The sequence below is a fragment of the Arthrobacter sp. B0316-1-20 genome (assembly GCF_059091865.1).
The window spans coordinates 56832-112228 of the sequence record NZ_JBNHHC010000018.1; the positions used below are offsets into that span (position 1 = coordinate 56832).

The window sequence follows — 55397 nt, forward strand, 5'->3', positions numbered from 1 at the left end:
CATCGCCGTCCGGCCGGTCACTGCCGTGGCCCCGGCCAGCGTGGCCTTTACGTCCGACGCCGGCGACGGCACCGGTTCGTTCAAGGTCACCTCGGGCACCGACTCGCCCATTGAGCTGGGGGTCGAGGGCCTGGCCAAGGCCAACGCCAGCCAGTTGGAGAAGACCCCCGGCCAGCCGGCGGTGATCGGTTCCAACGCCAGCACCGGCTTCGCTCCGCAGAACGTCCCGGAAGGGGCGACGTTGGCGCAGTTCGCGATCAACGCCGCGGACTCTGGAGCGGATTGGGATCTGCACGTCCTCACTCCTGCGGGCGCAGTGATCTCTGCTGCCACGGCCTCGGCCAGCGAGTCGCTGGTGATCAACAATCCGGCGCCGGGCACGTACTACGCGATTGCGCACCTGTATTCCAGCCCGGACGGCAAGGCCAGCAAGGGCACCATCAACACGGTGGCGCTCAGCGGTGATGCCGGCAACCTCACGGTCAGCCCGAATCCGCTGAAGCTGCGCAATGGCAACACCAGTACGGTGCAGGCCAGCTGGTCCGCTTTGGAGCCGGGCAGCTGGGTGGGCCTCGTGAAGTTCAGCGACGGCGCCTCCACCGCGGTAACCGTCAACGTCTCCGGCGACGGCACCATGACGCAGGCTCCTGCGGCTGAAGGTGGCGCGGTGATTGTCGACGGCGGTGCCTCCCCACAGCCGGAGCAGCGTTCCGGACGGTAGGCCCAGGGGTTCCGTGCAACGGGCCCTGCGGAGATGAAGAAGGCGGCCGGTGGGCTAAACCACCGGCCGCCTTCGCCGTCCCGGCGCGGGAACATCCGTCCCCTTCGGAGGTCAGGCCTGGTCCTGGCCGGCAACGGCATGATGCTCAAGCGGCGCGACTCCGGCCTTGTGCGCCGCCGCGATCAGGGCATGCATCGAGGCGTTCAGTTCCCGCAGCTGCTCCCGTTCCAGACCCAGCCGCGAGAGCATGGTTCCCGGCACGGCCAGTGCTTGCTCGCGGAGCGCAACACCGGCATCGGTCAGGCCCACGGCCAGCGCACGCTCGTTGCCTTCCGCCCGCTCCCGGGTCACCAGTCCGGCTTGCTCCAGCCGCTTGAGCATGGGGGAGAGCGTGGCCGGGTCCTGCTGGAGCGCCTCGGACAAGTCCTTGACCATCCGCGGACTCTGCTCCCACAGTGCCAGCATCACCAGATACTGCGGGTGGGTGATGCCCAGCTTTTCGAGCACGGGCTTGTAGGAAGCCACCACGCTCCGCGAGGCTACCGACAGCGCGAAGCACAGCTGGTGTTCCAGCAGCAGGTCTTCCGTTGTTCCCGCTGTCACGGCCATCACTCCCGGTCAGTTAGTGCACTAATTGTTCGTCCCCTATTATGGATACGAACGCCCGCGGAGTCCATCGGGCACCGGAAGAAGGAACAACGCACATGGCCGAGAAGAAGTCCCGCGTCAACGCGTTCATGCGGGCGACCGGCAAGTTCCGCTGGGTCTTCGGCCCGGCGCAGAAGAGCGGCGTGGACCATCCCATGACCGAGGAAAATAAGGCCCTGCTCAAGCAGCGCGAGGCCGAAGCAGCCCAGTGGGAAACAGTCACCCGGGCCGACGGCAGCACCTACATCGTGCCGAAGAAACAGTCCTAGGAATCCGGCGTCCCGGGCAGACCCGGGCCGGCTGTTCTCCCGCCGATAACCCTGTTATTCCGTACCGCTCCTCGTTACACTGATGCCACGGACTCTCTGAGCAAGAGGTGATTCAGATGGCTGGGAATTCGCGCTTCATGAACCGGTTCATGCGAGCCACGGAGAAGGCGGCAAAGGTGTGGGGCCCAGCGGACCGGATCGATTCGGATTCCCCGGTTGTCCACCGGCACGACGCCTCGGAGAAGGCGTCGGAAGAGCAACTGTCGCAGATCGAAGTGGAGCGGGGCGAGGCCGGTCACTCGTACGCGTACCGGCGGCCTCACAAGCCCTGACGCCGGGCTGTCTTCGCCGGAAACGGCGTCCGGATAATCCACCGCCCGAAAAGCCGGCCTGACGACGGCGGTGCGCACCGGCGTCGTGCCTTCCAGCAGCGGGCGAAAGCAGCCTGCCGTGCACCCGTAGACCGCTGCGGCGCGCACCACGCCCGCTCGCGAACCATGCCCGGAGCCCCGTTTCCATCGAAAAATCAGCAGGCGCCCTTCCCAAGGCTGGGAAGGGCGCCTGCTGAGCAGTCGATGAGTCAGCCGATCCGCGGCTCCGTGAGTCCGCGGTCAACCGACAGCGAGGCCGCGGGGTCAGCGGCCGGTGCCGCCGTACACCGTGGCTTCCTCGTCGGTGTCCAGGCCGAACGCGGCGTGGACCGCGCGGACGGCGGTGTCCAGCAGATCGGCGTGCGTGACAATCGAGATGCGGATCTCGGAGGTGGAGATCATGTCCACGTTCACCCCGGCCTTGTGCAGCGCCTCGAAGAACTTGTAGGAGACGCCCGGATTGGAGCGCATGCCCGCGCCGATCAGCGAGAGCTTGCCAACGTTCTCGTTGTAGAGGATGCCCTCGAAGCCCACCACGTCCTGGGCCGCATTGAGCGCGTCCAGCGCCTCCTTGCCTTCCACCATGGGCAGCGTGAAGGAGATGTCCGTCTTGCCGGTGCCGCGGGTGGAGATGTTCTGCACGATCATGTCGATGTTCGAGTGCGCGCCGGCGACGATGCCGAAGATTTCCGCGGCCTTGCCGGGAATGTCCGGCACGCCCAGGATGGTGACCTTGGCTTCGGAGCGGTCATGGGCAACGCCGGAGATGATGGGCTGTTCCAAGGGTTCTCCCTCTTGAATCTTGATCTTGTCGTCGGGGCTGGGCAGCACCCAAGTTCCTTCGTTGGTGCTGAAGGACGAGCGCACGTGCAGCTTCACTCCGAAGCGGCGGGCGTACTCGACGCAGCGCAGGTGCAGGATCTTGGAGCCGGAGGCAGCCATCTCCAGCATCTCTTCACTGGAGATGGTGTCGATCTTCTTGGCGCTGTGCACTACGCGCGGATCAGCGGTGTAAACGCCGTCCACGTCGGTGTAGATCTCGCAGACATCGGCGCCCAGGGCCGCCGCCAGCGCCACCGCAGTGGTGTCGGAGCCGCCACGGCCCAGCGTGGTGATGTCGTTGCTCTCCCGGCTGATGCCCTGGAAACCCGCCACAATGGCGATCTCGCCGCGCTCAATGGTGGTCAGCACCCGGTGCGGCGAGACGTCGATGATCCGCGCCCTGCCGTGGATGGCATCGGTGACCATGCCGGCCTGGCTGCCGGTAAAGGATTGCGCCCTGGAGCCGAACTCCTGGATCGCCATGGCCAGCAGGGACATGGAGATGCGTTCGCCGGCGGAGAGCAGCATGTCCATTTCGCGGGCGCTGCTGTGCGAGGAGACTTGGTTGGCCAGGTCAAGCAGTTCGTCGGTGGTATCCCCCATGGCGGACACGACGACCACCACTTGGTTGCCGGCGGCCTGGGTATCGACCACGCGTTGCGCCACGCGCTTGATCCCCTCGGCGTCCGACACTGAGGAACCGCCAAACTTCTGCACTATCAGGCTCATGTGGGCTCTAAACAACTCCTGGTTTGGGGCCCGGACCGTGCCGCGCGAGGCGGGCGGCCGGGCTGATGGAATGCTGCCGCGGGCCCTGGCTGCGGACACGGCGCGGCAAGGGCAATTCTAACGCCGCAATAGGGGCGGCGGAGAATGCGGCCAACCAGTGTGACTGGCCATGGTCATAACGACGCCGGTGCCGCACCAAGTGCCGCACGCCACCGGCGGTGTGTCTCCCACCATCGGCTACGCAGATACGGCCCATTTCAGCTCTCAAAAGGGGCGGTATCTGCGCAGTCGATCAGGGAACGTCGGTCCGGCTGGGCGGCTCAGCGGGTGCCGAGCTGGTCCTCCCCGTTGCCGAGCACGGCGTGCAGGAACGCCTGGGTCCGTTCGTGCTGCGGGTTGGTGAACATGACCTCGGGCGTGGCCTCTTCAACCACTTTGCCGCCGTCGAACATCATCACGCGGTTGGACACGTCACGGGCGAACTGCATCTCATGCGTCACGATCAGCATGGTGATGTCGGTGGTGTCGGCGATGTGCCGCAGGATCCCCAGCACTTCGCCCACAATCTCCGGGTCCAGCGCGGAGGTGACCTCGTCCAGCAGCAGGATCTCCGGATCCATCGCCAGCGCCCGGGCGATCGCCACGCGCTGCTGCTGGCCGCCGGAAAGCTCCAGCGGGTGGGCGTCCGCCTTGTCCGGCAGCCCCACGCTGTCCAGCAACTCCATGGCGCGGGCGGTTGCCTGCTCCTTGGACTGGCCCAGCACATGCACAGGCGCCTCGATGATGTTCTCCAGCACGCTCATGTTCGGGAACAGGTTGAACTGCTGGAACACCATGCCAATCCGCTTGCGGATCTGCTTCTGCGCCTTCTCGCCCAGCTCCACCCGCTTGCCGTCGCGCTCCTCGTGGGTGAGGGGCTCGCCGTCGATGTAGATGTAGCCGCCGCTGAGCTCCTCCAGCGTCATCACCAGGCGCAGGATGGTGGTCTTGCCGGAACCGCTGGGACCGATCAGCGTGACGCGGTCACCCTTGGCGACTTCGAAGTTCAGGTCCTTCAGGACCACGTTGTCGCCGAACCGCTTCTCCACGTTCTCGAACTTGATGGCGGGAACGCTGGCCGCGGGGCCGGGGACGGGCGCGGTTGCGGGATCAGTAATTGTAGGCAAGGCGCTTTTCCAATCTGGAGATGAGCAGGGAGGTGGGGTAGCTGGCCAGCAGGAAGATCACGCCGGCCAGGGTGATGGCCTCCATATATCTGAAGTGGTTGCCCCCGAAGGTCAGGCCCGCGCGGACCATTTCCACCACGCCGATGGACAGCAGGAACGGGGTGTCCTTGAACATTGAGATGGCGTAGTTGCCCAGTGCCGGAACGGTGGCGCGCAGGGCCTGCGGAATCACCACGGCGATCCAGGTCCGGGACTTGGACATGGACAGTGCCTTGGTGGCCTCCCACTGGCCCTTGGGCACCGATTCGATGCCCGCCCGGTAAACCTCCGCCATGTAGGTGGAGTAATGGACGCCGAAAACCGCAATGCCGATGACGATCGCGTCAACGCTCAGGAACGTCCAGTAGGCGAACAGCAACTGCACCACGATCGGCGTCATGCGGATGAAATCGCCGACGAAGTTGATGACCGCCGCGATCGGTTTGGGCACGGACATCCGCAGGATCGCAAAGACCAGGCCGAGCACTGCTGCAATGGCGGTACTGACAACAGTGACCAGCAACGTCACCTTCAGGAAGGCGAGCAACAGCTCCGGGAGGACGGCGTACGCGGCGTCCCAGTCCCATAATTCGTTCATCAGCCCTTACCTCCTTCCACTGCAACGACGGTGTCCGGCGTCTTCAAGCTGAGGGCTTCGCGCAGCGATTCGCCGCGGCCCAACTTGTGCTTGGCCTGGACCTCAAGCCCGTTCATCATCAGCGTCAGGATGTAGGCCAGCACAAAGTAGATGACCAGGCTGACGCCGTAGGCGAAGAAGGTGCTGGTGTCCTGACGCAATTGCTCGGTGTGGTAGGTCAGGTCAGCCAGCGTAATGAAGCTGACGATGGCCGTTCCCTTGAGCATGTGGATCAGGTAGTTGGTCAAGGACGGAATCATCAGGGCCCAAGCCTGCGGGAAGATGATCCGGCGCATCCGCTGTGCCTTGGACAGGCTGAGCGCCGTCGTCGCCTCCCACTGGCCGGTGGGCACCGAGTTGATGGAACCGCGCACCACTTCAGCGCAGTAAGCGCCGTAGTTCAACCCCAATCCCAAGATGCCGCAGGCCAGGGCAGGAAGGTCCACGCCCAGCTGCGGCAACACGAAGAAGAAGAAGAACAGCTGCACCACCAGCGAGGTGCCGCGGAAGAATTCGATGAAGACCCGGCAGATGCCCCGCAAGAAGACGTTGTTCAGGCGGGCACCCAGTCCCAGCACCACCGCAATGACGATCGCCAGCAGGGCACCGCCGAGGGTCAGGAGGAGGGTGATGCCCAAGCCTTCCCAGATCCTCGGTGCCGCCTCAGCCAGCGCTGCAAAGTTTGCCTCCATGGGAATGGACTAGCCCGCTGCCCCGGAGCAAAGCTGCTCGGTGGTGAGATCCTTCGGCGGCAGGTTCTCCTCGGTGAAGCCAAATTCGCCGAGCACGTCCACGTAGGTTTCCGGGCTCTCGGTGATCCTGCCCAGCTCCTGGTTGTAGGCCTCGATCAGGTCGGTGTCGCCCTTGCGGAACACGGTGCCGCCGGCGCCGATCTGCTCCTGGCCGTCGATGGTGGCCACGAAAGCGTCGGTGACCTCGACGCCGGAATCCTTGTTGTTGTCGGCCAACCAGTTCAGCGAGATCGCTGTCATGGCGAACGCGTCCGCGCGTCCGGCGGCCACGGTGTCCATGCCGTCCTGGGCGTTGCCTACCGACTGGACATTGTCGATGCCGAGCTTGTCCGCGTAGCCGGCTTCGATGCCGCCGGAGAGCACAGCCAGCTTCACGTCGTCGGCTTTAGCTACCGAATCCAAATCGGTCAGGTTCTTGGGGTTGCCCTCCTTGACCATCAGGGCGGTGGTGTACATGATTTCCGGATCGCTGAACGCGGCCTGTCCGCAGCGCTCGGGCAGGATCGACATGCCGGCGCTGACCAGGTCGAACCGCCCCGCGTTCAGTCCGGGAATTAGCGCGTCCCAGTCCACCAGCAGGACTTCGACGTTGTCCACGCCCATGTTCTTAAAAATTTTCTCGTGCATGGCGATGGTTCCGCCGGTCGGCTCCCCGCCTTCCTGGAAGGAGTAAGGGGCTTCGCCGGCAATGCCGACGGTCACGGTGCCTTCGTCCTTGATCTTCGCCAGGGTGTTGCCGGTCGCGGCGCCTTCGCCGCCCTCGGCTGAGGCGATTTGGCCGTCGCCGCACCCAGTCAGCAGGACCATGCCCAGGATGCTGGCGCCCGCCAAGGCGGTACGAGACTTCGTCAGTCGCGCGTTCATCATTTCCTCTTTCGGTCGTGTAATGGGGCGAACCACCCAGCCCGCGCTCTGCAGCGCAACCCAGCCGACCCGACCCGAAATTCGGTGGTGACTGTCGACCACGGTAATGAACTTCTCGTCAACATACAATTAGAGAGTCAGCGTGAATGTTTGTCGACAATCCTCAGCCATGGACTGCAAACCGACCTGATGCAAGGGCTCCACCGCCTTCGGCCGCAGCTGATTACAATTTGCCTACGGGGTGGCGGAAACGGCGGACGCCCGCTGTTGATCAGGCGATCGCCTGCATCCGAAGCGCCGGAAGAGTTAGGAACCAGATGCCGCACAACTCCGCACCGGCCGGCGCGCCGGCTTTCTTGCGAGTGCACCGTCCGTCCACGGTGGACCTGATCGCCACCGAGCTGCGGAACGCCATCTACTCCGGCGGCCTTCCCGTCGGTTCCCCTTTGCGCGAGGTGGAGATTTCCCGCCAGCTGGGCGTCAGCCGCAGCCCCCTGCGCGAGGCCGCGCAGCGCCTGGTCCAGGAGGGCCTGCTGACGGCCATACCGGGGCAGGGCCTGCGGGTGGCCACCGTGTCCGAGGACCGGCTTCCTGACTTGTTTGAAGCGCGCATTGCCGTGGAAACGCACGCTGCCCGGATCCTCATTCGAAACAACGACGCCGGTGCCCTCACCAAGGTGACGGCGGCCTTCGAGCATCTGGTCGAGGCGGTCAAAGGAACCGACGCACGGACCATCGGCGATGCCGACCTGGACTTTCACTTCGCCTTGGTGGAGGCGGCCGGCAACACTCGGCTGACCCGCTACATGTCAACGCTGGTGGTGGAAACGCGGCTCGCCAGCTTCAGCAGCAAGGACGGCTACGTGGTGCGCCGAGACGTGACGCCCTCCCATCAGGCCATCATGGCGGCCTTGGAATCCGGCGACGCAGAGGCAGTCGCCGCTGCCATCGCCGAGCACCTCAACGAAGCCACCGCCCGCATGACCGGAGAGCTGGCCGAGCAGGGCATTGAGGTGGAGACGGTCGCCGAGGTCGCCGAGCCCGGCGCCGTCTACGAACTCGGACCCATCGACCACACCCCCGGCCCCACCGACTAGCCGGCGGCCGACCAAAGGCGCGCCGTCCCCGGTGGTCGACCAAGGCGCTTGCGCCTGCGCGGAGACCAAGGGGAGACCAACCGCCCGGGACCGTCTTGCTACATTCAGCACATGGCGAATCTGCCCGGAAAACTCGCACTGCCTGGAATGACACTTCGCTACGCTGACATGCCCGGCGATAATCCCGCGGTCGTTTTCCTTCATGGTGCCGGCGCCGATCATGCCATGTTCGAGGCGCAGGCGGCCGCGCTTGCCGAGCGTGGCCAGCGGGTGGTCTTGCATGACCTCCGCGGTCAGGGGCAATCGCAGCCCAACACAGCGCCGCTCACAGCGGAGTTGTTTGTTCAGGATGTGGAAGCGCTCATCGCCGAGCTGGGCCTAGATCGCCCCGTACTCGCGGGCCACTCGCTTGGTGGCAACATCGCACAGGAGCTTGTCCGAAGAGATCCAGGCAAGTATGCCGGTCTGATCGTGATGGACTCCACTTGGAACGCTGGTCCGCTCACTTCCGCCGAACGGGTCCTGCTGCGGCTGGCGGGACCTATGCTGGCGCTCATTCCGGCCCGGCGCCTGCCGAGAGTCATGGCGAATGCTTCCGCTGCGACCGAGGCCGGGAGGGCCGATGCGGAACGCGCGTTCTCGCAGGTCAGCAAGCGCGGGTTCATCGACGTGTGGCGGGCCACCGTTCAGTTCGTGGCGCCGGACGCCGAATACCGTACGCCCATTCCCTTGCTCCTGATCCGCGGCGCGGAAGACAAAACCGGCAATATTGCCACGGCGATGCCGGCGTGGGCAGCAGCCGAAAACGTGGCCGAATACGTCGTCCCGGAAGCCGGACATCTCGTGACTCAGGATGCGCCAACCGCCGTCAGGGAGGCCATCATCAAGTTCTTGGCGGGGTGAGACTGCCTGAGCCGCAGGCGCTGGGCCGGATACAGCGCCGACCGCAGGCATTAAGTCAGGATGCGGCGGCCTTCGAACGCGCGGCCCAGCGTGACTTCGTCCGCGTACTCCAGGTCCCCGCCTACGGGCAAGCCCGAGGCCAGCCGGCTCACGGGGATGCCGATGGCCTTGAGCATGCGAGCCAGGTAGGTGGCGGTGGCTTCGCCTTCCAGATTGGGATCCGTGGCGATAATGATTTCTTCGATCTGCTTGTCCGAAAGCCGGTTCAGCAGTTCCTTGATGCGAAGCTGCTCCGGGCCCACGCCGCCAATCGGGTTAATCGCGCCGCCGAGCACGTGGTAGCGGCCCTTGAAGGAGCGGGTCCGCTCGATCGCAATGACGTCCTTGGACTCTTCCACCACGCAGATGGCCGTCGGATCCCGGCGCGGGTCGCGGCAGATGTTGCATGTCTCCTGTTCCGAGACGTTTCCGCAGATGGAGCAGAACTTCACTCGTTCCTTGACGTTGGTTACGGCATCAACCAGCCGCTTCATGTCGGCCGGATCGGCGTCCAGAATATGGAACGCGATGCGCTGGGCGGACTTCGGGCCGATTCCAGGCAAGCGGCCGAGCTCGTCGATCAGCTCCTGGACAGCACCTTCGTACACTGAACCTTCATTCTCCGCGTTCGGTTAGGAACCGTCGTGGCTTCGTTCTTCAATCAGGCGTCCGCCGAGCAAACGTTCGATGGCTGCGCGGCCTACAAGCCCGGAGTCCTCGATGGACTCGTCGTCGTCGCTGGGGATGTCCTCGACGTATCTCAAGTTTAGGTTACTGCCGGACGGGGACGGCGCTGCCGGAGTTGCCGCTGCCTGCGTCGCCTTCGCCTGGTCCAGCAGCTGCTGGTAGCGGCTGCGCTTCTGGCCGGGCACTTGCCGATCCGGCGTCGTTTCCCACTCTTCAGCGGGCGGTTCGTCGTTGGCGTAGGGGATGTCGTCGTACGGCGAGGCCGGGGCCGACGGCGCTGGAGCGCTTTCGCCTGAAGCCGGGGCGCCGTTGAACTGCCTGTTCGGCTGGGCACTTACAGGGCCGTTTGGAGCCGGAGCTTCCGCACCCGCCACCGACTGGTCCGAAGCCGACTTCAGGGCGACCGCGCCAGGTACCACGGTGACAGCAGCGGGGGACGCCGAAGCCATCCGCTCGGCCAGCTGCGCGAACACCGGCTTCTCTCCAGGCAGGGCCGGAGGCCGCGGGCCGTTGCCGGAAGCGCTGTTCGGTGAATCGGCCGAGGGCGCCGAGGCCGCAGTGGCCCCGGACATCCCGCTGGCTGCTGACGCCCCCGATGCCGCGGAGAAGCCGGAGGCCGCGGAGAAGCCGGAGGCTGCGGACGAGCCGGTGTCCGCGGAAGCGGCAGTGGGCCCGGACATCCCGCTGGGCGCGGAGTAGCCAGAAGCTGCCGAAGCACTGGACACGGCAGAGGGGCTCGAGATGCCGGACGGTGCCGAGACAGCCGACGAACCCGACGCTGCCGAGACAGCCGACGAACCCGACGCTGCCGAGACAGCCGACGAACCCGACGCGGCCGAGACAGCCGACGAACCCGACGCTGCCGAGACAGCCGACGAACCCGACGCGGCCGAGGACCCGGAAGGCGCCGAGCCGGGGGTGGGCGTGAAACCGACCGGCGGCACAGGCGGCGCGGTGGTCGGTGCAGGACTCGGCGGGGTGTTGTGCGCCGCGGGCTCCGGGACAGGAGCGGGCGCGTTTACCGTAGCGGGGTTGGCGGGCCATCCACCGTCTGCCGGCTGCTGCCGGCTAGTTGGTACTTTTGGGCTGGACTCACCCGCTGTCACCGAGGCATCTTCCACGGTCAGGATCCGCAGGTCCAGGCCGAGCACCTGCTGGATGGCCTGCCGCAGGTTCTCCGCGTGGTCGCCGTTGCCGAAGTTGGTGGCAGAGCCCTGATTCTTGAAACCGAGCGTGAGCGCTGCGCCGTCGAGACTGAGCGGCGAGGCATTGGCGCTGACATTCATCCACGTCACCTTGCGGATGCCGCTGAGGGTGCTCAGAATCTCCGGCCAGGCACGGCGGATCATTTCGATCTGGCCTGATGCCTGCGGGGCAGGCTGGCTCTGCCGCGGAGCCGCGGCCTGCGGCGCTGCCTGGTCCTGCCGCGAAGGCTGCACCGGTGCTGCGGACGGTTCCGGGCGGGGCTGCTGGGCCGGTGCTGCATGGGCGGGCTGCTGAGCCATGGGCTGTCCCGGGGCTTGCGGCTGCCGCTGGCCGCGCGCATCGGCAGCCTGCGGAGCCCCGGACTGTTGGACCGGCTGCTGGGCCGCTGGCCGCGAGGTCTGGTTCACCGCTTGAGCCGGCGCCTGGGTAGTGGGCTTCGCCGGTGCCGGTGCCGGGGCCGGTGCCGGTTCCGGCATGGCGCCCCAGGCGCCGCCCCAGTCGGCCGATGTTCCAGCCGCCGGGCTGGCGGCAGGTTCCTTCGGTTGGCCGGCGCTGGGCGTTCCCTTTACGCCAGCGTCCTGCCGGCCGGCGTCCTGCGGGTTACCGAAAACGGAGGACGGAACGGCGGGGCCGGGTTCGACGTTCGGGGCGGAGCCAGCGGGAGCGTCAGCTGCCGGGGTCACAGGCTCCGGGGCAGCAGACGCAGCGGCACCGAAGCCACCGGCGGGGTCTGAATCCGGGGTTCCGGGGCTTTCCGGAGCCACAGGTGCCGTCCGACCGAAAGTAGCGGGAGCTCCGCCGTCGTGCTGTTGGGCAGGCTGCGCCACGGGCCGGGAATTGGTGGCCGACCCCTGCTGGTCCTCGCGCGGCCAATCGGCGGTGCTCACCCGCGGGGGAGTGATGCGCTCGGCATCCTGACGCGGAGTTTCTGCCGGGGCCGGGGCTTGCGCCTGCTTCTGGGCATTGGCTCCGCGGAGCGCGGCGCGCGCAGCCGCGGCACCGGTGAGTGCTGGTTCAGCGGCAGCGTGGGCGACGGGCGCCTGGCCTTGGTCGAGCGGAGCGGACACCGGGGCTCCGCCGTAGCTGAGCCGGCGCTCGATCCGGTCCACCCGGGCCGCGACGCCCTGCTCGCCCTGGTCGGCGGCGGGCAGCAGGATGCGCGCGCAGAGCAGTTCCAGATGCAGGCGCGGTGACGTTGCGCCCGTCATCTCGGTCAGCGCCTGATTGGTGATGTCCGCGGCGCGGGAGAGTTCGGAGGCGCCTAGCTGGTTGGCCTGGGTCTGCATCCGCGCGATCTGGTCCTCCGGCACGCCGCGCAGGATGGCGTGCGCGCTTTCCGGCATCGCCCGGACAATGATCAGGTCGCGGAAACGCTCCAGCAGGTCCTCGACGAAGCGGCGCGGGTCGTGGCCGGTCTGCACCACGCGGTCCACCGCGCTGAACACTGTGGACGCGTCTGCCGCGGCGAAGGCGTCGACCACGTCGTCCAGCAGCGAAGCGTGGGTGTAGCCGAGCAGGGAAACGGCCAGTTCGTAATCCAGGCCGTTGGGGCCGGCGCCGGCCATCAGCTGGTCCAGCACGGACAGCGAATCGCGCACCGAACCGCCGCCGGCGCGGATCACCAGCGAGAGGACGCCCGGGGCCACCGGCACGTTCTCCTGCCGGCAGAGCAGCTCCAGGTACTGCATCAGCGGTTCCGGCGGCACCAGCCGGAACGGGTAGTGGTGGGTGCGCGAGCGGATGGTGCCGATGACCTTGTCCGGCTCCGTGGTGGCGAAGATGAACTTGATGTGTTCCGGCGGCTCCTCGACGATCTTCAGCAGCGCGTTGAAGCCGGCGGACGTGACCATGTGGGCCTCGTCGATGATGAAGATTTTGTAGCGGTCGCGGACCGGGGCGAAGGTGGCCCGTTCGCGGAGGTCGCGGGCGTCGTCCACACCGCCGTGGGAGGCGGCGTCGATCTCGATGACGTCCAGGCTGCCGGGGCCGCCGCGGCCCAGTTCAACGCAGGAGTCGCACTTGCCGCACGGGGTGGGCGTGGGGCCTTCCGCGCAGTTCAGGCAGCGGGCCAGGATCCGGGCGGAGGTGGTCTTGCCGCAGCCGCGCGGGCCGGAGAACAGGTAGGCATGGTTGACGCGGTTCTTCTGCAGCGCCGCCATCAGCGGATGGGTGACGTGTTCCTGCCCGATAACGTCCGCGAAAGTGTCCGGGCGGTAGCGACGGTAAAGGGCTGTACTCACGATGAAACCCTATCGGTTGGAACTGGGCCCGCGCACGCCGGAGCGCTCGGGCTGGGGATACCCTGCTGGGGGTTAAGTAAAGACCCCTCATGCACCTGCCAGAGCCCGCTTACCCTTGCTACCTTCCGGTCCTGGGGGAGTTCACAGGATGACACCGCATGAGGGGCCGACGAATAGTCTACCCGACTCCCGACGGCGTGCCGAAATCACCGGCGGCGCTGCCGGCGGCCTCCCACCAGCGCAGCACGCGGGCGCAGCGGAGGGTGGCCCAACGGCTGATGTCCTCGGGCGTCCAGCGGAACCACAACCGACCTGGGTACGGCCGATAGCCGCCCCAGTTGCCCGGGCTGCGCCGGTGCGAGGCGATCGCCTTCACGGCCATCGACATCCGGTCATCGCGCGGGCAGTCCTCGGCGCGGAAGTACTCCAGCCCGCGCAGGATGTCGAAGTGCCATTGCGGCGGGAACCGGAACTGGGCCAGCGTAGGATGGGCGACCCCGCCGGTGCGGTGCGAGCGGTAGAGCGAATGCATCAGCAGGAATTCGCGGCCGCGGGCCTCGGCGGCGGCAACCGGGAGCGGTCCGCCGCTGTGCCGGTAGGCGGCCAGCGCCTCCAGCGTGCTGATGGTGGTGTGGAAGGAGCCATGCTTGTCCGGCGAGGTGTGCGGCTCGCAGTTCCAGCCGCCGTCGTCCAGTTCTTCGGCAAGCAGCCAGGCCACCGCGTCGTCGATTCGGGAATCGCCGTCGAGTCGCTGGCCCAGCTCCGAGCTGACCAGCACGGTCATCGCCGTGACGCAGTTTTCGGCCCGCTTCGGATGTCGCCCAAAATCGAGGCCGCCGTCGAAGTACTCCGCCCCGTCCAACAGCCGAAGGCACCCGGAAACGGCCTGCGGGTGCCCGGCCGGCAGGCCAAGCCAGTGCAGCAGCAGCAGGGTGAACATGGTGGAGGTCCACTTGGGGTTGTAGAGCCCGCCGTCCCAGCTGCCGTCCGGATCTTGTGCCTCGAGCAACAGCGCCCCCCAACCGCTGACCGGAATTTTGGCCTGCGCTTTGGCCACCTCAGGGTCGGGCGCGTCGCAGAGGTCGCGCAAGGTTTGGAACTGGATGGATGGGTCGCCGGCCAGCAGCCAGTCCACAATGCGCGCCGATGGAGTGCTGCCTTCTGTGGGCGGATCGCTGGCCACGGCGCCTCATTCCCCTCGGATGAAGGCTTCCCCTGAGCCCTTCACCTCTTCTATGGCGATATCTTGCCACTGCCGGATTCAGGCTTCCAGAGCGGACGGTCCGATGCGTCCGGCCTGCAGGGAATTCGTTCCGGCGGGTCCCACGACGCCTGCTTCGACGCCTGCGGATGCTGCGCGGAGGCATCCACTCTGCCTCCGACCGATCAGGCATTGCGCCCTTCGCCCGGAACTCCCCGGCCGCCTCCCCGATTCGGCAGATCGGCCCGGTTTCGGGTACTCTGGTATCTGCTCTTGTGAGCAAACATCTGGAGGATTCGCCTAGCGGCCTATGGCGCACGCCTGGAACGCGTGTTGGGTTCACGCCCTCGGGGGTTCAAATCCCCCATCCTCCGCCAAGAACAGCGGCCCCGATCTGCACTGCAGACCGGGGCCGCTGCTTTCCTTTAACGACGGCGACGGCGACGGGTAACTTGGGTGGGCGGACCACACCTGACGACGGCGGTAGTGCTCGGCGCTGCCTAAATAGCCTGTGGCGCCCAACCTTCCGCCGTAACTTCCCACGTATAGCAGTAACTTCCTACGTCTTGGAGGAGAAAAAGCCCCTGACCTGCGCGTTTATTTCAGTGAACGCTGAAATATGGGAAGTTGCGGCAGGAGTTCCGATCGCGTCGGGCGTACTGCCGTCAGGCCTGCTGACCAAGGCGGGCCGTCAGCCTGCTGGAGCCCGCAGAGCCTCAGGCCTGCTGCCTGAGCCGGGCCAGGCGGCGGCGGGCGGCGGCTTCGCTGGGACCGGTCTTACTCAGGCCCAGCCGGACGACGCCGAGCACGATCTTGGTCGCGGGCTTAATCAGGATCCGCAGCGGCGGCGGAGTGCTTGGCCGCAGCCCCAGCAACCGGCGGTAGTTCGCTGGGAGGGTTTCGACGGCGGCGGCGAAAAGAATGCGGTAACCCAGCCGTTGGGACCGGGGCAGCGGCGGGTGGCGGACGAACGAGACCGTCTCGGCCGTGGCGGGCGAGGCCACGAGCTCCGGCCCGAAGCTGGCCAGTTGGCTGCGCAGTTCCGCGTAACTCCGAGGCGGGTCAGCGATCTGCATGAGTTCACCGGCCTTGGCCCATTCGGCGACGTAACGGTCCGGCCCCCCGGGCAGTGGCCTGCCGTACGTGAGATAGGACGTCACAAAAGCATCGGTGAAGGTCAGGTGCACCCACCGCAGAAGATGCGGATCATTGGCGTAGTACGACTGCTGCTCGCTGGCCGCATTGGCGTAGGTGCCGCGGACGCGTTCGTGTAGGTGCAGCACCATGTCGCAGGCAGACTTGGCCGCGGCGGTGTCGCCGTAGGTAACGGTAAAGATCCAGCGGATAGTGTTGGCCAGCCGGGCCAGCGGAGCCTCGCGGTACGCGGAGAAGTCATCCACACCGGCCAGCGCCCCAGGGTGCAGTGTCTGGGTGAGCAGGGAACGGATGCCCGCCACCAGCGTGGTCATCGAACGGTGGACCTCCCAGACCGCGGAATCCGGCGCGAAGTAGCCCTCGTCGTCGCCGTCTTCCAACGCCAGTTCCCACTGCGGGACTGTTTTGCTCTGACCAGAGAAGGTGCCGCGCAGTTCGTCGCGCCAGCGAATCAGGATGTTGCCCACACAGCCATTATGAGTGTGCGGGCGGAGGTTGTGCAGGGGAGAAGTGGTCTCCACGCGCTCGCTGGGGCTCGCTTGGCCGCCCACCGGCGTCGACCGCGGGGCTCCGCGCGGTCGACCCGCCGGCGGGCGGGCGCTGCTACTTCTTGGCGAGCAGTTCCGGGTAGTACTTCTCGGTCACGTCCGGGTGGGCGCGCAGCCGTCCCTTGAGCATGTTGGCGCCGAAGCTGGAGAGCATCGGGTTGGTCGGGTCGTCGGTGCGTCCGCGGGACTCGGCCTTGAGCTCGGCCGGCAGCGGGACCGGATCGATCACGGCGTCCAGGCGCGGCGACCAGAAGAACGGCACCGAGTAGCGGTCCACGCCGGGCGGCGGCGCCTGCACGCGGTGAATGGTGGCGGTGATGTAGCCGTCGGTGGCTACCTCCAGCATTTCGCCCAGGTTTACCACCAGGGCGCCCTCGATCGGCTCCACCGGCAGCCATTCCTCGGATTCCGGCGGCCGGACCTCCAGACCGCCGACCATGTCCTGCAGCAGCAGGGTGACAAAACCGTAGTCGGCGTGGACGCCCACGCCCTGGTCGCCGGCTTCTTCCACGACGCCGCCCACGTAGTGCACCAGCTTGCCCATCCAGTGCGGGGTATCCGCGAACGGCTCGTCGAAGTAATCCTCCGGCAGGCCCAGCCCGACGCCGATGGCGGACAACAGGTCGTGGCCCACCGAAGACATCAGCTCGGCCCAGGCCATCGCCTTCTCACGCAGGTCCGGCTGCACAGCGTCCGGCCACTGGTTCGGGCCGCGCAGCAGCCAGTACTTCTGGTCCTCGGAGTAGTCGGTGACCGGCTCGCTCTCCGGCGAGTAGTCCAGCTGCTCGCGGGCATCGGCCCGGCCCTGGGTCCGCTCGGTGCCCATCCGGGTGTAGCCGCGGAAGTGCGGGGAATTCCGGTTGTCCAGCTTGAGCCGCTCCTCCAGCGGCAGCTCGAAGAAGCGCTTGATCGCGTCGAAGAGCTCGGCCACCTGGCCGTCGGCCGCGCCGTAGCCGACAATCTGGAAGAAACCGACGCGGTGCGCGGCGTCGCGCAGCTGGTCGATGAAGTCCGGATTGAAGCTGCCGTCCGCCAGCCGGGCGGTGCTCATGTCGAGTACTGGAATGGATCCCTCGAAAGCGTTCATGCTGGCAGGCTAGCACCGGCTCCGCTGTCAATTATTACGGAGGTTACGAATTGCTGCGCCGGCAAAGTTTTGCTTGACTCCCGGGGAGATCAGGCGTGAAATACACCCCCGGTTACGCGGTGTTACAGCGTCTGCGCGATCGCGGCCCAGGTCCGCAGGAACGCCGCGCCGGCCTCCTCATGCACGGCCTTCGGGAAACCCAGGTGGGCCGCGGTCAGCACCGGATACGGCTTCTGCGGCACGCCCTCCGCCGGCCGTACGTCCACGTGCAGCACGGCATGGCCGTTGTGGTGCAGCAGGTCGGACATGGCATAGTCCGTGCGCGAATCGCCCATGGTCCGCCAAGCATGCGGCACCACGCCGTCGGCGGCCAGCATTTCCAGCGCCCGCTGCGCGCCCAGGTCCTTGCCCAGCTGCACCGATTCGATGTCCGTGGCGATGATGTTCGGATCCACCCGGTAGTCAATCCGGTCGTCGCTGTTCGGCAGGTGCTGATCCAGCCGGGTGGCACCCATGTCGAACCGGCCCATTAAAGCCAGGACCTCGGCGTCGAATTTTTCCTGAACCCGGCGGTACTCCCGGTTCTCGGTGCCCACCACCTGCTCCACGGACACCATGGCCTTTTTGGTTTCGTCGAAGAACATGAGGCTGGAGTAGCCCGAGCTGACCAGCTTGCGCACCTCGGCGGCGAACTCCTGCGGCGGGGCCAGCGAGTGGTCCACGTGGATGGTGCCGGGGCCTTCCGCCGTGAAGCTGAACCAGACGGCGCCCTTCTCGCAGACCGCATAGCAGCGCACCCCTGCCGGCATCCCGGCTGCCAGCATCGGCTCCATGACCTGCTCGCGGATGAAATGGTCCGAGCGGCCGGTGTTGAACACGATCGGCCAGCCGCGCTTGGCCATCACCAGCAGCGAGTAAATGATCTCGGGCGGAACCGTGCGGGTCACGGGGGAGGAGACCGGGCCGTCCACGTCCAGCAGCAGCCCGATGGGTGGCTGCTCGGGGCGGGCGGGGGCACGGGCTGTGAGTGTCATGATCCCAGTATGGCCGCGTGCCCGGACGGTTGGCACCCCTCCAGTTTTTCCCAAGCCGGGCGGGCAAGATGGGTCCTGTATATCCATTGGGGAGTGGAAGCGGTACCGCAATGACAACGCTAATTGGGGATAGCGCGGTCGCATCGGAACCGGAAGGCAGCACGAGCCTGCCGTCCGGTCTGTCGCGCCGTGTGTTTGGAGTTTTGGTTGGCGCCGGCGTGGCCGGCGCGGTGGGTGGTGCCGGCTTGCTGGCGGCGAGCCATCAACGGGCAGGCGGCGCGGGGCCGGGCGGCGTGGAAACGTCCTTCGGCAGTGTGCGGTTGCTGTCCGCGGAGCGCCAGCATCGGTTGGCGTACGACGGCGGTGTTCCCGCCTCGGGCGCCGGGTCCTCCACTGCGGCGGGGCCGGGAACGGCGGGGTCTGTGGCCAGCGCAGCACCGGGCGGGTCCGGACACGCGGGCCACGGTGCCATCGTGGCGACGGCACCGCAGCCGGCGAACATGACCTGGGGCGACCACTTGCTGGTGGAGCTGGAGGTGCACAACGCCTCGGACGGACATGTGCTGTTCGCGCCCGGACAGCTGCGGCTGAAGGTCGGCGACGGCGGGCCGACGGTGACCAACCGGGAATCGGGCGAGGCCGTGGCGCTGCCGCCCGGGAGCGCCGAACGCTTCTGGATCAGCTTCCTAGTGCCGGCGGACGCGCAGAGTATCTCCGCGGAGTTCACCGATCCGTGGCTGCATTCCGCGCCGCTGCAGCTCCAGCTGCCGCGGGTGGCGCTGCGGCCCGGCTGGCTGGACGAAGGCGGCCATCATGACTGAACAAGTTCCGGAACCGGATTACGGCGCAGCGGGCGTCACGGCCATCACCGCCGCTGCCGGTGCGGAGTACGGGCTGCCGGAGGAATCGCCGGACGCAACCGGTGTGGGGCGCTGGAACTTCCTCAAATACGGGGCCGCCGCCGGGCTCGGCGCGCTGGCCCTGGGCGGACTGGGCGGTGCGGCACCGGCCCAGGCAACGGCGGCTGGACCGAGGAGCCCCGCCCAGTCCGTCGCCACCGGAACCCGGCCCTCCGCCGTCGTGCCCCTTCCGGGCGTGCTGGACCTGTACATCAACGAGGGCTACCTGAAGATGGTGGACGACTCGCTGGTCTACCACCGCGGCTTCGGCGACCGTCCCACCGGGCTGCGCGATGCGTCGCCCAGCCTGGCGGTGGTGCCCAAGGTGTTCACCGCAGACGGCCGGCTGCTGGAATCGCGGACCTATCCGTTGGGGGCCGCGCTGCCGCCGCGCGGCACGCCGCTGCCGTACGGTCCGGACCCGGCGAATCCCGGGCAGTACTTCATCCGGCGGAACCACTGGGCCAGCTACTTCCCGGCGCGCACCATCATTGCCGAGACCGGCTCGACGCTGCGCTTCCGGGTGCACAACCGGCTGGCCAAGGACCATGAGTTCGTCCTGCACGACGTCGGACCAGACCACGCGGACGCCGGCACCGGTCCGATTGCGCCGGGGGAGAGCGCCCTGCTGGAGCTGCCCTGCCCGCCGGCCGGCACCTACATTTACACCGATCCGACCAACGCGCCGGTCGAGCGGACGCTGGGGCTGTTCGGTGCGCTGGTGGTAATGGACCCGGTGCACCAGTGGGACATCACGCCCGGCAGGGCCAGCTTCGAGCGGCAGTGGGTGTGGATCTGCCACGCGGTGGAGTCGAACTGGGCGGCGATCGAGGCCGCCGGCGGCACCGTCGACCCGCTGCAGACCAAGGCGGTGCCGCGGTACTTCACGCTCAACGGGCGCAGCGGCTACGAGTCGCTGGCGATGACCCGCAACGAGGCGCTGAACCTGGCCAGCGAAGAGGAAACCCTGGTCTCCGGGTATCCACGGCAGCTCGACGTGCGCCAGTTCGGCGAAGGCACCACCGCCGGCACCCTGCGCGGCGGCCAGCTAGTGCGGCTGATCAACCCCGGCATCGTCTACCATCAGATCCACTTCCACGGGAACCACCTCTGGACCGTGCGGCGGAACAACTACCACTGGCCGCGGAAAGACGGGTACGTGGACAAGGAGGGCCACGTGGTGCTGCAGCAGTGGGAGGACGTGGTGGAACTGAAGCCGATGGACCGCAAGGACTGCATCATCCCGGTCAAGCGGCCGCCGGACGCGCTGGACCCGGTCTGGTACGCCCGGACCACGGACTGGGAGTACCCGATGCACTGCCATGCCGAGCCGTCGCAAACCGCCGCGGGCGGCATGTATCCGGGCGGCCTAGTGGCGCACTGGAACCTGAAGGCACCGATTCCCGGGGAGGGAGCATGAGCAACGTGACCGTGCCGCTGCGGCGGGACCCGGACGATCGGAAGTCCACCCAGCAAGCCAAGCGCGAGGCGGAGAAGGCCCGCAAGCGCGCCGAAGCGGAAGCGCGCAAGCGGAAAGAGGCGGAAGCGCGCAAGAAGAAGGAGGCGGAGGCCCGCAAGAAGAAGGAGGCGGAGGCCCGCAAGAAGAAGGACGACGACGACCGGAAGCGCCGCGGCAAGCCCACACCCGCTCCGGCACCGAAACCGACGGCGACGCCGAAGCCAACTGCGACGCCGAAACCTAGCGCGACGCCCAAACCGACGGCAACCCCGAAACCCACCGCGACGGCCGCGCCTACAACTGCACCGACCAGCTCGCCGACCAACAATCCCACCGCCGGGCCGACGCCGGAGCCGACATATCAGCCCACGGAGGCACCGACGTCGTCCCCCAGCGGGGAACCCACCCAGCAGCCGACGCAGAGCCCGCGGCCGGGCGACGACGACCGCCCGCGGCACAGGTTCCGCAGCCAAGTGGACTTCAGCTCCGACCAGCTGGACCTGGACCGCCCGGTCACAGAGTTCAAGCAGACGCCGCACTCGTCCGTCTACCTGGAGGTCTTCAACCGGGACCTGCGGTTCGACGACGGCGCGGAGTTTGAGATGTGGAGCTTCGATTCGCCGCAGTCCGGCCGCGGCTTCCCCGGGCCGCTGATCCGACCGCTGGAAGGGGAGATCTTCCACGCCACCGTGCACCCGTCAATGGGGCCGCACACCATCCACTGGCACGGGCTGGAGCCTGACCCGCGCAACGACGGCGTGGGGCACACCTCCTTCGAGATCGGCGGCACCTACACCTACCAGTGGGCGCCGGAACCGGGCCGGCCGGGAGACCCAAACTACGGCGCGGCCGGCACCTACTTCTACCACTGCCACGTCAACACCGTGCTGCACGCGCAGATGGGCATGTTCGGCCCGGTGATCGTGGACCCGGTGGTCCACCCCGACTACCCCGTGACACCGGGAGCGCGGCGGGCATTTGTCGACGGGCCGGAGTACGACATCGACACCGAGTCCATCTTGATTCCATACTCGCTGGATCCGCGCTGGCATGAAATGCACCACGCGGCCGGGCTGTCCGGCGAAGACATGGGGCTGAACCGCTTCGAGCCCAAGCACTTCTACCTGATGGGCGGCGAACTGGCACACCGGCGCTCCGGCGACAACCGGGTGTGGAGCCTCTCGGCGCTGCGGGCCAACGTGGCCGGCGGCGCGAAGAAACCCACGCTGCTGCGCATCCTGAACGCCAACTACTTGCCCAACCAGATGCACTTTACAACGGCGGACGGCGAACCCGTGCGGATGGCGGAGCTGATCGCCCATGACGGCCGGCCGTTCCGGGACACCTCCGTTCCGGGAGCGCCGTCGCCCACCTGCCGGGAAGCCGGCTACCCGCTGATGACCGACGTGCTGGCCTTCGGCGCCGCCGAGCGGTTCGACGTGATGCTGCATCCGCCGGAGCCAGGGAAGTACCGGCTGCGGGTTGAATGGGAGGACTGGATTACCGGCGAGATCCTGGGCGTCCGTGAAGTGCCGATCACCGCTGCCTAATACCTAGGACGCCGCGGCGTCCCGGCCGGCGGCGACGGCGCCCCGCAGCGTAACCATTTGGCCACGGTCGGCGGCTCCCAGCGGTTTGCGTTTCATTCAGCGCCGGAGTTCCTTAGGCTGGGTCCGTGATCTTCAAAGCCGTCGGCGACCATCGTCCCTATCCCGAACATGGCCACATCAGTCCCAAGGATTGGGCCGGCGTGCCGCCGCGCCAAGTGCGCCTCGACGAGCTGATCACTACCAAATCCACGCTGGACCTGGATGCCCTGCTGGCCGAGGACTCCACGTTCTTCGGCGACCTGTTCCCGCATGTGGTGCAGTGGAACGGCAACCTTTATCTGGAAGACGGACTGCACCGCGCGGTCCGCACGGCGCTCCACCAGAGGGCCGTCTTGCACGCCCGGGTCCTGGTGGTCGATGACTGATACCAGCCTCCCGCCGCTGCCCGAACGCGAGCCCGAGCAACACTTGGACTGGCAGGGCCGCCGCGTCATCACCGAAGACGACCTGGACGTTGCCTTCGAAGACGACGGCAATGTGGAGAAGCCGCACATCTACCACCGCCGGATCCTGCACGGCGTGGTTTTGGTGCTGCTGGTGGGGCTGGTTATTGCCGCCGTGCTCACCGCCATGGCGGTGGCCCGCGGAGACCTGAAAATCCCTGGCTGGGGCCCACCGCCGCCGCCCGAGCCCATCACCTGTCCGGCCGGCATTTACGACTATCCGGACAATGACTCCTTCCGGCTTAACGTCTACAACGGCACGCAACTTGAGGGGCTGGGCAGTACGGTGGCCTCCCAACTGGCGAAACGTGGCTATGACATCGGCTCGGTGGGCAACAAGACCTTGAGCTTCTACGGCATGAGCGCCGTGGTGGTATCCGGCAAGGCGGGTGAGGCCAACGCCTTCAACCTGCAGCGGAACATTCCGGACACCGAGTACGTGGCCGATGACCGCGCCGACGACAGCGTGGACGTAGTGGTGGGCGCCGGCTACAAAGAACTGGTTCCCGCCAAGCGGGTGGACCAGACGCCCGGCATGCTCAGCTGCCCGCGGCTCTCGCCCTCGCCCACTGAGCCAGCGGAATAGCGCCTCAGGCGGCGCGGACGGCGCGGCCGCCGTTCCGGCCGTGCGCGAAGAAGTACAACAGCGTGGCCAGCACCATCACCACGGCCAGCATCAGGTACATGCCCGGGTAATCGAGCACCGGAATCAAAGCACCCAGGATGATGGGCCCGAGCCCTGAGCCGACGTCGAGCATCAGGAAGAACGTGGAGGTGGCGGTGCCGATCCGCAGGGACGGCGACACCTTGACCGCAATAGCCTGCGCGCCGGACATCACGGTGCCGAAGCCGATGCCGCTGAAGATCGCCGAACCCACAATGGTCAGGAGGGTGGGCTCCGGAACCAGCAGCAGCAGGCCCAGCACGAACGAGATCAGCGTGGGGTACATGACGCTGTTGTCGCCGCGCCGGTCTTGGATGCGGCCGGCAAACAGGCGGGAGACCAGCACGGCCCCCGCGTAGACCATGAAGAACACGCTGGCGGTCGCGGCGGAGCCTCGCGTCTCCGCATACGAGGTGAGGAAGGTCAGAATGCCGGAGTAGGAGGCTCCCGCCAGCAGGATGACGCAGGCGATCGGCAGGGCGGCCGTTTCGAAGATATCGCTCAAGGTCATCCGGAACCGGCCGGGGCGCTTTGCGGCGGGCAGTTCCGGCACCCGCAGGAACAGGGCCACCACCAAGGCGGCGACGGAAGCCGCGGCGCAGAAGTAGAACATGGCGTTATAGTTGCCCAGCCCGGCCAGCAACACGCCCACAAACGGGCCCACCGCCGTCGAAAGCGTGGTGGACAAGCCGAAGTAGCCGGTTCCCTCGCCGCGCCGGGTGTGCGGGATCAGGCTCTGCGCGGAGGCGGCGACGGCGGTGGTGCCGGCGCCAAAGGCCATGCCGTGCACAATGCGGAGCACCAGCAGCCCGGCCAGCGATCCGGTGGGAATGTACAGCAGCGAGGCGACCACGAAGACGGCCATGGTCACCAGGATCAGCCTGCGGCGACCGACAAGGTCCAGCAGCCGACCCGCGAAAATCCTGGCGATGACGGAGCCCAGCACAAACGCGCTGGACGCGAACCCGGCGGCGGTGTCGGACGCCTGGAACCGATCCACGGCATAGAGCGCCATGGTGGTCATCAGCAGGTAGAAAACCATGGAGATGAACAGGTTGACGACGATCGCCAGGATGAAGTTCTTCGTCCAGAGTTTCGCCGGTTGCTGATCCATCCCGCTATCAGTCCTCTCCACAGTCGGGCCGGACGCCGGCCGTTGCCAATAAGTGCCCGTGCAGCCCTGCGGAACCGACCTGCAGGGGCGCAGCAAAGGTGCTCCGCCGCCGTCGCTCACGGGACGGCGGACGCCACAGTCAAAGGGAAGCGGACCATCGCGGGACAGCAGGAGGGCCGTCAGCCGACGTCGGAAAGTCCGTGGCAGGACTCCTCATCCGAGGAGTGCCAAGCCTTTTCACTCTACTCCCGGCCGTGGTTCCAGCCAGCAGGAAGCGATATGACGTTCGACACCGGGCTGGGTGCGACGTGGCAGCGTCGGATACCTGGCAGCGGCGCACGCCCGGGCTGCCCTTGCACCCTTCAACAACCTATCGCCTTCGGGGTAGCATGTCGGCCAAGCGCCGCCGGACGGCCGTCCAACAAGCGGCCGGGCGGCCAGCCGGCCAACGGGCAGAACGAGGAGAAGACGATGGGCGAGGCAACTGCGGAAGCGCCGTCAGCGGACCTGCTGGTGGACCTGATCATCTCTTTGGACGGCTATGCCTCGGCCGAGGGCTGGCCCGGCTGGTGGGGTATGGAGGGGCCGGAGTACCTGGCCTGGCTCGATCAGGAGGCGCAGAAGGACTACACCCTCCTGATGGGGGCAAACACCTATCGACTGATGTCCGGGATGTCGGCGGAAGCTGCGGCACAGGATGCCGGCTTCTCCACGGAGGAGGAGGCCAGCCTGGCCGGTCTGGCCGCCGTGCCGAAGGTGGTGTTTTCCTCCACCGTGCAGGAGCCCTTGGCCTGGCCGAATACAGAGCTGGTCGCCGGGGACGCCGTCGAGGCCGTGAAGGAAATGAAACGGACCAGAACAGGGACCCTGAGCACACTCGGCAGTCTCAGCCTCACCCGTTCGCTGCTGACCGCGGGCCTAGTGGACCGGTTCCGGCTGGTCGTCTTCCCGGTGATCACGGGCAAAACGGGGTCCGAGCGGATCTACGACGGCTACCCCGACGTCGCACTGGAAATGGTGGACAGCAGGACCTTCGACGGCCGGCTGCAGCTGCTCGAGTACGTCCCCACCCTGCTGGACGGCCCGCCTGTCCGCGGACCGCAGTGAGGCCGGGGACCAAAGTGGGTTAACAGCAAACCGGCAGGCCGCCCGAAAGCGTCCTGCCGGTGCCGGTGCCGGTCGGTCAGGTCAGTTGCAGCCGTCCGGGCCGCACACCGCGCCGTCGGCGCTGGCCGACTGCGGCAGCACGGTCAGCGGGCTGCGCTCTTTCCATGCCTGCCGGATCGCCTGCGCAAACGCCTCGGCCGGCTGCGCGCCGGAGATCCCGTACTTGCGGTCCAGCACAAAGAACGGCACCCCGTTGACACCCAGCGCGCGGGCCTCGACAATATCGGCGCGGACCTCCGCGGCAAAGCGGTCGCCCGCCAGCGTCTCTCGGACCTCTTCTTCGGGCATCCCCAGTACGACGCCGGTGCTCACCAGGTACTCCATGTCGCCAATGTCCTTGCCCTGCTCGAAATGACCGGACAGCAGGGCTTCCTTGGCCTGGTCCATCAGGCCGTGTTCCTTGGCCAGGTGCAGGAAGCGGTGCGCCGTGAAGCTGTTGGCCACCACCACCTTGTCGAAGTCGTAGTTCAGCCCCTCGCCCGCGGCCTGCGCGGTCACATGGCCGAACATCTGCTTGACCTGCTCCTGCGGCATGCCCTTGATCCGGGACAAGTATTCGGTCTCGGTGCCGTCGTAGTGCTCCGGCAGCGTGGGATCCAGCTGGTAGCTGCGCCACTCCACGTCAATCTGGTCCTTGTGCTCGAAGCCCTCCAAGGCCGTCTCAAAGCGGCGCTTGCCGATGAAGCACCAGGGGCACGCAATGTCTGACCAGATCTCAATCTTCATGGACACGTCAACATAATCTGCTCGTCAGCTATTCCGCGCGTCCAGCTCGCCCTCGCACAGCCGGCGGACCACGTCGGTGAGCATGTGCAGTCCTGCAACGATGTCCTCATCCCGGGTGTACTCGTGCTCGTTGTGCGAGATTCCCTCTACTGAAGGAACAAACAACATCACCGTCGGAACAATGTCCTTCATATTGGTCGAGTCGTGCCCGGCCAAGGTCTTCACCTTCCGATAGGACAGCCCGAGGTCGACCGCAGCCTTCTCAGCCAGATCCACGCCCTCGGGTTGGTAGGGCATCACGGGCCAACAGTGTGAGCTGCCCTTCTCAATCCGCACGTTCGCTGCCTGCTCGATCTCCAGCATCCGGTCATGCAGGATCTGGTCCGCCTCAGCCAGCACCGCTTCATCCGCAGACCGCAGGTCCAGCAGCAGGTTCACCCTGGACGGCACCACGACCGGAGAATTGGGATACACGTTCAGCTGTCCCACGGACGTGTGCAGCACGCCGGGGAACCTGTCAGCGATCTCGCGTGCCGCCACAACCAGCATGGACGCTCCCAAGAGCGCATCCTTTCGGTCCGTGATCACCGTAGAGCCGGTATGCGACTGCTCCCCGTGGACAACGAACTCGTACTTGTTGGCTGCCCAGTTTGAGTCCACCAGACCGATGGTCACGCCAGCGCGCTCCATACTCCTGCCCTGCTCAATGTGAATCTCGGCGCAGAATGCTGCTGTCGGTCCCGTTCCGGATCCTAGGCAGCCGATGGACTGCAGCGCCTCGGATACCGTGATGCCGTCGGGATCCTCCACGGCTAGCGCAGCCGCCGCGGCCATCTTTCCCGTGTAGACGGAACTGCCCATCATTGAGGGCTTGAACCGGGCTCCCTCCTCGTTGAACCAGTTCACGACCGCCAGGTTGTATGGCGGCACGACGCCGGTGGAGCGCCATTCGGCTGCCAGCCGAAACGCGGCGTGCGCCGCGGCGAGAACGCCGTAGGCGCCGTCGTACTTGCCCGCTGTCGGCTGGGAGTCCAAATGAGACCCCACCACAACGTACGGAGCGTCTGCGGCCAATTCCAGCAGACCAAATTGGTTGCCCACCTGGTCGAACTCAACCCGGAACCCCTCCGACTCCAGCAATTCGGTGAACCACCGCCGCTGCTCGCCATCTGCTGCCGACCCAGCCAGCCGATGCACGCCGCCGTTCTCGGTCGCACCAAATTGGCTCAGCACGCTAAAGTCCCGCACGAACCGCGCGTCTTCGGTGGAAAATGTTCCGCTCATCGGGCTTCCTCCTGCTCTCCGGTCTTCGGCGATCGGACGGATGGATCCTGCAGTACGTGCAGTAGCGCGGGCTTGCCGCTGGCGGCGGCGCGGCGAAAGGCGTCCCGAAAATCCGAGGTTCGTTCCACTCGCTCGCCGTAGCCGCCGAAGGACTCGGCCCACTGTGCGAAGTCCGGGTTGGTCAGCGCCGTACCTGACGGCCGGTCCGGATATTCGCGTTCCTGGTGCTCGCGGATGGTGGCGAAGCAGCCGTTGTCCACCACGATGACCACCGGGGCGCTGTCGTAAGCCACCGCGGTAGCGATTTCCTGCCCGTTCATGAGGAAGCAACCGTCGCCCGCCACGGAGACTACTTGGCGGCCGGGGAAGATCAGCCCTGCGGCCACCGCCGCCGGGATCCCTACGCCCATCGCCCCATTGCGCGGTGCCACCAGGGAATCCGCTGATCTGTGTTGCAGATAGCGTGCCGGCCACAACGCGTGGTTCCCCGCGCCATACGTGATGACGGCGTCATCGTCGAGTTCCTCGCGCAGCACCGCCATGCACTCGGTAAGGTCTACACCGCGGCCGCCGCCGGTGGGAACCGGGGAGCTGAAGCGCTCGTACTCCGCGCGGGCGTCCTGCAGCCAAGATGGCTCTGCCGCGCTGGTGGTGACGCGCCCGGCCAGTGCTTCGATAAACGCCACAGGATCGGCCACAATATGCTGGTCCAACCGTCCGAAGTGTCCCAGTGTGTCGCCTGGCAATACGACCACGGTTTCGGCATCCAGACCAGCGGTGTAGCCATCGCTGAGCACGTCAGCGCGCGGACAGCCGATGAACACCAACAGGTCGGACTTTTCGAACCGTCCGGCGAGCGCGTCGCTGCGGGCGTAGCCGAGGGACCCTACGTAGCTGTCGCCGCCGTCGAGCCGGTGCGGGACTGCGTCATAGGCGCGGAAATCCGCCGCCACCGGGATGCCCCGCTCGGCCGCCCAGCGGGCCAACGCCTCACCGGAGCCCTGGGTCCAGCTTTCGCCCCCCACCACGATCATGGGCCGGCTGGCCTGTGCCAACCTCGCTTCGAATTCCTGGAGTGCCGACGGCGACGGGGCTGTCCCCGCCAAGGCGCGAGGGGGAACGGGGCCGCCGCCTGGGACGGCGTGAGTGAGCACGTCTTCAGGAAGGCCGATGACCACCGGGCCGGGACGGCCGCTGAGCGCCGTGTGGATGGCGTCGTCAACGATGGCGGCCGCCGAGGCAGCATGGTCGAGCGTCAGGACCTTTTTGGCGGTGCTGCCGAACCAGGCGTTGATGTCGAACTCCTGGAAGGATTCACGCCCGCGGTCTGCCACAGGGATGAGACCGACGAAGAGCACCAACGGAGTGGCGTCCTGGTAGGCGGTATGGACAGCGATGAACGCGTTCGCCGCGCCGGGACCGCGCGTAACCATGGCGATGCCGGGGAGCTTGGTCAGCCGGCCTTCGGCCAGCGCCATGAATCCAGCCCCTCCTTCGTGACGGGTGACAACTGTGCTGATTGAGGAATCGTGCAGGCCATCCAAGACGTCCAGGAAGCTCTCGCCCGGTACGCCGTAGACCCGCTTCACCCCGGCTGCCTCGAGCTGTGCCACGATCAGATGGCCCGCGCTGGGGCCGGGTTCGCCGGCCGTTTGCATGGCTGTAGTGCTCACGCTATTCCCTTCATTCGGTCATTGTCTCGTTCCATGCTGGCAGCCGGAAACCGCGAAGTAACTAGCTGAAGACAACCCCTTTGGCGGTAATACACTGTGCTCATGCACACCCCCGCTGACGACGACTCTGATCGCGCCTGGGCCAAGCTGGTCGAACGACTGCGGCAGCAGGCCGGACCATTGACGCAGGATTTTGTCACCAGAGTCCGGAACATCCCGGGTTATTCACAGAACCTTGTCGGTCCCGACGATTTGGAGGTTACGGCCGCCGGGTCCCTCCAACTGATCCTTGACTGCTTGGACGAACCTGCCTCCTATCCCGGGCTGCTGAAGTTTGCGGAGGAACTGGGTGCCCGGCGGGCGCGTCAAGGCGTTCCTCCAGAAGCACTGATCTCCGCGGTCCGGCTTGATTTCCCGGTGATATGGGGCATGCTCCTGGAGTTGTCAGGCCCTGAAGAAGCAGCGCTGCTGGCAAGACGGGTGGAAAGCGTGTGGAAGGTGGTTGACGACTATGCAACGGCCGCCCACTCCAGCTATCTGGCTGAGCGCATCATCATGGCCCGGGAAGAGGCGGGTGTCCGGCACGAGTTTGTGGCCGCACTTTTCGGGCCGGAGGGACAGCTGCCGGAAACCCGGAACCGCTTCGCCAAGGCTTTCGATGTGAACCCGGATGGCCGGTTTGTAATTGCAGCGGCGCAGGGCAAAGCAGCTGCATCACTCCGGCGGCTGGCGTCGTTTTCACACCGGGGGGCGCTGGCCTTTCTCCATCAAGCCGATAAATACACTTACGTGTTCTGGCCGGAAACGCAGGGGATGCAAAACCTCGACGACGTTCGGGTCCCGGTTCCGTTGGCGACAGTGGCATGCGGTGTTCACGGTCCGGTACATGGTCTCGGGGAGCTGATCCCGGCGGCGCGTATTGCGGGTGTGCTCAGCGACATGGTGACCGGCGGGGACCGGCAACCGTTGACCGTGGGCAAGGACTGGACCCGCCTCACCCGCTTGCGGATGGCGGGAATCGGGGTCGACGTTCGGGCCGGACTCGAGGCGCAGCTCGTCGAGTGCCGGCCAGACGAACGCGACCGGCTGGAGGAAACCGTGCTTTGCTTTATCCGCAACGGGAGTGTCACCGAAACCGCGGAGCAACTGTATTGCCACCGCAACACCATCTTGAACCGGTTGAAACGGTTTAAGGACCTGACTGGGATTGACCTCATGAAACCCGTGGAGGCTGCCAAGGTTGTGGTCGCTTGGGCCTGAGGTAAGGCCCCAGCCCGTAAAGCAGCTGCCCTAAACAGTGGCAGCAAGCGAACATCGTCGTCGGGCATTCCTGTGATGGTGTGCAGATGCCCAACCCGGGCGGCTTAAACGTGTGTGCTTCTCAATTGTGAGGCACGCTACAGCGCGGGAATAGTGGATAGGGCAATTGAGGGAGTCACCCGCACCAGCGTGCGGCGCGCAACCGCCGACTAAATTCTCGCACCCCTATTGGAGATGCAATGTCCCACGATGTGACACAAACCAGCGCGGCTGACGCTCGCCTGGACCGCAAGAAGATGCGGAAGATATCCACGGCAAGCGTCATCGGCACCACTGTGGAGTGGTATGACCTGTTTCTCTTCGGAACCGCGTCCGCGCTGGTGTTCAACCGGATCTTCTTCCCCGAACTCGACGGCGCCATCGGCACCATCCTGTCCTTCCTGACCTTCGCCTCGGCATACCTCGCCCGGATGGTGGGCGCCATTCTCTTCGGCCATTTCGGCGACCGGCTTGGGCGCAAATCCATGCTCCTGATTTCGCTGATGACCATGGGCGCGGCGACTTTCGCCATTGGCTTGGTCCCGGACTACGCCACGATCGGTATCGCAGCGCCGCTGCTGCTCCTGCTGCTCCGGCTCATCCAGGGGCTGGCACTGGGTGGCGAATGGGGCGGTGCGGTGCTCATGACCGTTGAGCACGCGCCGGAAAACCGCCGCGGCTTCTTCGGATCCATGGTGCAGATCGGTGTGCCCATCGGTACCTTGCTGGCCAACGTAGCCTTCCTCATCGTGGCCTCCACCTTGAGCGACGAAGCTCTGCTCAGCTGGGGCTGGCGCGTACCGTTCCTCCTCTCCGCCGTCCTGGTTGCCGTGGGTATCTACATCCGCCTCAACATTGAAGAGACTCCTTCCTTCAAGATGGTCCGCGAGAAGGGCGCCAAGGCCAAGCTGCCGTTCGCCTACCTGATGAAGCGGTACTGGAAGCAGGTCATCCTGGGCGGGGTCGCCACCCTCTCTACGGGCAGCACCTTCACCCTCTTGGTGGCTTCCGGCGTCAACTACGGCACCGCCGAGCTGGGCTACTCCAAGAACATGATGCTCTGGGTGGTTATGTTCGCCTGCCTGCTGGCGTTCATTGCCATTCCCTTCTTCGGGCGCCTATCGGACCGTGTGGGCCGCAAGCCGATCATCTTCGCCGGCGTCGTTGCTGAGGCTCTCCTGGCCTTCCCGTTCTTCTGGCTGCTGAACTCCGGGTCCGAGATCATGGTCTTCGTGGCGTACGGCCTCATGATGCTCGCGTTCTCCGCCAACTATGGCCCGATCGCCACCTTCCTCGCCGAACTGTTCGGTTCCAAGGTCCGCTATTCGGGTCTGTCGGTCTCGTACATGCTCTCGGGCCTGCTGGGCTCCGCCGCTACGCCCGCCATCACCGTGGCGCTTCTGGCCGCTACCGGGCAGAGCTCGTCCATCGCCTGGTACATCATGGGAGCTGCCGGGCTCTCCCTGATCGCCCTGTACATGCTGACCGAGACGCGCCACGGCGACATCGACGCCGTGGACAATACGGATACCGTCAAGACCTCCGTCAAGGCGGGGTCGTGACCATTCGCCGCATCGTTGCCGCACCCGGAACAGTGGAGCCAGTAGGTCCCTACTCCCAGGCGGTAGTGGCCAACGGGTTTGTCTTCACCTCCGGGCAGATCCCGGCGGGCCCTGGTGGCTTGTCCGATCAACCGGAGCGCTTTTCCGACCAGGTACGCCGAACCATCCAGAACCTGGAGGCCATCCTCAGAGAGGCCGGCAGCGGCCTCCCGCACGTGGTCAAGGTGAACACCTACCTGACCAGCGAGGACCAGCTCGAGGAGTACAACAGGGTGTACGACGAGTACTTCGGTGCCCACCGGCCGGCACGCACTTCTGTCTGCGTGAGCCTCTGGGGCGTGTCCTTGGAGATCGAGTGCGTGGCAGTGGTTCCGGGACCCGACCATGGATGAGCTGATGCTGCAACTGCGGCGGGTCAGCCTCCCAACCCTGGGCCACTTCCTTGAGGACGGCTTCTGCAGAACCGAGATTCGAAGCATGGTTCCCGGCGTCCGCATGCTGGGGATTGCCGCCACCGCCCTGATACCTGATGCCGATGCTGTGGCAGTAAATCAAGCGCTCGTCCGGCTGCAGCCTGGCGAGGTGCTGGTGCTCGACATGAACGGTGACCACACCCATGCACCAGTGGGTGCGGTGACCACAGCCGCAGCGCGGGCGCGCGGCTGTGCGGGAATTTTGGTAGATGGGCCGGTCACCGACCTTACTGATCTGCGGGCCGAAGACGGCGACGGCCCGCTTCCGGTGTTCGCCCGCGGCACCACTTGCCTGACCACCAAGCGGCACGGTTCCGGCCGAGCAACGTTTGGTGTTCCGGTCACGGTGGGCGGCGTGACCATCAACCCCGGTGACATCGTCCTCGGCGATGAGAATGGAGTGGTGGTTCTGGCGCCTGACGCCGCGGCCGCCGTCGTCGATTCCGCTCTTGCTTCGGACGATGCAGAGCCTGCAATCCTGAAGCGGATTGCGGCAGGGGAGCCGTTGGAGGATGTGCTCTACCTGGGTTAACGAGGCCTCTGCAGGGAAGGGCCCCGGGTGCATTCTAGGTGCACTCGGGGCCCTTCCCTTGGCGGTGATTTACCGGGATTGCGGGATCCGGATGAGCTTCTTGTTCACAAACTCGTCCATGCCGAAGCGGGCCAGTTCACGGCCCACCCCGGAACGCTTCACGCCGCCGAAAGGCAGGTCCGGCTGAGTCCCCGTGGGGCTGTTGATCCACACCATGCCGGTGTCGAGCCGGCCCGCGACTAGCCTGGCCTTCTCGACGTCGGCGCTGAAGACCGAACCACCCAGGCCATAGGCAGAGCTGTTGGCGAGTTCGACTGCCTCTTCTGCGTCTTTCACCTTGTAGACCACCGCCACGGGTCCGAAGATCTCTTCGCTGTAGGCCCGCATCCCTGGCACCACCCCGGTCAGCACCGTGGGAGACACATAGGCACCGGAGCCATCGGGGCGAGTGCCGCCGGTGCGGACTTCGGCACCTTTGGCTATCGCATCCTCAACCTGCTCCATCACACCGCGGGCGGCGGCCTCGGATGATAGCGGTCCAAGCCGGGTTCCTGGCGCCGAGGGGTCGCCAGGAACGATGGCTGCCATCTTCGCGGTGAACTTGTCGACGAACTCGTCGTAGTGGTCTTCCAAGACAATGAACCGCTTGGAGGCAGTGCAGGCCTGCCCGGCATTGCCCATGCGTCCGGCAACGGCCGCCTTGACCGTGGCGTCCATGTTCTCGCCGTCGAGCACGATGAATGGATCGGACCCTCCAAGTTCCAGCACGACCTTCTTGAGGTTCCGGCCGGCTATCTCGGCGACGGCGGACCCTGCGCGCTCGGATCCAGTCAGTGAAACGCCCTGCACGCGGGGGTCGGCGATGATCTCTGCGACCTGTTCATTGCTCGCGAAGATATTGACGTAGACACCTTCGGGGAGGCCGGCGTCGCGGAACAGGGCCTCCATAGCGAGTGCTGACTCGGGGCAGCTCGGTGCGTGCTTCAGGAGCACGGTGTTGCCCAGCATCAGGTTGGGTGCGGCCAGCCGGGCCACCTGGTAGTAGGGGTAGTTCCACGGCATGATGCCCAGCAGGGCCCCGATGGGTTCGGTGCGGACCACGGCCTCGCCGCCGCCGCGTACGGTGAGGTGCTCGTCCTGCATGAAGGATTCGCCTTCGGTGGCGTAGTACGCGTAGATGTCAGCAACGAGGTCCACCTCGCCCAGCGCCTCGCGGGTCGGTTTGCCCATCTCGCGGGTGATGATGGCAGCCAGTTCTTCACGGCGCGCGGTGTAGAGGTCCGCCGTCTTCTGCAGAGTTGCGGCACGCTGGCCTGCTGGCAAGGCACGCCATGCCTGATAGGCCTGATGAGCGCTTGCGACAGCGCTTTCAATGTCTGCGGCCGTTGCTTGCGGATAGTGATTGACCATTTCCCCGGTGGCGGGGTTGATTACCTGGTATGCAGTCATCGTTCCAACCTACAGGTGCACGGACAGCAGGCAGTCCCCGATTGTGGGGACTTACAGGTCGATCTTGCACAGGTTGAATGGATGCACAGTGCGCGGTGTGGGGGCGGGCCTCGCTTGTCCCTCATCTGGACAAAGTCTCCGGGGACTACGTCCAAAACGGGGCAATACCCATGCCCTTCATCCCGCGTTGTCCAGCAGGTAGGGTGTGCACACCGACTTATGCACCAGGAGGAGGCCATGCCAGCCAACGCACCGGCCGGTGCTGGCCACGTTGTGCTGCTCGGCGATTCGGTGTTCGACAACGCGGCCTATGTTGCGGGCGGGCCCGACGTCGTGACGCAGCTTCAACGGCTGCTCCCGTCCGGGTGGCGGGCCACGCTCCTGGCCGAAGACGGCGCCATCATCTCCAGCATCGCCGGACAGCTCCGCTCGCTGCCGGCAGACGCCACGCACCTTGTGGTCAGCGTCGGCGGGAACGATGCCCTGGGATTCGCTTACCTGCTGGATGACCCGGTCGGATCAGCGGCTCAGGCCTTTGCCACCTTCGCCGATGCCCAGGACAGCTTCGCGGCCGGCTACGCGGCGATGCTGGAAGCGGTGGCAGCGAGAGGGTTGCCCGCAGCCCCCTGCACCATCTACGACACCCCGCCATCCGCCCCTAACCAGCGCGTCATCAAGGCGGCAGCGTCCCTATTCAACGACCGCATCACCCGCGAGGTCTTCACCCGGGGATTCGACCTGCTGGACCTGCGGCTCGTCTGTTCCGAGGACGGCGACTATGCCAACCCGATCGAACCCTCTGTTCAAGGCGGCCAGAAGATTGCGCAGGCCATCTGCGCCTTCCTGTTCCCAAACCGGGCTGCGCCCCGGTCCACGGTTGTCGGTGCCTGACGGTTTGCCAGTGCCTTCGACGTTACTGGCCCGACGGCATCTGTGCAGGTTCCGTTGGCGCGGCGACGCCGGTCTCGTCCGCCAGTTCCGCGCGGCGCCGGCCGGCGCCCTTGACGCCAAAGCGGTAGGCCAGGAACAGCAGCGCGATCCAGGCGCAGCCCACGATCAGCGCAACCCGCGTGTCCGGCATGATGCCCAGCAGCACCACAATGAACACCATGAACGCCAGCGCCAGATAGGACGCGACCGGCCAGAACGGCACCGGGAAGTCCGACGTCGGCAGCCCCTTTCGTGCGATCTCCCGCTTCATCGCGATGTGCGAGAGCAGGATCATCAGCCAGACCCAGACAGTGGCAAAGGTCGCGATCGACGCCACGATCAGGAACAGGGACTCGGGCAGCAGCGCATTGAGCACGACGCCGGCCAGTAGCACCGCTGCCATCGTCGCCACCGTCATCCACGGCACACCGTGGCGGGAAATCTTCGCGAAGGCCTTGGGCGCGTGGCCCTGCTCGGCCAGCCCGTACATCATCCGGCCCGCCCCGAAGGTGTCCGAGTTAATAGCGGAGATGGCGGCCGTGATCACCACCGCATTGAGGATGTGCGCGGCCGCTGGGATGCCCAGCATGTCGAAGATTTGCACGAACGGGCTGGTGGAACCATCGATCCGGTCCCAGGGCGAGATCATCATCAGCACGGCCAGCGTGCAGACGTAGAACAGCAGGATCCGCAGTGGCACGGTGTTGATCGCGCCCGGAATCGCCTTCTTGGGGTTCTCCGCCTCGCCGGCCGTGATGCCGATCGTCTCGATGCCGCCGAAGGCGAACATTACGATCGAGAAGGAGGCCAGCAGCCCCCAGAACCCGTTGGCGAAGAAGCCGCCCGAACCCAGCATGGTTTCCAGTCCGGGGTTGGACCCGGCCGGCAGCCCGAAGCCGAAGATGATGATCGCTGCACCGCCGAGGATCATGGCGATGATCGCCAGGACCTTGACCAAGGACAGCCAGAACTCGGTCTCGCCGAAGACCTTGACCTTGACCAGATTGATCGCGGCAATGAAGAACACGACAGCGAGGATCCAGATCCAGCGTGGCACGTCGGGGAACCAGAAGCCCATGTAGATGCCGAACGCGGTGACATCTGCGATCGCCACGATGGCCATCTCGAAGGCGAACGTCCAGCCGGTGATGAAGCCGGCGAACGGGCCCAGATAGCGGCTGGCATACTGGCCGAACGACCCCGAGACCGGGTGCCGCACCGCCATCTCGCCCAGCGCCCGCATCACCAGGAATACCGCGGCCCCGCCGATCGCGTAGGCCAGCAGCACGGCCGGCCCGGCAGCCTGGATGGCGGCGGCCGAACCGTAGAACAGCCCGGTGCCGATGGCGGAGCCGAGGGCCATGAACCGGATGTGGCGAACGGTCAGGCCCCGCGCGAGCGCGGAAGCAAATTGCGGCATGGAAGAACAACCTTGCTGGAGGGGAAGCGGTGGCGGCGAAAATGCGGCCAATCAATTCTACGCCCCGCCGGCAATCTGGCCGTCCGCGCCGCTTCCGCGGTACGGACGTCGACGTCGTGCCGTCTTTGCAGCGGACAGGGACGGAATGGCAGAATTAACGTGTCCACGGCCATCAGGCCGCGGGCTTTTTCTGTCTTTTGATCTTGAGAGGATCTGATGTCCACTCCCGGTGACAGTCCCGGGCATAGTCCATGCCCCCTGCTGATGCTCGAACACGCTCCGAGAAAAGCAGCAGGGGGTGCCCCTCAGTGGAAGTAATCTCGATCCTCGGCGGCTTGCTGCTGGTGGCCGGCTGCGGCTTGTTCGTTGCGGCCGAGTTCTCCCTCATCACGGTCAACCGCAACGCGGTTAGGGATGCTGCCGATGCCGGCGACAAAAAGGCCGTCGGCGTCCTGAAGGCGATGAACTCGCTTTCCACCCAGCTGTCCGGCGCCCAATTGGGCATCACGCTGACCAACTTGGGCATCGGCTTCCTCGCCGAACCGGCAATAGCCGCGCTGGTACTGGGCCCGCTGATAGAAGCAGGGCTGGCCGAGCCTGCAGCCCGCTCAGTGTCCATCACCATCGCCTTGGTCCTGGCAACGGTGTTGACCATGGTCTTCGGCGAACTGGTCCCGAAGAACTTGGCGATCGCCAAGCCGCTGGGCACCGCACGAGCCGTATCAGGCTTCCAGCGCGGATTCAGCGCCGTCACCAAACCACTGCTCGTATTCTTCAACGGCACGGCCAACAAGCTGGTCCGGGCCATGGGCATTGAACCGCAGGAAGAGCTCGCGTCCGCCCGGTCCGCCGAGGAGCTGACCGTTCTGGTGCGGCATTCGGCCCGGCAGGGCGTGCTGGCGGAGGAGACCGCGGAACTGGTCCGCCGGTCGTTCGCGTTTGGCACCCGCCGCGGCCATGACGCGATGACGGCTCGGACCCGGATGGTCTCTGTCGCCCCCGACCAGAGCGTCCAGGAGATGCTCGACACGGCCGCTGCCAGCGGCCACTCCCGCTTCCCGGTGATGGAGCCGGGCGCCCATCAGGTGCTGGGCATCGTGCACATCCGCCGCGGCCTGGCCGTGCCCTTTGCCGACCGCGGCCTCCGCACCGTCACCGAGATCATGGATGCCCCGACGCTTATCCCGGACACCGTTGAACTCGACGACCTGATGGACACGCTGCGGGCCGGCGGCCTGCAGATGGCTGTCCTGATCGACGAAACCGGCGATGTCGCTGGCCTGATCACCTTGGAAGACCTTGTCGAGGAGCTCGTGGGTGAAGTCCTGGACGAACACGACCCTGATGACGGCAGCAGCGAACGTCTGCCGTTCGGTGTGTGGCGTCTGGACGGGGCCCTGCGTCCCGACGAGGCGACCGAGATCCTGGGACATGCCGTTCCGGAGGGCACCGAGTACGACACCCTTGCAGGCCTGGTCACCCTCCATTTGGGCCGCATCGCCGCACCCGGCGACGCAGTCGAACTGGTGACGGAGCATGCCCACGGCCACCCGGCTGCCAACGTGGAGCTGTGCGTCGAGGAGATGGACGGCGCACGGATTGCAAAGATCCTGGCCACCGCCACGCCCCTCGTCACCGAAGAAGAGGTGCGCTAAATGGACGCCGCCGGAATCATCCTGACCATCGTCCTTCTCGCCGCGAACTTCTTCTTCGTAGGCGCTGAATTTTCCCTCATCGCCGCACGGCGAAGCATCGTCGAACCCCAGGCGGAGCAAGGCGGACGGGCCGCCAAAATGACCCTGTGGGCCATCGAAAACGTCTCGCTGATGATGGCCGGCGCTCAGCTGGGCATCACCGTGTGCTCGCTGGCGCTGGGCTACGTCACCAAACCCATGGTGGTCTACGCCTTGGAAGGGCCTATCAACGCTTGGGGAGTCCCCACAGCGCTGGTCGACCCGATCGCGTACGCCGTTGCTTTGAGCGTGGTGACGTTCCTGCACGTGGTGCTCGGCGAGATGGTGCCGAAGAACATCGCCTTGGCCGGACCGGAGCGGATGGCCTTCATCCTGGGGCCCGTGCTGGTGGTGGTTGTCCGCATTCTGCAACCGCTGCTGTGGTGCATGAACGCCCTCGGCAACGGCATCCTGCGCCTGTTCAAGGTGGAGCCTAAGAACGAGGTCGCCAGCACCTTCACCCGGAACGAGGTGGCAGGGTTGGTCGAGGAATCACGTGAAGGCGGGTTGCTGGACAAGCAGGATGAACAGCTCCTGCTCGGCGCCCTGACCTTCGAGGAGCGGTCGGTCGAAAGCATCGTGATCCCGCTCGGCAGGGTCACCACGCTGCCGTTCGGATGCACCCCGGAGCAGATCGAACAGGCGGCCGCCAACGGTTTCTCCCGCTTCCCCGTTCGGTCCGCGAGCGGAAAGCTGGACGGCTATGTCCACGTCAAGGACCTGCTTGGACTCGATGCCGCTGCCCGGGACCAGCCTGTGCCGGCCAGCCTAATCCGCGACCTGCCGCAGGTGAGCTTGACCGCCGCGCTGCGGTCCTCGTTGCACCGGATGCAACGCGAAGGGGCGCACTTGGCACTTGTCGTCGACGACTCCGGCCATCCGTACGGAATCGTGACGCTCGAGGACATGCTGGAAGAGCTCGTCGGCCAGATCCGCGACGACAGTCGAAGCGCGCACCGGGCCTGACGTCGCACTGCCCGACGGCGGTGCCCACCGGGAGCCGCCCCTGACCTAGAGAGCCGGGCGCTCTTTGTCGCGCATGGCGGCGTGCGGGGTGTGGTCCGCGCCCCAGCTGGCGAGCAACCGGAGGCGTTCCGCGGAGGGGCTGCCTGGTTCTGCGGTGTAGACCATCAGGACCAGCCCGGGCTCTGCGGTGATGGCGAGTTCTTCGTAAGCCAGGGTGAGCTCGCCGACCACGGGATGATTGAACCGCTTGGTACCGGTGCCGTGGGTGCGCACGTCGTGGGCGGCCCACAACCGGCGAAAGGTCTCGCTCTGCGTGGAGAGTTCACCGACCAGATCCTGAAGTGTCCGGTCGTGTGGATCGCGGCCCGCTTCCGTGCGCAGGATGCCGACGCACATGCCGGCGAACAGCTCCCAATCGGGGTAGAAGGACCTGGCGGTCGGGTCGAGAAACTGGAAGCGGGCGAGGTTGGGGGTGCGTCCGCCGTCGCCGATCACAGGGGAGTAGAACGCGCGGCCCAGCGCATTGGTCGCGAGCAGGTTCTGGTACGGGTCGCGGACAAAAGCGACGCCGTCGGTGATCGCTTCCAGCGCCCATTGCAGGCTTGGCCGCGCCGCCTGTTGCGCGGTAGCCCGCCGGCGGGGGCGTCCGGAAGCGGGGATGCCGTCGGCCGTCCGCGCGAGGTCGAAGAGGTGGGCGCGTTCCGTGTCGTCTAGCCGGAGTGCTTTGGCCACCGCTTCCAGGAAGGACGCCGAAGCCCCGGCGATCGCGCCGCGCTCGAGTTTGGCGTAGTACTCCACGCTGACGCCAGCGAGCAGTGCCACCTCGGTGCGCCGGAGCCCGGGGACGCGGCGATTCATGCCACCGGGCAGCCCGGCCTCTTCCGGCGTGATCTTCGCCCGGCGGGACATCAAGAAATCCCGTACCTCCGCCCGATTGTCCATGCTTTCAGGGTAGGCGAAGGCGGCGCAGCGAAGGGTGCCCTGTCGGTACACCCTTCGACAGGGACTCCCGCGGGCACGTTGGCACCGGTTGACTGGGGTGTACCAACGAAAGGAGCACTCCTCATGCGTGGAGTTGTGATGTATGCCCCCGGAGATGTCCGGGTCGAAGACCGTGAGAAGCCCACCATCCTGGAGCCAACCGACGCCATCATCCGGGCAGCGGCAGTCTGCGTCTGCGGTTCGGATCTATGGCCGTACCGGGGGATCGAGAAGCTCAACGGCCCGACGCCGATGGGGCACGAATACGTCGGCGTGGTTGAAGAAGTCGGCGCGGAGGTCCGCAACGTGGAGGTCGGCGACTTCGTCGTCGGTTCCTTCGTCGCGTCCGACAATACCTGCGAGATCTGCCAAGCAGGCTACCAGTCCCGCTGCGTGCACAGCGTGATGATGGGCTCCATCGGAACCCAGGCCGAACTGATTCGGGTGCCGCTGGCCGACGGCACGCTGGTCCGCACTCCGGGAGCGCCGGATGAGGATCTCATTCCGTCGCTGCTGGCGGCCTCTGACGTGCTGGGCACCGGATGGTTCGCAGCCGTAGCCGCCGAGGCGGGACCCGGGAAGACCGTGGCCGTGGTTGGAGATGGAGCCGTTGGACTGTCGGCTATCCTGGCCGCCAAGCAGTTGGGCGCAGAGCGCGTCATCGCCATGTCCCGCCACGCCGACCGGCAGGCACTGGCCCGGGAATTCGGCGCCACCGACATCGTCGAAGAGCGCGGCGAGGCCGGCATCGCGAAGATCAAGGAGCTCACCAACGGACTCGGCGCCCACTCCGTCGTCGAGGCCGTCGGCACCCAGGAGTCGATGGAGCAGGCGATCGGTGCCACCCGTCCCGGCGGACACATCGGCTACGTGGGTGTCACCCACGACGTGAAACTGGACGGCCTCGGCTTGTTCTTCTCCGGCGTCCACCTCCACGGAGGGCCCGCCCCGGTGCGCCGGTTCCTGCCCCAGCTCATTCAGCTCATTTGGGACCGCAAGATCGAGCCCGGCAAGGTTTTCGACCTGACGCTCCCGCTCGAAGACGCCGCCAAGGCGTACCGCGCGATGGATGAACGGACCGCCACCAAGGTCTTGCTCTCGGTTTAGTCCGTTTCGCGCCCGTCGCGCCCATCAGTCCGGGGGCATCAGGCGTCAGCCGAATGCCCCCGGACGCAGCGAAAGGAATGTCCATGAGCACGCAGATGCAACCCCAGAAGGCCACCGTTAAAGGTCCGGCCGAATGGTTTACCGGCGACGCCTACTTCAACCAGTACTACGTCGGCGAAGAACCCTCGCGGACCCGGCTCAACCTGGTCCGGTTCACTCCCGGTGCGCACACCGCCTGGCACAAGCACGCCGTCGGACAGACCCTGCACGTGACCGAAGGCTTTGGCTACGTCCAGTCCCGGGGCGAAGAACTCATCGAAATCCGGCCCGGCGACACCGTCTATACCCCGGCCGGAGAATGGCACTGGCACGGCGCCACCGCCGACAACTTCATGTGCCACCTCGCCCTCTGGGAAGCCCCCAAACTTGGCAGCGACGAACCGGAAACCACCTGGGGTGACAAGCTCACCGACGGCGAGTACCCATTGTCCTGAAACCCCTTGACCGCGCGCCCAGCGAGGACTAATCTACAACCAAATGGTTGTAGATCAAGCTAGCGACACTGAGATGGACCGCCTCTTCCAGGCGCTCGCCGATGCCACCCGCCGCGACATCGTGGCGAAGGTGCTTACCGGGGAGTTCTCGGTGTCGGGGCTGGCAGCGGGCTACACCATGAGTTTCGCCGCAGTGCAGAAGCACGTGGCGGTGTTGGAGCGGGCTTCTCTGGTGGTGAAGGAGAAGCGCGGCAGGGAGCAGATGGTGCGGCCTCATCTTGAGGGAGTGCGGAGAGCGCGTCGGCTGCTCGATCAATACGAGATGCTCTGGCAGCAACGGATTGCGCGGATCCAGGACATTCTCGACGAATAGAAAGGACGCCATCATGTCGGTTATCGATGTCATCAAGGACGAGGACGCGCTGAAGTTCACGATCGTGGCCGAGTTCGACGCCCCCGTGGAGCGGGTGTGGCAGATCTGGGAAGACCCGCGCCAGCTCGAACGCTGGTGGGGCCCGCCCACCTGGCCTGCCACTTTCGACAAGCACGAATTCAGGCCGGGCGGCAAGGCCAGCTACTACATGACCGGGCCGGACGGCGAGAAGGCAGCCGGTTGGTGGAAGTTCACCTCCATTGAAGCGCCCAACCAGCTTTCCTTTGAGGACGGATTTGCCGATGACGACGGCGAGCCCGTTGCGGACATGGGCACCACCTATGCCACAGTGACGCTGGAATCCATCGACGGCCGCACCCGGATGACCACCGAATCGCGGTTTGAATCCGCCGACCAGTTGCAGAAAATGCTCGAGATGGGCATGACCGAAGGCATGCAGGAAGCCATGGGGCAGATCGACGCCGTCCTCGCGGAAACCGCAGCGGTCTGACGGGCAACCGTCACCGATTCGGGCAGTGAGGCGCCCCCCGGACCAGCGCCCCACTCCCGCCTGATCCGGTGGGTTCACCAGTCCGGGTGTTCGGTCAAGGGCCCATGACCGGCGGACGTTCTGGTTGCATACTGGAGTGCATGAGCGATACCACGCGGACCTTCGCCGCGATTGCCATTATCTACAATCCCAACAGCACCGGTAACGCACCGAAGCTTGCTGAGGAGCTCCGCGATGAGCTGCAGGGCTTGCTTCCCGACCGACCAGAGATCGAACTGCAACCGACCGGCCATGCCGGCCACGCGGTCGTGCTGGCCCGTGATGCGGCGGCCCATACCCGCGACGTTCTCATCGTGTCGGTCAGCGGCGACGGCGGGTATAACGAAGTAGTCAATGGCGTGATGCAAAGCGGCAACCCGAACGCGGTGTGCGCCGTCATGGCGGCAGGGAATGCGAACGACCACCGGCGGACCACGGGTACGATGCCGCTGGCTGAAGCCATCTCCTTGGGGCGGACGAGGCATATCGACTTGCTGCGCATCCACACTGGCCAGGGACCGGACGCACCGGGAGAATACGCGCACTCCTATGTCGGATTCGGCCTGACGCCGGTCATGGCAATTGACCTGGAAAAGGGGAGTAAGGGTGCCCTCAAGGAGATGTTCTCCGTGGTGCGGACGTTTTCAAAGTTTCAGCCCTTCGAGATACGTCAAAGCGACGGAAAGCGCCGCAAGTTCGACAGCATCGTCTTCGCGAACATAGCCGAGATGGCGAAGTACGCCACGCTCAGCGAGGCGGATGACAAGCTTTCCGATGGAAAATTCGAAGTGGTTATCTTTCCCCACATGTCCAAGTGGCGGGTACTGCTGAAGGCACTGCGCGCCACCACCCAGGGGCTGGGGGACCAGCCAAGCGTGAGCAGCTACGAGTTCACTACGCTTAAGCCCCTGCCGTACCAGGTCGACGGCGAGGTGAAATCTGTTGACGCAGGGACATTCGTCAAGGTCGAGAGCGCCCCGGCCGCCCTGCAGACCCTCGGGTGAGCGTTGATGGCCTCTCGCCAGGCCCCTTTCCGCGTCAGGCGGCGGGGGCCGGTTGCGTCGTGGTGAACCGCCGGCGGTACTCGGTGGGCGTGATGCCCAGCTGGCGGGAGAAAACGCGGCGAAGGGTCTCGTCGCTGCCGAACCCGCTGCGCTGGGCAGCAGCCGTGATGCTGCAGCCGTCGACCAGAAGTTGCTGCGCACGGTCCAGCCGCACCCGTTCCACCCAGCGGGCCGGCGTTGTGTTCAGTTCGGCCTGGAACAGGCGGGTCAGGTGCCGGGGACTCACCGCCGCGGCCGCCGCCATCGCGGGAAGGCTGTACTCTGCCGTCGGGTCGGCCAGGACCGAGGTGGTCAGTGCCTCCAGCACGCTGTTCCGGGACGGGAGCGCCGGGAGGGTGGAGTACTGCGACTGCCCGCCGGGGCGCTGCATGAACACCACCAGTTCGCGGGCAATCCTGCGCGCCGCGGCCGGCCCATGGTCGTTCTCCACCAGGGACAGGGTCAGGTCGATGCCGGCGCTGATGCCCGCAGAGGTGATAAACCGGCCGTCGTGGACGTGGATGACATCCGGCTCGACCTGCACCTTGGGGTAACGGAGGGCAAGGGTTTCGGCATACCGCCAATGGGTGGTCGCCCTGCGGCCGTTCAGCAAACCGAGTTCGGCGAGCACGAAGGCGCCGGTGCAGACCGAGGCGACCCGCTGCGACCGCTCGGCGAGCAAGGCAACAGAGGCGAGCAGTCCGTCGTCGAGCGGGTGCTGTGCGAGCAGGTCCCCGCCGGCAACCATCACAGTGTGGAGCGGCCCGGCATCGGCCGCAGCCGTGGTGCCGGACAGGGTGAGCCCGGAGGAGGTGGTGACCGTGCCGCCGGATGGGGAAACCAACACGGGTTCATAGGGGTGGCCGGCCAGCACCGCCTGGTGCAGCACCTCGCCGGGGCCGGTCACATCGAGCATGGTCACCCCGTCGAAAACGATCACGCCCACCCGGTGCGTCATGGCCGAATTTGTGGTTTTCGTGGCTGAAGAGACATGGCACTAGCGTACGCGAGCGGGCGAGGATGGAAGGAACAGAACCGAGAGAAAGGGTTACACATGGCTGAATCAATTGCCGGCGTGCAGATTCCGGACAGCGTCCTCGCCCGTGAGGCTACCGAGCTGGTCCGTGAGGCAGCATCCCCGCTGATCTTCGACCACTCCCGGCGTGTGTTCGTCTTCGGCTCCCTGCGCGGACGTGAGCAGGGCTTGGAATTCGACCCGGAGTTGCTCTATGTCGGGGCCATGTTCCACGACCTGGGCCTGACCGAGCGCTTCCGGCGCACCGACCAGCGCTTCGAAATCGACGGGGCCGACGAAGCGCGCCGCTTCCTGACGTCCCACGGCATCACCGCCGAGTCAGCAGACCGGGTGTGGAACGCCATCGCCCTGCACACCACCCCGGAAATTCCGCTCCACATGGCGCCGGAGGTCGCGCTGGTCACCCGCGGCGTGGAACTGGACGTGCTGGGCATCGGCTACGACGCCATCACGGACGAACAGCGCGCCGCCGTGGTTGCCGCGCACCCACGGCCGGACTTCAAGAACCAGATCCTCGCCGCTTTCACCGAGGGCATCAAGGACCGCCCGGAAACCACGTTCGGCAACGTGAAGGCCGACGTTCTGGCCCACTTCGTGCCCGGATTCCAGCGCGGGGATTTCGTCGAGGTCATCAAGAGCAACGACTGGCCGGAGTAGGCACCGCGGCCCTGATGGGCGCGATACCGGAGAAGGATCACGACGGCGGTGCGCACCGCCGTCGTGATCCTCCTTCCGCTGGGCGGCGGCAGCGCCCGGAGGGCTACGATTCAGACATGAACGACCGGATCACCCTGCGTTTCCTGGCCTCGCCGACCGATGTCTCGGAGGACGGCACCACGGTTCAGGCCGGCCGGGTGCTGGAGTGGATCGACAAGGCCGGCTACGCCTGCGCCACCGGCTACAGCGGCAGCTACTGCGTCACCGCCTACGTGGGCAACGTGCACTTCACCCGGCCCATCCGCAACGGAGACCTGATCGAAGTGGACGCCCGCATTGTCCACACCGGACGCTCCAGCATGCAGGTGGTGGTCACGGTCGACGCGGCCGATGTGCGCGAGCGCGAGTTCCGGCCCGCGATGGACTGCATCCTGGTGTTCGTGGCGATGGGCGAGGACGGCCGCCCGAAAGCGATCCCGCAGTGGTCGCCGTCGGACGACGAATCAGCGCGGCTGGCCGAGGGCGCTGCCGGCCGGATCGCCGCGCGGGCGGAAATCCGGGACGCCATGCGCGCGCAGGCCTACACGGAGGCGGGCACCACGCCCACTGAGCAGTTCAGGTTCCTGGCCGCTCCGTCGGACGTGAACTGGGGCGGGAATGCGCACGGCGGCATCGTGATGCGCTGGATCGACGAAGTGGCTCGGGCCTGCGCCATGTCCTGGTGCGGCCGGGACGCGGTGGCCGTCTACTCGGGCGGCATCCACTTCCTGAACCCCATCCACATCGGCGACCTGGTAGAGGCGGAGGCCCGGCTTATCCACACCGGCCCGCACAGCATGCACATCGCCGTGCACGTCCGAGCCCGAGACCCGCGCGGCGGGGAATGGCGGCCCACCACCCAGTGCATGACCATCTTTGTCGGCAGGAACGACGCCGGCCACGCGGCCCAGGTGCCGCAGTTGGTGCTGCGCACCGAGGAGGACCTCCGGCTCGACGAACACGCCAAGGACCTGATGCGACGCCGCGCCGAACTGCCGCCCCTGCAATTCGCCGTCGAGCGGACGTACTAGCACGCGCCTCAGTCGAAACTGGCTCCCGCCAGCCGAAACTGGCCCCTGCCGGAAGCATCCAGCCCCGGCGACGCCACGCCATCGCAGGTCCGGTGTTGTGGCCCTTTCGGTCGCCCCGGCACCGGTACAGCTTCCGGGATAGTGTTGCCAAGCGGAGAAGCAAGGAGAGGCACATGGCGAGCAAGGAGAAGGGGAGCCCAAGGGTGCCCCAACAAGCACAAACACGTCATGGTGCAGAGCAGGATAAGCCGGGGAAGCGCTTTGACCAGCTATCCCAGGCCCAGATCCTCAATGAGGGACTCGATGTGCAGCTTGACGGCGCAGGCTCCGGGGATGAAGAGGCGGTCCGTCAGCTGCGTCGGCTCAGCCGTCGGCGTCAAGCGGTTGCCTTCCGGCTGCTGCCGAAGGACCAGGCGGTGCGGGTCTTTGAGCGGCTGGACCCCGCGCTGCAGGCCGACCTGTTGGACGGACTGCAGGATGCGCAGGTGGCCGCGTTCTTCGACAGGCTTGCGCCGGATGACCGGGTTACTCTGATCGACGAAGTGCCTGCGACTGTGGCGCAACGGCTGATGCGCGGTTTGACGGAGGAGCAGCGGGACCTGACCTCCGTGGTCTTGGGGTATCCGCGGGGTTCGATCGGCCGCCGGATGAGCCCGGAGTTCATCTCTACTACCCCGGACCTGACCGTCGGCCAAACCTTGGAACGGCTGCACCGACGGCTGATTGACGCGGAAACGGTGTACGTTCTTCCGGTCACGGACGCTGGGAAGCGGCTGGTGGGATTGGTCAGCCTCCGGCAGCTCCTCGCCGCGGAACCAGACACTAGGGTGGACGCCATCATGGGCGACGCCTACTGCCAAACGGCCACTACACCTGAGGAAGATGCGGCACGCCTGTGCACGGGACGCAAACTACTGGCCCTCCCCATCGTGGACAGTGAACGGCGGGTTGTCGGGATCCTCACGATGGACGACGCGCTGCGCATCCTCGAAGACGCAGAGACCGAGGACCAGTCACGCATCAGCGGCAGCGAGCCGCTGCGCCGTCCCTACCTGTCCACGCCGATTTTCAGGATCGTCAAGTCCCGCGCGGTGTGGCTGCTGGTGCTGGCGGTGGGGGCGACCCTGACTGTCAGCGTGCTGGAAGTCTTCGAAGCCACCATTGCCCAGATGGTGGTGTTGTCGCTCTTCGTTCCGCTCCTGATTGGCACGGGCGGAAACACCGGCAACCAGGCGGCCACGACCGTGACCCGGGCGCTGGCACTCAAAGAGGTCACAACCGGCGACCTGCTCAAGGTAGTTGGCAAAGAGGTGCGCGTAGGGGCAACGCTGGGCCTGCTGATCGGCGGGCTAGGGTTCATCGTCGCGGCCGCCTTCTACGGGCTCGCTATCGGACTGGTCATGGGCGTATCGCTGCTGGCCATTTGCACCATGGCGGCAGCGGTTGGGGGCCTGATGCCGATGCTGGCGCGGTTCCTCAAGGTTGACCCCGCGGTTTTCTCCAACCCGTTCATCTCTACCTTCGTCGATGCTGCCGGGTTGCTGGTGTACTTCCTGATTGCCCGTTCAGTCCTGGGGATCTGACAAGACGCCCGCGGGTAAGAGGCCGTAGGCTACGGGCATGGCCATCATTTACGACGCGGTGCTGAACCCCTCCAAACAGGATCTCCTGAAAGCGTGGCTGCCGGAGCAATCCTGGTTCGAGGAACTCGGAGCTGACGCGGCCGAGCTTGAGCATCTCGGGGCCTTCCGCTTTGACGACCCGGCCGGCGAAGTAGGGATGGAAACGCACCTGCTCCGCACTGCCGAAGGGGCCGTTGTGCACGTCCCGTTGACCTACCGCGGCGCCCCGTTGCCCGAGGCGGAAGATTTCCTGGCCGCAACCATGGTGCACTCGGTGTTGGGAGACCGCTGGATCTATGACGCCTGCGCGGACCCGGTCTACGCCACCGCGCTCGCCACCGTCATCGTGAAGGGCGGCGTCGGTGCAGAGCAGTTCCTGGACGTGGACGGAAAGCTCGAACCGCTGACCGGGGCCCTCCCGGTGCGCGGCAGCGGCGGCGCCGGCGGCATCGTCCCTGAGATCACGACGGCGGTGCCCGCCACCTCCGGCAGCGTCACCAGCATCGACGCCAGTCCGCTGACACTGACGGTCTACCGCATCCTTGACCCCAACGAGCAGCCCGGCACGGCCCTGAAACTGACCTGCTCGCTGCCCGGCCGGCCGCCGCTGATCCTCGCTTCGGCCTGGTGAGTGGAGCCAGGGGACAAGCATTGGGTCTGCGTGCCGCCGCTTTCCGCTACCGCTTTAAGGAGAGTCTCTTCCTGTTCCCGGCGCTGGTGATGCTGGCCGGCATCGCACTGGCGGTAGCCGCCACCGCCGTCGACAACGCACTCGGCCACGATGCTGCTGTGCCGCTCACGCTGGCGATGAGCAGCAATGCCGCCACCTGGCTGCTTTCCACCGTCGCCGGCGCGATGATCACCACCGTGGGTGTGGTCTTCTCGCTCACCGTGGTCAGCCTGCAGTTGGCCAGCGATCAGTTCTCGCCTCGCGTGATGCGCTCGTTCATCCGCGATCGACTGAGCCAAGCCGTCATCGGACTGCTCGTTGCCACCTTCTTCTACTGCGTCCTCATCCTGCCCAGCCTGAGCGGGGACCCCTCCGAGCCGGCACCGCGGGTGTCCTTGACCATCGCCGTCGTCCTCACACTGGTGACCGTGGTGGGGATCATTGTCCACCTGGACCACCTCGCCCGGGGACTGCAGGTCGGCAACGTCGCCCGAGTCATCGCGGCAGAGGGCCAATCGGTCGTTGCGGTGCTGGATCGAGTGCCCGCTGGCCTGGAGCGCGTAGACCCCGGAGAAGTCCATGTTCCCGCGGACGCCGCCGTCATCCGCGCCCCAGTCGGCGGATGGATCAGCCAGATGGACAGCGCCCAGATTCTGCGGGCAGTGCCTGCCGGAACCACGGTAAGGATGGAGACCCGCGTGGGTGCTTACATCCATGCAGGTGAACCGATGTTCACGGTGTGGCCGCCGCCACCGACGCCCAGCCAGGAAAAGCTTGCCGGATCGATTGAAGTAGCCGACTCGCGGACCATGCTGCAAGATGTCGACTTCGCTATCCGGCAGCTCGTTGACATAGGCCTCCGTGCCCTCAGCCCGGCCATCAATGACCCGACGACCGCAGTGGAGGTCGCCCTGAGACTGGGCAGCCTCCTGCGGACACTCCTTGCTGCCCCGCTTGCTCCGGAAGCGCTGAAGGACGAAGCCGACCGGGTACTCGTGCAGCCCTGGAACCTTGACCATGCCGAATACATCGACCACGCCTTCGACCAGCTCCGTCAGACATGCCTGGACCAGCCGGAGGTGGTTGCCGCGCTCCTGCGAGTCCTCCGGATGCTCATCGTCCACGTCCAAGCCGAGGGCCACCCCGAGCGCGCGGCAGCCCTGCACCGGCAAAAGCAATTACTCCTTGAAGCTCTGCGGGACCAGCCCGGTCTGCACCCCGAGGACCTCCGACGGCTGCAGTCGCTTTCCTCGGATGAGACGGACCCCGCCGACCACAGCCGGTAGCTAACAGCTACCTCTCGCCCTCTCCGGCTACGGCTGCCGGGAAGCGCGCTTCCTGCGCAGGATGAGCCCGGCAGCGACTCCGGCGGCAACGACCAGGACCGCGCCCAGGCCCCAGGTGAGGGCCGGCACCGCAGCCGGGCCTTCGCCGTCGTCCGCCACTGCCACCATGGTCGGCGCTCCCGCCTGGTTGTCTACCGGTTCGGCCACCGCGGATTTGGCGGCCGCGGCCGTTGCCTCCGGTTCGGCCGTGCCGGGACCCGGCTCGACGTCGCCGACCAGATCCAGGGTCAGCGTGTAGGGGATCTCCGTTTCCTTCGCGTCCTCGAAGTACAGCGGGTCCACCGCGACCTGGACGTAGTAGTCGCCGGCCAGATACAGGGTGCGCACGTCGTGGATGCCCTCAGCGGCGTTGCGGTAGCGCACCGGTGAGGTGAAGTTTGCCGCCACCTGGGTACCCGGGTCGGCCATGGAGGTCATGCCGTAGGCTCCCGTGGAGGTGCCGTCGGTGATGCTCACCGGCTGCCGCAGCGGATTGGCTATGCCCAGCTGCAGGTAGGACGGATTGTAGATGTCCTTCTGGTAGTCGCCGAGTTTGGCGACGGCGCGCAGCTGTTGCCCGTAGTCCACCGGCATCTTGTAGAAGTGCACCTCGCCCGGAATGAGCGTGGCCTGGTAGCTGCCGCCGGCCAGTTCGGGGGCTGAGTTGAAGCTGTTGCCCGGGGCAGTCTCCTGCGGTTTGGCGCCCGGTTTCAGCAGATCGAGCTTGGTCACGGCGTCGTATGCTTCGGGCAGGCCGGTGGTGTCCGCCTCCGGTTCGGTCAGGAAGAGCAGCTCCATTGGCAACGGGTCCTTCTTCCAGCCGGGCCCGCTGCGGGTTACGCTAACCACCAGCTCGCCGCCGCCGGCGGACTGTAGGCATTCCTTGTCGCCGCTGCCCATGGCGCCGGTGGAGAGCACCGCGGTGACCGGGCCGTCGGAGAGCCGGGCCTCGTCGCGGGCTTCGCGGACCGAGGTCAGGCATTCCTGCCCGTCCGGGCCGAGGACCTCCAGCTCCAGGCTGCTGTAGGTGGACATGCTGCCGGACCGGATCGCCATCACCATCGAGGCGCTGACGTGGAGGCGCTCGCCGTCGTCCACGTGCACCTTGTAGAACTTGCGCGTGCCGCCGTCGTAAATCCGGTTGCTGCCGGTGGCGAAGGTGTCCAAGTACTGGCCGGTGGAGACGTCCGCGGCGCTGGCCGCACTCTTGCCGCCGGTCACCGGGATGCCGGCGAAGTCGTAGGGGTTCAGAGCGCGGACGGTCTTGATCACCATCTGCTCGCGCAGCGAGTCAGCGTTGTCCGCGTCCGCGTAGGTGCCGCCGGACGCCTTGGCGATGCATTCGAGTTCCTTGCGCGCCTGAGCGTCCACCTTGAACCCGATGGTGTGCATGGCCAGGTCCACGCCGTCCTTGGCCAGGTCCCTCGCCACCTCGCACGGCGGCGGTGGCGAGCAGGTGTCGATGCCGTCGGACACCAGCACAATGCTGCGCGGGCCGTCGTCCGGAAGTTCCGCGGCGGCCCGGCGCAGCGCCTCGCCTACCGGGGTGTAGCCGGCGGCCTTGATCGAGTCGACCTGGTCTAGCAGCTTCCCGGGATCCGCAGTGCCCAGTTCGGACAGCACAGTCACGTCCTTGCAGCCCTCGGCGCGGGCCTCCTGGGAACTGTCCGTGTTGGTGCCGTAGACCATCAGGCCCAGCTGCGACCCCGCCGGCAGGGTTTCCACCAGGTCTCTGGCCGCGGCTTTGGCGGCGTCCATCCGCAGCGTGCCGTGGGCGTCGGCGTCGGGGTTGAGCATGGAGCCGGAAGCGTCCAGGATCAGCATCACCGGCGCCGCCTCTTCGGACCCGGCGGCGGGCGCCTGCGGAACGGACACGTGCGCGACCGGCTCCTGCAGAACGGGCAAGGCGGGCACCTGCGGAACGGGCACGTGCTGCGGCAGGAACATGCTCAGCGCGGTGGCGATGCCCAGTGTGCTCTTCAGGACCATGGTGCTGACACCCACGATCTACCCCCGGATTTTTTTGGTGAAACGTTGATTTGTTCGACTATATCCAGCTTCCTTGAACTTCCAGCGGCGCCCGCCCCGGCGTCGTTCCCCTGTTCGCACAAAGTTTCCGTAGGCACCAGAAACCGGGCCGCCGGCCCCTTCTCGATTTGACCCGCGGGAGCCGCGGCAGATAAGTTTTCGTGGCGTAGGTCACCAGCCGGCCCCTCCGGGGCGAGCGGCGGGGGCTTGCAATCCTTTGGTCGGCTGGGCAACGGTGCCCTGTGTCCGGCCTGTTCGAACGGAAACTCCCGCAGCTACGCAGTCCCACCCCTAAGGAACATGCATGAGCACCACCAGTACCGAACCCCATCTGCGGCGGGCTCTGTCCAGCCGCCACATCCAGCTCATTGCCATCGGCGGGGCGATCGGCACCGGCCTCTTTATGGGTTCCGGCAAAACCATCTCCGTGGCCGGCCCGTCCGTCATTTTCGTCTACATGATCATCGGCTTCATGCTGTTCTTCGTCATGCGGGCGATGGGCGAGCTGCTGCTGAGCAACACCGAGTACAAGAACTTCAGCGACTTTGCCGGCGACATTCTCGGCCCGTGGGCGGCCTTCTTCACCGGTTGGACCTACTGGTTCTGCTGGGTGGTCACCGGCATTGCGGACGTGGTGGCGATCGCGCACTACGTGGCCTTCTGGTGGCCGGATCTGGCGTTGTGGATCCCGGCGTTGGCCTGCATCCTGCTGCTGCTGGCGCTGAACGTGCCCACTGTGCGGGCGTTCGGTGAGACCGAGTTCTGGTTCGCGCTGATCAAGATCGTGGCCATCGTGGCGCTGATCGTGGTTGGCCTGGTCATGATCCTCACCGGATTCGAGCACGACGGCGCCCGCGCCTCCTTCAGCAACCTGTGGGAGCACGGCGGCATGTTCCCCACTGGCTTCATGGGTTTCGTGGCCGGCTTCCAAATCGCCGTGTTCGCCTTCGTGGGCATCGAACTGGTGGGCACCACCGCCGCCGAGACCAAGGACCCGGAGAAGAACCTGCCGCGCGCGGTGAACTCCATCCCGATCCGCATCCTGATCTTCTACGTAGGCGCGCTGATCGTGCTGATGGCCGTGGAACCGTGGACGGCGTTCAGCGCCGACGCCTCGCCGTTCGTCGGCATGTTCGCTCTGGCCGGGCTGGTGGGTGCGGCCGGCGTGGTGAACTTCGTGGTGCTGACCTCGGCAACCTCGTCCGCCAACTCCGGGATCTACTCCACCTCGCGAATGATCTACGGCCTGTCCCAGGAGGGCGACGCGCCGAAGCGATTCGGCAAGCTCTCCGGACGCGGCGTCCCGCGCAACGCCCTGCTGTTCTCCTGCATGTTCCTGCTGGCCGGCGTGGTGCTGCTCTACGCCGAGGGCAGCGTGTCCGAGGCCTTCACCCTGGTCACCACCATCTCGGCGCTGTGCTTCATGTTCGTCTGGACCATCATCCTGCTCAGCTACGTGGTGTACCGCCGCCGCCGGCCGCAGTTGCACGAGGCCAGCAAGTTCAAGATGCCCGGCGGATCCTTCATGCCCTACGTGGTCATGGGCTTCTTCGCCTTCATCCTCTGGGCGCTGACCACCCAGTCGGACACGCTGACGGCCCTGCTGTTCACTCCGCTCTGGTTCGTCGGGCTCGGCATCGGCTACCTGGTGCTGCGCCGCAACCCGGAGCACGCCCGGATCCGCGCCGCCCACGACGCCAAGGTGGCCGAGGAGAAGGCCGACCGCGATGGCCGCGAACGGGAGACCGTCGGCCAGCGGTAGAAGCTGCTCCAACAGCGACTGACCGAAAACGTCCGTTCCCCGGCTCCGGGGAACGGACGTTTCTCATCTTCCAGGTCACTGTGCTGGAACGTCTTTCCGGGCACCTCTTCCCGCCCGCGCCCGAACACGCAAGAATGAACGCGGATCGGAACGAGCAGCATCCACGACGGAAGGCAAACCCATGGCACTGGACCTGAACCCCTACCTGCAGTTCAGCGGCAACGCGGCGGAGGCGATGGACTTCTACCACTCCGTGTTCGGCGGCGAGCTGAACAAGATGACCTACGCCGAGGGAATGAGCGACGACAACCCCGAGACCGCGGCGAACATCATGCACTCGTCAGTCTTCGTGGACCGCGGCTTCCTGTTGATGGCCTCGGACGTGCCGGCCGACATGTCCGCGGCCGACAACGGTTACATATGCCTCAGCTCCAGCGGAGAGGACCCGGACGAGGACGACAAGCTGCGCAGCTACTGGGAGGGCCTGAGCGACGGCGCTAACATCAACCAGCCGCTGGAGCAGGCGCCGTGGGGCGACTACTTCGGGCAGCTCACCGACCGGTTCGGCGTGAACTGGATGGTCAACATCACCGGTCAACAGAACTCCGACGGAGCCCAGTAGCCGGCAGCCGGCAGCGAGGAACACATGGCCATCACGGATTTCGAACGCTACCCGCTCACCTTCGGGCCCAGCCCGGTCCACCACCTGCCCCGGCTCAGCCAGCATCTGGGCGGCGCGCAGCTTTGGGCCAAGCGGGAGGACGTGAACTCGGGCCTGGCCTTTGGCGGCAACAAGACCCGCAAGCTCGAGTACATCGTCCCCGACATCCTCGCCGAGGGCGCCGACACCATCGTCTCCATCGGCGGCTTCCAGTCCAACCACACCCGCCAGGTGGCGGCCGTGGCCGCCAAGCTCGGGCTGAAGGCGCTGCTCGTGCAGGAGAGCTGGGTGGACTGGCCGGATCCGCTCAATGACCGGGTGGGCAACATCCTGCTCTCCCGGCTGATGGGCGCCGACGTGCGGCTGGACCCGTCCGGCTTCGACATCGGCATCCGCGACT

52 protein-coding genes, 1 tRNA gene and 1 other RNA gene (2 of these 54 cut by a window edge) are annotated in these 55397 nt (G+C 66.2%); 32 read left to right on the forward strand and 22 right to left on the reverse strand.

Going from position 1 to position 55397, the window contains the following annotated elements:
- Positions 1-721 carry the end of a S8 family serine peptidase gene (locus tag AC5RW2_RS25605; RefSeq protein ID WP_493964118.1) on the forward strand. It extends 2459 nt beyond the left edge of the window, so the window shows 721 of its 3180 coding nt (coding positions 2460-3180); the start codon falls outside the window, past its left edge; the stop codon is at positions 719-721.
- Positions 722-832: 111 nt separating this feature from the next.
- Here AC5RW2_RS25605 and AC5RW2_RS25610 read toward each other — a convergent pair whose 3' ends face one another.
- Entirely contained in the window at positions 833-1324 is a 492-nt protein-coding gene (locus tag AC5RW2_RS25610; RefSeq protein WP_493964119.1) for a MarR family winged helix-turn-helix transcriptional regulator, read from the reverse strand.
- Positions 1325-1425: 101 nt separating this feature from the next.
- Here AC5RW2_RS25610 and AC5RW2_RS25615 point away from each other — a divergent pair, with 101 nt between their 5' ends.
- Positions 1426-1638: a hypothetical protein gene (locus tag AC5RW2_RS25615; RefSeq protein WP_493942324.1), complete on the forward strand. Its 213-nt coding sequence runs from the start codon at positions 1426-1428 to the stop codon at positions 1636-1638.
- A gap of 116 nt (positions 1639-1754) precedes the next feature.
- Positions 1755-1970 carry a hypothetical protein gene (locus AC5RW2_RS25620; RefSeq protein ID WP_493964120.1) on the forward strand — a complete coding sequence of 72 codons (216 nt, stop codon included), beginning with the start codon at positions 1755-1757 and terminating at the stop codon, positions 1968-1970.
- 303 nt (positions 1971-2273) lie between these two features.
- Here AC5RW2_RS25620 and AC5RW2_RS25625 read toward each other — a convergent pair whose 3' ends face one another.
- The 5 genes from AC5RW2_RS25625 to ehuB form a co-directional block, all read right to left on the reverse strand.
- Positions 2274-3560: an aspartate kinase gene (locus AC5RW2_RS25625; RefSeq protein ID WP_493952281.1), complete on the reverse strand. Its 1287-nt coding sequence runs from the start codon at positions 3558-3560 to the stop codon at positions 2274-2276.
- 320 nt (positions 3561-3880) lie between these two features.
- The gene (ehuA, locus tag AC5RW2_RS25630) at positions 3881-4726 is read right to left on the reverse strand and encodes an ectoine/hydroxyectoine ABC transporter ATP-binding protein EhuA (RefSeq protein WP_493964121.1); all 846 of its coding nucleotides are present in this window, start codon (positions 4724-4726) and stop codon (positions 3881-3883) included.
- Positions 4710-5363, reverse strand: coding sequence for an ectoine/hydroxyectoine ABC transporter permease subunit EhuD (gene ehuD / locus AC5RW2_RS25635; RefSeq protein WP_493952279.1), 654 nt, complete (start codon positions 5361-5363; stop codon positions 4710-4712). Before ehuD ends, ehuA begins: the two co-directional genes overlap by 17 nt.
- A complete protein-coding gene (gene ehuC, locus AC5RW2_RS25640; RefSeq protein ID WP_493964122.1) occupies positions 5363-6094 on the reverse strand; it encodes an ectoine/hydroxyectoine ABC transporter permease subunit EhuC in 732 nt (243 codons plus the stop codon). The genes ehuD and ehuC overlap by 1 nt, the downstream gene beginning before the upstream one ends.
- 9 nt (positions 6095-6103) lie before the next feature.
- Positions 6104-7018, reverse strand: coding sequence for an ectoine/hydroxyectoine ABC transporter substrate-binding protein EhuB (gene ehuB / locus AC5RW2_RS25645; protein WP_494074732.1), 915 nt, complete (start codon positions 7016-7018; stop codon positions 6104-6106).
- Positions 7019-7335: 317 nt separating this feature from the next.
- Between ehuB and AC5RW2_RS25650 the strand changes: the two genes are divergently transcribed.
- Positions 7336-8115: a GntR family transcriptional regulator gene (locus AC5RW2_RS25650; RefSeq protein ID WP_493964124.1), complete on the forward strand. Its 780-nt coding sequence runs from the start codon at positions 7336-7338 to the stop codon at positions 8113-8115.
- Between the two features lie 111 nt (positions 8116-8226).
- Positions 8227-9018 carry an alpha/beta fold hydrolase gene (locus AC5RW2_RS25655; RefSeq protein ID WP_493964125.1) on the forward strand — a complete coding sequence of 264 codons (792 nt, stop codon included), beginning with the start codon at positions 8227-8229 and terminating at the stop codon, positions 9016-9018.
- A gap of 50 nt (positions 9019-9068) precedes the next feature.
- On the opposite strand, the gene recR is transcribed toward AC5RW2_RS25655, so the two are convergent.
- From recR to AC5RW2_RS25675, 4 genes are all read right to left on the reverse strand, one after another.
- Complete coding sequence (recR, locus tag AC5RW2_RS25660) at positions 9069-9665, reverse strand: recombination mediator RecR (RefSeq protein ID WP_493942327.1); 597 nt, start codon at positions 9663-9665, stop codon at positions 9069-9071.
- Positions 9666-9689: 24 nt separating this feature from the next.
- Complete coding sequence (locus AC5RW2_RS25665; protein ID WP_493964126.1) at positions 9690-13190, reverse strand: DNA polymerase III subunit gamma and tau; 3501 nt, start codon at positions 13188-13190, stop codon at positions 9690-9692.
- A 75-nt stretch (positions 13191-13265) separates the two neighbouring features.
- Positions 13266-13361: signal recognition particle sRNA small type (gene ffs / locus AC5RW2_RS25670), an RNA gene on the reverse strand.
- A gap of 7 nt (positions 13362-13368) precedes the next feature.
- On the reverse strand, positions 13369-14373 hold the full coding sequence (locus AC5RW2_RS25675) for a hypothetical protein (protein ID WP_493964127.1): 1005 nt from the start codon (positions 14371-14373) through the stop codon (positions 13369-13371).
- 307 nt (positions 14374-14680) lie between these two features.
- On the opposite strand from AC5RW2_RS25675, the gene AC5RW2_RS25680 reads away from it, so the two are divergent.
- Positions 14681-14768: transfer RNA gene (locus AC5RW2_RS25680), tRNA-Ser, on the forward strand.
- Positions 14769-15107: 339 nt separating this feature from the next.
- On the opposite strand, the gene AC5RW2_RS25685 is transcribed toward AC5RW2_RS25680, so the two are convergent.
- From AC5RW2_RS25685 to AC5RW2_RS25695, 3 genes are all read right to left on the reverse strand, one after another.
- Entirely contained in the window at positions 15108-16013 is a 906-nt protein-coding gene (locus AC5RW2_RS25685; RefSeq protein WP_493964128.1) for an oxygenase MpaB family protein, read from the reverse strand.
- 136 nt (positions 16014-16149) lie between these two features.
- Positions 16150-17181 carry an isopenicillin N synthase family dioxygenase gene (locus AC5RW2_RS25690; RefSeq protein ID WP_493964129.1) on the reverse strand — a complete coding sequence of 344 codons (1032 nt, stop codon included), beginning with the start codon at positions 17179-17181 and terminating at the stop codon, positions 16150-16152.
- A 122-nt stretch (positions 17182-17303) separates the two neighbouring features.
- Positions 17304-18215 (reverse strand): hypothetical protein, encoded by a 912-nt coding sequence (locus AC5RW2_RS25695; RefSeq protein ID WP_493964130.1) that lies wholly within the window; start codon positions 18213-18215, stop codon positions 17304-17306.
- A gap of 110 nt (positions 18216-18325) precedes the next feature.
- Between AC5RW2_RS25695 and AC5RW2_RS25700 the strand changes: the two genes are divergently transcribed.
- The 5 genes from AC5RW2_RS25700 (at position 18326) to AC5RW2_RS25720 (ending at position 23212) form a co-directional block, all read left to right on the forward strand.
- A complete protein-coding gene (locus tag AC5RW2_RS25700) occupies positions 18326-19036 on the forward strand; it encodes a hypothetical protein (RefSeq protein ID WP_493952267.1) in 711 nt (236 codons plus the stop codon).
- Positions 19029-20534 carry a multicopper oxidase domain-containing protein gene (locus AC5RW2_RS25705; protein WP_493964131.1) on the forward strand — a complete coding sequence of 502 codons (1506 nt, stop codon included), beginning with the start codon at positions 19029-19031 and terminating at the stop codon, positions 20532-20534. Before AC5RW2_RS25700 ends, AC5RW2_RS25705 begins: the two co-directional genes overlap by 8 nt.
- Entirely contained in the window at positions 20531-22123 is a 1593-nt protein-coding gene (locus AC5RW2_RS25710) for a multicopper oxidase domain-containing protein (RefSeq protein ID WP_493964132.1), read from the forward strand. The genes AC5RW2_RS25705 and AC5RW2_RS25710 overlap by 4 nt, the downstream gene beginning before the upstream one ends.
- 125 nt (positions 22124-22248) lie before the next feature.
- The gene (locus AC5RW2_RS25715; RefSeq protein WP_493964133.1) at positions 22249-22548 is read left to right on the forward strand and encodes a type II toxin-antitoxin system VapB family antitoxin; all 300 of its coding nucleotides are present in this window, start codon (positions 22249-22251) and stop codon (positions 22546-22548) included.
- Positions 22541-23212 carry a LytR C-terminal domain-containing protein gene (locus AC5RW2_RS25720; protein ID WP_493964134.1) on the forward strand — a complete coding sequence of 224 codons (672 nt, stop codon included), beginning with the start codon at positions 22541-22543 and terminating at the stop codon, positions 23210-23212. Before AC5RW2_RS25715 ends, AC5RW2_RS25720 begins: the two co-directional genes overlap by 8 nt.
- A gap of 4 nt (positions 23213-23216) precedes the next feature.
- Here AC5RW2_RS25720 and AC5RW2_RS25725 read toward each other — a convergent pair whose 3' ends face one another.
- Positions 23217-24404 carry an MFS transporter gene (locus AC5RW2_RS25725; RefSeq protein WP_493964135.1) on the reverse strand — a complete coding sequence of 396 codons (1188 nt, stop codon included), beginning with the start codon at positions 24402-24404 and terminating at the stop codon, positions 23217-23219.
- 471 nt (positions 24405-24875) lie between these two features.
- Between AC5RW2_RS25725 and AC5RW2_RS25730 the strand changes: the two genes are divergently transcribed.
- Complete coding sequence (locus AC5RW2_RS25730) at positions 24876-25511, forward strand: dihydrofolate reductase family protein (protein WP_493964136.1); 636 nt, start codon at positions 24876-24878, stop codon at positions 25509-25511.
- An 81-nt stretch (positions 25512-25592) separates the two neighbouring features.
- Here the strand turns inward: AC5RW2_RS25730 and AC5RW2_RS25735 are convergent, their stop codons facing one another.
- Genes AC5RW2_RS25735 through AC5RW2_RS25745 form a run of 3 tightly spaced genes read right to left on the reverse strand, consistent with a single transcriptional unit; the run spans position 25593 to position 29239 of the window.
- Positions 25593-26297 (reverse strand): DsbA family oxidoreductase, encoded by a 705-nt coding sequence (locus tag AC5RW2_RS25735; protein ID WP_493964235.1) that lies wholly within the window; start codon positions 26295-26297, stop codon positions 25593-25595.
- A gap of 24 nt (positions 26298-26321) precedes the next feature.
- Entirely contained in the window at positions 26322-27581 is a 1260-nt protein-coding gene (locus tag AC5RW2_RS25740) for a M20 family metallo-hydrolase (RefSeq protein WP_493964137.1), read from the reverse strand.
- Positions 27578-29239 (reverse strand): thiamine pyrophosphate-dependent enzyme, encoded by a 1662-nt coding sequence (locus AC5RW2_RS25745; RefSeq protein ID WP_493964236.1) that lies wholly within the window; start codon positions 29237-29239, stop codon positions 27578-27580. The genes AC5RW2_RS25740 and AC5RW2_RS25745 overlap by 4 nt, the downstream gene beginning before the upstream one ends.
- 117 nt (positions 29240-29356) lie before the next feature.
- On the opposite strand from AC5RW2_RS25745, the gene AC5RW2_RS25750 reads away from it, so the two are divergent.
- The 4 genes from AC5RW2_RS25750 to AC5RW2_RS25765 all read left to right on the forward strand — a co-directional run bounded on the left by AC5RW2_RS25750 (position 29357) and on the right by AC5RW2_RS25765 (position 33120).
- On the forward strand, positions 29357-30514 hold the full coding sequence (locus tag AC5RW2_RS25750) for an RsbRD N-terminal domain-containing protein (RefSeq protein ID WP_493964138.1): 1158 nt from the start codon (positions 29357-29359) through the stop codon (positions 30512-30514).
- 239 nt (positions 30515-30753) lie between these two features.
- On the forward strand, positions 30754-32115 hold the full coding sequence (locus AC5RW2_RS25755; RefSeq protein ID WP_493964139.1) for an MFS transporter: 1362 nt from the start codon (positions 30754-30756) through the stop codon (positions 32113-32115).
- Positions 32112-32507 carry a RidA family protein gene (locus tag AC5RW2_RS25760; RefSeq protein WP_493964140.1) on the forward strand — a complete coding sequence of 132 codons (396 nt, stop codon included), beginning with the start codon at positions 32112-32114 and terminating at the stop codon, positions 32505-32507. The genes AC5RW2_RS25755 and AC5RW2_RS25760 overlap by 4 nt, the downstream gene beginning before the upstream one ends.
- Positions 32500-33120, forward strand: a complete 621-nt coding sequence (locus AC5RW2_RS25765) for an RraA family protein (RefSeq protein ID WP_493964141.1) — start codon at positions 32500-32502, stop codon at positions 33118-33120. The genes AC5RW2_RS25760 and AC5RW2_RS25765 overlap by 8 nt, the downstream gene beginning before the upstream one ends.
- Positions 33121-33189: 69 nt before the next feature.
- Here the strand turns inward: AC5RW2_RS25765 and AC5RW2_RS25770 are convergent, their stop codons facing one another.
- Entirely contained in the window at positions 33190-34569 is a 1380-nt protein-coding gene (locus tag AC5RW2_RS25770) for an NAD-dependent succinate-semialdehyde dehydrogenase (protein WP_493964142.1), read from the reverse strand.
- 237 nt (positions 34570-34806) lie between these two features.
- On the opposite strand from AC5RW2_RS25770, the gene AC5RW2_RS25775 reads away from it, so the two are divergent.
- Positions 34807-35460, forward strand: a complete 654-nt coding sequence (locus tag AC5RW2_RS25775; protein WP_493964143.1) for an SGNH/GDSL hydrolase family protein — start codon at positions 34807-34809, stop codon at positions 35458-35460.
- A gap of 22 nt (positions 35461-35482) precedes the next feature.
- On the opposite strand, the gene AC5RW2_RS25780 is transcribed toward AC5RW2_RS25775, so the two are convergent.
- Complete coding sequence (locus AC5RW2_RS25780) at positions 35483-36919, reverse strand: amino acid permease (RefSeq protein WP_493964144.1); 1437 nt, start codon at positions 36917-36919, stop codon at positions 35483-35485.
- A gap of 308 nt (positions 36920-37227) precedes the next feature.
- Between AC5RW2_RS25780 and AC5RW2_RS25785 the strand changes: the two genes are divergently transcribed.
- Together AC5RW2_RS25785 and AC5RW2_RS25790 are read left to right on the forward strand one after the other, a co-directional pair.
- A complete protein-coding gene (locus AC5RW2_RS25785) occupies positions 37228-38574 on the forward strand; it encodes a hemolysin family protein (protein WP_493964145.1) in 1347 nt (448 codons plus the stop codon).
- Positions 38575-39618, forward strand: coding sequence for a hemolysin family protein (locus tag AC5RW2_RS25790; RefSeq protein ID WP_493964146.1), 1044 nt, complete (start codon positions 38575-38577; stop codon positions 39616-39618).
- Between the two features lie 45 nt (positions 39619-39663).
- On the opposite strand, the gene AC5RW2_RS25795 is transcribed toward AC5RW2_RS25790, so the two are convergent.
- A complete protein-coding gene (locus AC5RW2_RS25795; RefSeq protein ID WP_493964147.1) occupies positions 39664-40560 on the reverse strand; it encodes a helix-turn-helix transcriptional regulator in 897 nt (298 codons plus the stop codon).
- Between the two features lie 123 nt (positions 40561-40683).
- Here AC5RW2_RS25795 and AC5RW2_RS25800 point away from each other — a divergent pair, with 123 nt between their 5' ends.
- The 5 genes from AC5RW2_RS25800 to AC5RW2_RS25820 all read left to right on the forward strand — a co-directional run bounded on the left by AC5RW2_RS25800 (position 40684) and on the right by AC5RW2_RS25820 (position 44127).
- Positions 40684-41706: a zinc-dependent alcohol dehydrogenase family protein gene (locus tag AC5RW2_RS25800; RefSeq protein WP_493964148.1), complete on the forward strand. Its 1023-nt coding sequence runs from the start codon at positions 40684-40686 to the stop codon at positions 41704-41706.
- A gap of 83 nt (positions 41707-41789) precedes the next feature.
- Positions 41790-42200 carry a (R)-mandelonitrile lyase gene (locus tag AC5RW2_RS25805; RefSeq protein WP_493964149.1) on the forward strand — a complete coding sequence of 137 codons (411 nt, stop codon included), beginning with the start codon at positions 41790-41792 and terminating at the stop codon, positions 42198-42200.
- A gap of 43 nt (positions 42201-42243) precedes the next feature.
- Positions 42244-42573, forward strand: a complete 330-nt coding sequence (locus tag AC5RW2_RS25810; RefSeq protein WP_493964150.1) for an ArsR/SmtB family transcription factor — start codon at positions 42244-42246, stop codon at positions 42571-42573.
- Between the two features lie 13 nt (positions 42574-42586).
- On the forward strand, positions 42587-43084 hold the full coding sequence (locus AC5RW2_RS25815) for an SRPBCC family protein (RefSeq protein WP_493964151.1): 498 nt from the start codon (positions 42587-42589) through the stop codon (positions 43082-43084).
- A 140-nt stretch (positions 43085-43224) separates the two neighbouring features.
- Positions 43225-44127: a diacylglycerol/lipid kinase family protein gene (locus tag AC5RW2_RS25820; protein ID WP_493964152.1), complete on the forward strand. Its 903-nt coding sequence runs from the start codon at positions 43225-43227 to the stop codon at positions 44125-44127.
- Between the two features lie 34 nt (positions 44128-44161).
- On the opposite strand, the gene AC5RW2_RS25825 is transcribed toward AC5RW2_RS25820, so the two are convergent.
- Entirely contained in the window at positions 44162-45124 is a 963-nt protein-coding gene (locus tag AC5RW2_RS25825) for a GlxA family transcriptional regulator (RefSeq protein WP_493964153.1), read from the reverse strand.
- Positions 45125-45220: 96 nt separating this feature from the next.
- On the opposite strand from AC5RW2_RS25825, the gene AC5RW2_RS25830 reads away from it, so the two are divergent.
- The 5 genes from AC5RW2_RS25830 to AC5RW2_RS25850 all read left to right on the forward strand — a co-directional run bounded on the left by AC5RW2_RS25830 (position 45221) and on the right by AC5RW2_RS25850 (position 50507).
- Positions 45221-45859 carry an HD domain-containing protein gene (locus AC5RW2_RS25830; protein WP_493964154.1) on the forward strand — a complete coding sequence of 213 codons (639 nt, stop codon included), beginning with the start codon at positions 45221-45223 and terminating at the stop codon, positions 45857-45859.
- 116 nt (positions 45860-45975) lie between these two features.
- Positions 45976-46929 (forward strand): acyl-CoA thioesterase, encoded by a 954-nt coding sequence (locus tag AC5RW2_RS25835; protein WP_493964155.1) that lies wholly within the window; start codon positions 45976-45978, stop codon positions 46927-46929.
- A gap of 173 nt (positions 46930-47102) precedes the next feature.
- Positions 47103-48512, forward strand: a complete 1410-nt coding sequence (gene mgtE / locus AC5RW2_RS25840) for a magnesium transporter (RefSeq protein ID WP_493964156.1) — start codon at positions 47103-47105, stop codon at positions 48510-48512.
- Between the two features lie 37 nt (positions 48513-48549).
- Positions 48550-49182, forward strand: a complete 633-nt coding sequence (locus AC5RW2_RS25845; RefSeq protein WP_493964157.1) for a CG0192-related protein — start codon at positions 48550-48552, stop codon at positions 49180-49182.
- Positions 49179-50507, forward strand: coding sequence for a DUF2254 domain-containing protein (locus tag AC5RW2_RS25850; RefSeq protein ID WP_493964158.1), 1329 nt, complete (start codon positions 49179-49181; stop codon positions 50505-50507). Before AC5RW2_RS25845 ends, AC5RW2_RS25850 begins: the two co-directional genes overlap by 4 nt.
- 27 nt (positions 50508-50534) lie before the next feature.
- On the opposite strand, the gene AC5RW2_RS25855 is transcribed toward AC5RW2_RS25850, so the two are convergent.
- On the reverse strand, positions 50535-52550 hold the full coding sequence (locus AC5RW2_RS25855) for a vWA domain-containing protein (RefSeq protein ID WP_493964159.1): 2016 nt from the start codon (positions 52548-52550) through the stop codon (positions 50535-50537).
- A gap of 328 nt (positions 52551-52878) precedes the next feature.
- Between AC5RW2_RS25855 and cycA the strand changes: the two genes are divergently transcribed.
- The 3 genes from cycA to AC5RW2_RS25870 all read left to right on the forward strand — a co-directional run.
- Positions 52879-54336, forward strand: a complete 1458-nt coding sequence (gene cycA / locus AC5RW2_RS25860; protein ID WP_493964160.1) for a D-serine/D-alanine/glycine transporter — start codon at positions 52879-52881, stop codon at positions 54334-54336.
- A gap of 181 nt (positions 54337-54517) precedes the next feature.
- Positions 54518-54958 carry a VOC family protein gene (locus AC5RW2_RS25865; RefSeq protein WP_493964161.1) on the forward strand — a complete coding sequence of 147 codons (441 nt, stop codon included), beginning with the start codon at positions 54518-54520 and terminating at the stop codon, positions 54956-54958.
- A gap of 24 nt (positions 54959-54982) precedes the next feature.
- On the forward strand, positions 54983-55397 hold the beginning of the coding sequence (locus tag AC5RW2_RS25870; protein WP_493964162.1) for a 1-aminocyclopropane-1-carboxylate deaminase. Its footprint extends 608 nt past the window's final position; 415 of the gene's 1023 nt are visible here — the first part of the coding sequence; it begins with the start codon at positions 54983-54985; the stop codon falls past the right edge of the window.

What these genes read in the sequence shown, in the direction of transcription:
- AC5RW2_RS25725 (WP_493964135.1), bottom strand. Translation starts at nt 24,404, where the DNA reads ATGGATCAGCAACCGGCGAAACTCTGGACGAAGAACTTCATCCTGGCG.
- AC5RW2_RS25865 (WP_493964161.1), top strand. Translation starts at nt 54,518, where the DNA reads ATGGCACTGGACCTGAACCCCTACCTGCAGTTCAGCGGCAACGCGGCG.
- AC5RW2_RS25620 (WP_493964120.1), top strand. Translation starts at nt 1,755, where the DNA reads ATGGCTGGGAATTCGCGCTTCATGAACCGGTTCATGCGAGCCACGGAG.
- AC5RW2_RS25710 (WP_493964132.1), top strand. Translation starts at nt 20,531, where the DNA reads ATGAGCAACGTGACCGTGCCGCTGCGGCGGGACCCGGACGATCGGAAG.
- AC5RW2_RS25650 (WP_493964124.1), top strand. Translation starts at nt 7,336, where the DNA reads ATGCCGCACAACTCCGCACCGGCCGGCGCGCCGGCTTTCTTGCGAGTG.
- AC5RW2_RS25775 (WP_493964143.1), top strand. Translation starts at nt 34,807, where the DNA reads ATGCCAGCCAACGCACCGGCCGGTGCTGGCCACGTTGTGCTGCTCGGC.
- AC5RW2_RS25740 (WP_493964137.1), bottom strand. Translation starts at nt 27,581, where the DNA reads ATGAGCGGAACATTTTCCACCGAAGACGCGCGGTTCGTGCGGGACTTT.
- ehuD (WP_493952279.1), bottom strand. Translation starts at nt 5,363, where the DNA reads ATGAACGAATTATGGGACTGGGACGCCGCGTACGCCGTCCTCCCGGAG.
- AC5RW2_RS25625 (WP_493952281.1), bottom strand. Translation starts at nt 3,560, where the DNA reads ATGAGCCTGATAGTGCAGAAGTTTGGCGGTTCCTCAGTGTCGGACGCC.
- mgtE (WP_493964156.1), top strand. Translation starts at nt 47,103, where the DNA reads ATGGCGAGCAAGGAGAAGGGGAGCCCAAGGGTGCCCCAACAAGCACAA.
- AC5RW2_RS25795 (WP_493964147.1), bottom strand. Translation starts at nt 40,560, where the DNA reads ATGGACAATCGGGCGGAGGTACGGGATTTCTTGATGTCCCGCCGGGCG.
- AC5RW2_RS25700 (WP_493952267.1), top strand. Translation starts at nt 18,326, where the DNA reads ATGACAACGCTAATTGGGGATAGCGCGGTCGCATCGGAACCGGAAGGC.
- AC5RW2_RS25615 (WP_493942324.1), top strand. Translation starts at nt 1,426, where the DNA reads ATGGCCGAGAAGAAGTCCCGCGTCAACGCGTTCATGCGGGCGACCGGC.
- AC5RW2_RS25810 (WP_493964150.1), top strand. Translation starts at nt 42,244, where the DNA reads ATGGTTGTAGATCAAGCTAGCGACACTGAGATGGACCGCCTCTTCCAG.
- AC5RW2_RS25755 (WP_493964139.1), top strand. Translation starts at nt 30,754, where the DNA reads ATGTCCCACGATGTGACACAAACCAGCGCGGCTGACGCTCGCCTGGAC.
- AC5RW2_RS25805 (WP_493964149.1), top strand. Translation starts at nt 41,790, where the DNA reads ATGAGCACGCAGATGCAACCCCAGAAGGCCACCGTTAAAGGTCCGGCC.
- AC5RW2_RS25690 (WP_493964129.1), bottom strand. Translation starts at nt 17,181, where the DNA reads ATGAACGCTTTCGAGGGATCCATTCCAGTACTCGACATGAGCACCGCC.
- AC5RW2_RS25750 (WP_493964138.1), top strand. Translation starts at nt 29,357, where the DNA reads ATGCACACCCCCGCTGACGACGACTCTGATCGCGCCTGGGCCAAGCTG.
- AC5RW2_RS25695 (WP_493964130.1), bottom strand. Translation starts at nt 18,215, where the DNA reads ATGACACTCACAGCCCGTGCCCCCGCCCGCCCCGAGCAGCCACCCATC.
- ehuC (WP_493964122.1), bottom strand. Translation starts at nt 6,094, where the DNA reads ATGGAGGCAAACTTTGCAGCGCTGGCTGAGGCGGCACCGAGGATCTGG.
- AC5RW2_RS25790 (WP_493964146.1), top strand. Translation starts at nt 38,575, where the DNA reads ATGGACGCCGCCGGAATCATCCTGACCATCGTCCTTCTCGCCGCGAAC.
- ehuB (WP_494074732.1), bottom strand. Translation starts at nt 7,018, where the DNA reads ATGAACGCGCGACTGACGAAGTCTCGTACCGCCTTGGCGGGCGCCAGC.
- AC5RW2_RS25770 (WP_493964142.1), bottom strand. Translation starts at nt 34,569, where the DNA reads ATGACTGCATACCAGGTAATCAACCCCGCCACCGGGGAAATGGTCAAT.
- AC5RW2_RS25815 (WP_493964151.1), top strand. Translation starts at nt 42,587, where the DNA reads ATGTCGGTTATCGATGTCATCAAGGACGAGGACGCGCTGAAGTTCACG.
- AC5RW2_RS25780 (WP_493964144.1), bottom strand. Translation starts at nt 36,919, where the DNA reads ATGCCGCAATTTGCTTCCGCGCTCGCGCGGGGCCTGACCGTTCGCCAC.
- AC5RW2_RS25845 (WP_493964157.1), top strand. Translation starts at nt 48,550, where the DNA reads ATGGCCATCATTTACGACGCGGTGCTGAACCCCTCCAAACAGGATCTC.
- AC5RW2_RS25825 (WP_493964153.1), bottom strand. Translation starts at nt 45,124, where the DNA reads ATGACGCACCGGGTGGGCGTGATCGTTTTCGACGGGGTGACCATGCTC.
- AC5RW2_RS25735 (WP_493964235.1), bottom strand. Translation starts at nt 26,297, where the DNA reads ATGAAGATTGAGATCTGGTCAGACATTGCGTGCCCCTGGTGCTTCATC.
- cycA (WP_493964160.1), top strand. Translation starts at nt 52,879, where the DNA reads ATGAGCACCACCAGTACCGAACCCCATCTGCGGCGGGCTCTGTCCAGC.
- AC5RW2_RS25765 (WP_493964141.1), top strand. Translation starts at nt 32,500, where the DNA reads ATGGATGAGCTGATGCTGCAACTGCGGCGGGTCAGCCTCCCAACCCTG.
- AC5RW2_RS25835 (WP_493964155.1), top strand. Translation starts at nt 45,976, where the DNA reads ATGAACGACCGGATCACCCTGCGTTTCCTGGCCTCGCCGACCGATGTC.
- AC5RW2_RS25720 (WP_493964134.1), top strand. Translation starts at nt 22,541, where the DNA reads ATGACTGATACCAGCCTCCCGCCGCTGCCCGAACGCGAGCCCGAGCAA.
- AC5RW2_RS25730 (WP_493964136.1), top strand. Translation starts at nt 24,876, where the DNA reads ATGGGCGAGGCAACTGCGGAAGCGCCGTCAGCGGACCTGCTGGTGGAC.
- AC5RW2_RS25820 (WP_493964152.1), top strand. Translation starts at nt 43,225, where the DNA reads ATGAGCGATACCACGCGGACCTTCGCCGCGATTGCCATTATCTACAAT.
- AC5RW2_RS25655 (WP_493964125.1), top strand. Translation starts at nt 8,227, where the DNA reads ATGGCGAATCTGCCCGGAAAACTCGCACTGCCTGGAATGACACTTCGC.
- AC5RW2_RS25830 (WP_493964154.1), top strand. Translation starts at nt 45,221, where the DNA reads ATGGCTGAATCAATTGCCGGCGTGCAGATTCCGGACAGCGTCCTCGCC.
- AC5RW2_RS25800 (WP_493964148.1), top strand. Translation starts at nt 40,684, where the DNA reads ATGCGTGGAGTTGTGATGTATGCCCCCGGAGATGTCCGGGTCGAAGAC.
- AC5RW2_RS25745 (WP_493964236.1), bottom strand. Translation starts at nt 29,239, where the DNA reads ATGCAAACGGCCGGCGAACCCGGCCCCAGCGCGGGCCATCTGATCGTG.
- AC5RW2_RS25705 (WP_493964131.1), top strand. Translation starts at nt 19,029, where the DNA reads ATGACTGAACAAGTTCCGGAACCGGATTACGGCGCAGCGGGCGTCACG.